General features: G+C 72.7%; 55 protein-coding genes and 1 pseudogene (2 of these 56 cut by a window edge). 40 read left to right on the plus strand and 16 right to left on the minus strand.

All coding sequences use genetic code 11. The features are described from left to right. The 3 genes and pseudogenes from QA802_RS12425 to QA802_RS12435 all read right to left on the minus strand — a co-directional run. A pseudogene (locus QA802_RS12425) lies at window positions 1-108 on the minus strand (sensor histidine kinase); its annotated part reaches 1101 nt to the left of the window's first position; the annotation flags it as partial. A 153-nt stretch (window positions 109-261) separates the two neighbouring features. Then, window positions 262-540, minus strand: coding sequence for a PspA-associated protein PspAA (gene pspAA, locus QA802_RS12430; protein WP_319167725.1), 279 nt, complete (start codon window positions 538-540; stop codon window positions 262-264). 34 nt (window positions 541-574) lie between these two features. Continuing rightward, a complete protein-coding gene (locus QA802_RS12435; RefSeq protein ID WP_334534567.1) occupies window positions 575-1345 on the minus strand; it encodes a PspA/IM30 family protein in 771 nt (256 codons plus the stop codon). A 325-nt stretch (window positions 1346-1670) separates the two neighbouring features. Between QA802_RS12435 and QA802_RS12440 the strand changes: the two genes are divergently transcribed. Then, window positions 1671-2264 carry a DUF3043 domain-containing protein gene (locus QA802_RS12440; protein ID WP_334521259.1) on the plus strand — a complete coding sequence of 198 codons (594 nt, stop codon included), beginning with the start codon at window positions 1671-1673 and terminating at the stop codon, window positions 2262-2264. An 83-nt stretch (window positions 2265-2347) separates the two neighbouring features. After that, window positions 2348-3049 carry a class I SAM-dependent methyltransferase gene (locus tag QA802_RS12445; RefSeq protein ID WP_334521262.1) on the plus strand — a complete coding sequence of 234 codons (702 nt, stop codon included), beginning with the start codon at window positions 2348-2350 and terminating at the stop codon, window positions 3047-3049. 114 nt (window positions 3050-3163) lie between these two features. Here the strand turns inward: QA802_RS12445 and QA802_RS12450 are convergent, their stop codons facing one another. Further along, window positions 3164-3376, minus strand: coding sequence for a hypothetical protein (locus QA802_RS12450; RefSeq protein WP_319167731.1), 213 nt, complete (start codon window positions 3374-3376; stop codon window positions 3164-3166). 173 nt (window positions 3377-3549) lie between these two features. Here QA802_RS12450 and QA802_RS12455 point away from each other — a divergent pair, with 173 nt between their 5' ends. Continuing rightward, window positions 3550-4758: a bifunctional adenosylcobinamide kinase/adenosylcobinamide-phosphate guanylyltransferase gene (locus QA802_RS12455; protein ID WP_334521265.1), complete on the plus strand. Its 1209-nt coding sequence runs from the start codon at window positions 3550-3552 to the stop codon at window positions 4756-4758. Window positions 4759-5062: 304 nt separating this feature from the next. Here the strand turns inward: QA802_RS12455 and QA802_RS12460 are convergent, their stop codons facing one another. Next, complete coding sequence (locus QA802_RS12460; RefSeq protein ID WP_443042095.1) at window positions 5063-6040, minus strand: class I SAM-dependent methyltransferase; 978 nt, start codon at window positions 6038-6040, stop codon at window positions 5063-5065. Window positions 6041-6174: 134 nt separating this feature from the next. Between QA802_RS12460 and cobT the strand changes: the two genes are divergently transcribed. The 3 genes from cobT to QA802_RS12475 are packed head-to-tail and all read left to right on the plus strand — an operon-like array spanning window position 6175 to window position 10004. Continuing rightward, window positions 6175-7359: a nicotinate-nucleotide--dimethylbenzimidazole phosphoribosyltransferase gene (cobT, locus tag QA802_RS12465; RefSeq protein ID WP_334521268.1), complete on the plus strand. Its 1185-nt coding sequence runs from the start codon at window positions 6175-6177 to the stop codon at window positions 7357-7359. A 60-nt stretch (window positions 7360-7419) separates the two neighbouring features. Further along, window positions 7420-9138 (plus strand): phosphatidylglycerol lysyltransferase domain-containing protein, encoded by a 1719-nt coding sequence (locus QA802_RS12470; protein ID WP_334521271.1) that lies wholly within the window; start codon window positions 7420-7422, stop codon window positions 9136-9138. Continuing rightward, window positions 9135-10004: a hypothetical protein gene (locus tag QA802_RS12475; RefSeq protein WP_334521274.1), complete on the plus strand. Its 870-nt coding sequence runs from the start codon at window positions 9135-9137 to the stop codon at window positions 10002-10004. The genes QA802_RS12470 and QA802_RS12475 overlap by 4 nt, the downstream gene beginning before the upstream one ends. Here QA802_RS12475 and QA802_RS12480 read toward each other — a convergent pair. Next, window positions 9983-10747 carry a hypothetical protein gene (locus QA802_RS12480; RefSeq protein WP_319167742.1) on the minus strand — a complete coding sequence of 255 codons (765 nt, stop codon included), beginning with the start codon at window positions 10745-10747 and terminating at the stop codon, window positions 9983-9985. The two genes, QA802_RS12475 and QA802_RS12480, sit on opposite strands and share 22 nt — an antisense overlap. Window positions 10748-11108: 361 nt before the next feature. Between QA802_RS12480 and QA802_RS12485 the strand changes: the two genes are divergently transcribed. The 10 genes from QA802_RS12485 to QA802_RS12530 all read left to right on the plus strand — a co-directional run bounded on the left by QA802_RS12485 (window position 11109) and on the right by QA802_RS12530 (window position 23548). After that, window positions 11109-11906 (plus strand): adenosylcobinamide-GDP ribazoletransferase, encoded by a 798-nt coding sequence (locus QA802_RS12485; RefSeq protein ID WP_334521279.1) that lies wholly within the window; start codon window positions 11109-11111, stop codon window positions 11904-11906. Between the two features lie 310 nt (window positions 11907-12216). Then, window positions 12217-13749 carry a leucyl aminopeptidase gene (locus QA802_RS12490; protein ID WP_334521282.1) on the plus strand — a complete coding sequence of 511 codons (1533 nt, stop codon included), beginning with the start codon at window positions 12217-12219 and terminating at the stop codon, window positions 13747-13749. Window positions 13750-14060: 311 nt separating this feature from the next. Continuing rightward, window positions 14061-15449 (plus strand): dihydrolipoyl dehydrogenase, encoded by a 1389-nt coding sequence (gene lpdA, locus QA802_RS12495; RefSeq protein ID WP_334521284.1) that lies wholly within the window; start codon window positions 14061-14063, stop codon window positions 15447-15449. Window positions 15450-15515: 66 nt separating this feature from the next. Next, window positions 15516-17288, plus strand: coding sequence for a 2-oxoglutarate dehydrogenase, E2 component, dihydrolipoamide succinyltransferase (gene sucB, locus QA802_RS12500; RefSeq protein ID WP_334521287.1), 1773 nt, complete (start codon window positions 15516-15518; stop codon window positions 17286-17288). 126 nt (window positions 17289-17414) lie between these two features. Continuing rightward, the gene (locus tag QA802_RS12505) at window positions 17415-17600 is read left to right on the plus strand and encodes a hypothetical protein (protein ID WP_334521290.1); all 186 of its coding nucleotides are present in this window, start codon (window positions 17415-17417) and stop codon (window positions 17598-17600) included. Continuing rightward, complete coding sequence (locus QA802_RS12510) at window positions 17597-17908, plus strand: hypothetical protein (protein WP_334521293.1); 312 nt, start codon at window positions 17597-17599, stop codon at window positions 17906-17908. The genes QA802_RS12505 and QA802_RS12510 overlap by 4 nt, the downstream gene beginning before the upstream one ends. 178 nt (window positions 17909-18086) lie before the next feature. Further along, the gene (locus tag QA802_RS12515; RefSeq protein WP_319171048.1) at window positions 18087-18710 is read left to right on the plus strand and encodes a GntR family transcriptional regulator; all 624 of its coding nucleotides are present in this window, start codon (window positions 18087-18089) and stop codon (window positions 18708-18710) included. 364 nt (window positions 18711-19074) lie between these two features. Next, window positions 19075-21780 carry a pyruvate dehydrogenase (acetyl-transferring), homodimeric type gene (gene aceE, locus QA802_RS12520; RefSeq protein WP_334521303.1) on the plus strand — a complete coding sequence of 902 codons (2706 nt, stop codon included), beginning with the start codon at window positions 19075-19077 and terminating at the stop codon, window positions 21778-21780. Between the two features lie 129 nt (window positions 21781-21909). Then, complete coding sequence (locus tag QA802_RS12525) at window positions 21910-22905, plus strand: helix-turn-helix transcriptional regulator (RefSeq protein ID WP_334521305.1); 996 nt, start codon at window positions 21910-21912, stop codon at window positions 22903-22905. Window positions 22906-23026: 121 nt separating this feature from the next. Beyond that, entirely contained in the window at window positions 23027-23548 is a 522-nt protein-coding gene (locus QA802_RS12530) for a DUF4240 domain-containing protein (protein ID WP_319171053.1), read from the plus strand. 36 nt (window positions 23549-23584) lie between these two features. On the opposite strand, the gene QA802_RS12535 is transcribed toward QA802_RS12530, so the two are convergent. Continuing rightward, window positions 23585-23860: a hypothetical protein gene (locus QA802_RS12535; RefSeq protein WP_334521308.1), complete on the minus strand. Its 276-nt coding sequence runs from the start codon at window positions 23858-23860 to the stop codon at window positions 23585-23587. A gap of 75 nt (window positions 23861-23935) precedes the next feature. Then, the gene (locus QA802_RS12540) at window positions 23936-24787 is read right to left on the minus strand and encodes a peptidoglycan recognition protein family protein (protein WP_443042096.1); all 852 of its coding nucleotides are present in this window, start codon (window positions 24785-24787) and stop codon (window positions 23936-23938) included. Between the two features lie 245 nt (window positions 24788-25032). Here QA802_RS12540 and QA802_RS12545 point away from each other — a divergent pair, with 245 nt between their 5' ends. Further along, window positions 25033-26217, plus strand: coding sequence for a MarP family serine protease (locus QA802_RS12545; protein ID WP_334521311.1), 1185 nt, complete (start codon window positions 25033-25035; stop codon window positions 26215-26217). Window positions 26218-26279: 62 nt separating this feature from the next. On the opposite strand, the gene QA802_RS12550 is transcribed toward QA802_RS12545, so the two are convergent. Then, window positions 26280-26777, minus strand: a complete 498-nt coding sequence (locus QA802_RS12550; protein WP_319171043.1) for a GNAT family N-acetyltransferase — start codon at window positions 26775-26777, stop codon at window positions 26280-26282. Between the two features lie 71 nt (window positions 26778-26848). Here QA802_RS12550 and QA802_RS12555 point away from each other — a divergent pair, with 71 nt between their 5' ends. Both QA802_RS12555 and QA802_RS12560 read left to right on the plus strand, forming a co-directional pair. Beyond that, window positions 26849-27742 carry a TIGR01777 family oxidoreductase gene (locus tag QA802_RS12555; RefSeq protein WP_334521315.1) on the plus strand — a complete coding sequence of 298 codons (894 nt, stop codon included), beginning with the start codon at window positions 26849-26851 and terminating at the stop codon, window positions 27740-27742. 161 nt (window positions 27743-27903) lie between these two features. After that, window positions 27904-29322, plus strand: coding sequence for an NAD(P)/FAD-dependent oxidoreductase (locus QA802_RS12560; RefSeq protein ID WP_334521318.1), 1419 nt, complete (start codon window positions 27904-27906; stop codon window positions 29320-29322). 373 nt (window positions 29323-29695) lie between these two features. Here the strand turns inward: QA802_RS12560 and QA802_RS12565 are convergent, their stop codons facing one another. Beyond that, a complete protein-coding gene (locus tag QA802_RS12565) occupies window positions 29696-31285 on the minus strand; it encodes an NsdA family TPR-like regulatory protein (RefSeq protein ID WP_334521321.1) in 1590 nt (529 codons plus the stop codon). A 245-nt stretch (window positions 31286-31530) separates the two neighbouring features. Between QA802_RS12565 and lipB the strand changes: the two genes are divergently transcribed. The 4 genes from lipB to QA802_RS12585 all read left to right on the plus strand — a co-directional run bounded on the left by lipB (window position 31531) and on the right by QA802_RS12585 (window position 34664). Beyond that, window positions 31531-32328, plus strand: coding sequence for a lipoyl(octanoyl) transferase LipB (gene lipB, locus QA802_RS12570; RefSeq protein ID WP_334521323.1), 798 nt, complete (start codon window positions 31531-31533; stop codon window positions 32326-32328). Window positions 32329-32420: 92 nt separating this feature from the next. Then, the gene (gene lipA, locus QA802_RS12575) at window positions 32421-33386 is read left to right on the plus strand and encodes a lipoyl synthase (protein ID WP_319171038.1); all 966 of its coding nucleotides are present in this window, start codon (window positions 32421-32423) and stop codon (window positions 33384-33386) included. A gap of 285 nt (window positions 33387-33671) precedes the next feature. Then, window positions 33672-33881, plus strand: coding sequence for an SCO2195 family GlnR-regulated protein (locus QA802_RS12580; RefSeq protein WP_319171037.1), 210 nt, complete (start codon window positions 33672-33674; stop codon window positions 33879-33881). 78 nt (window positions 33882-33959) lie between these two features. Then, window positions 33960-34664: a DUF4191 domain-containing protein gene (locus QA802_RS12585; RefSeq protein WP_319171036.1), complete on the plus strand. Its 705-nt coding sequence runs from the start codon at window positions 33960-33962 to the stop codon at window positions 34662-34664. 204 nt (window positions 34665-34868) lie between these two features. Here QA802_RS12585 and QA802_RS12590 read toward each other — a convergent pair whose 3' ends face one another. Continuing rightward, window positions 34869-35336 carry an RDD family protein gene (locus tag QA802_RS12590; RefSeq protein ID WP_334521332.1) on the minus strand — a complete coding sequence of 156 codons (468 nt, stop codon included), beginning with the start codon at window positions 35334-35336 and terminating at the stop codon, window positions 34869-34871. A gap of 197 nt (window positions 35337-35533) precedes the next feature. On the opposite strand from QA802_RS12590, the gene glnA reads away from it, so the two are divergent. Beyond that, entirely contained in the window at window positions 35534-36943 is a 1410-nt protein-coding gene (gene glnA / locus QA802_RS12595) for a type I glutamate--ammonia ligase (RefSeq protein WP_057583343.1), read from the plus strand. A 241-nt stretch (window positions 36944-37184) separates the two neighbouring features. Here glnA and QA802_RS12600 read toward each other — a convergent pair whose 3' ends face one another. Continuing rightward, the gene (locus QA802_RS12600; protein ID WP_334521335.1) at window positions 37185-37700 is read right to left on the minus strand and encodes a lactococcin 972 family bacteriocin; all 516 of its coding nucleotides are present in this window, start codon (window positions 37698-37700) and stop codon (window positions 37185-37187) included. Between the two features lie 384 nt (window positions 37701-38084). Between QA802_RS12600 and QA802_RS12605 the strand changes: the two genes are divergently transcribed. The 4 genes from QA802_RS12605 to pspAB all read left to right on the plus strand — a co-directional run bounded on the left by QA802_RS12605 (window position 38085) and on the right by pspAB (window position 41360). Next, window positions 38085-38342 (plus strand): SCO2583/SCO2584 N-terminal domain-containing protein, encoded by a 258-nt coding sequence (locus QA802_RS12605; RefSeq protein WP_334521337.1) that lies wholly within the window; start codon window positions 38085-38087, stop codon window positions 38340-38342. Window positions 38343-38354: 12 nt separating this feature from the next. Beyond that, window positions 38355-39656, plus strand: a complete 1302-nt coding sequence (locus tag QA802_RS12610; RefSeq protein ID WP_334521340.1) for a hypothetical protein — start codon at window positions 38355-38357, stop codon at window positions 39654-39656. A 157-nt stretch (window positions 39657-39813) separates the two neighbouring features. Further along, entirely contained in the window at window positions 39814-40740 is a 927-nt protein-coding gene (gene htpX, locus QA802_RS12615) for a zinc metalloprotease HtpX (protein WP_334521343.1), read from the plus strand. Window positions 40741-40745: 5 nt separating this feature from the next. Further along, entirely contained in the window at window positions 40746-41360 is a 615-nt protein-coding gene (gene pspAB, locus QA802_RS12620; RefSeq protein WP_334521346.1) for a PspA-associated protein PspAB, read from the plus strand. A 54-nt stretch (window positions 41361-41414) separates the two neighbouring features. On the opposite strand, the gene QA802_RS12625 is transcribed toward pspAB, so the two are convergent. Continuing rightward, entirely contained in the window at window positions 41415-41699 is a 285-nt protein-coding gene (locus tag QA802_RS12625; RefSeq protein ID WP_334521349.1) for a hypothetical protein, read from the minus strand. Between the two features lie 241 nt (window positions 41700-41940). Between QA802_RS12625 and QA802_RS12630 the strand changes: the two genes are divergently transcribed. Then, the gene (locus QA802_RS12630) at window positions 41941-43128 is read left to right on the plus strand and encodes a winged helix DNA-binding domain-containing protein (RefSeq protein WP_334521351.1); all 1188 of its coding nucleotides are present in this window, start codon (window positions 41941-41943) and stop codon (window positions 43126-43128) included. A gap of 306 nt (window positions 43129-43434) precedes the next feature. Here QA802_RS12630 and QA802_RS12635 read toward each other — a convergent pair whose 3' ends face one another. Then, window positions 43435-43749 (minus strand): hypothetical protein, encoded by a 315-nt coding sequence (locus tag QA802_RS12635; RefSeq protein WP_107444359.1) that lies wholly within the window; start codon window positions 43747-43749, stop codon window positions 43435-43437. 284 nt (window positions 43750-44033) lie between these two features. Between QA802_RS12635 and QA802_RS12640 the strand changes: the two genes are divergently transcribed. Further along, on the plus strand, window positions 44034-44393 hold the full coding sequence (locus QA802_RS12640; protein ID WP_334521358.1) for an arsenate reductase family protein: 360 nt from the start codon (window positions 44034-44036) through the stop codon (window positions 44391-44393). Window positions 44394-44506: 113 nt separating this feature from the next. Then, a complete protein-coding gene (locus QA802_RS12645; protein ID WP_334521361.1) occupies window positions 44507-45274 on the plus strand; it encodes an SCO2207 family protein in 768 nt (255 codons plus the stop codon). A 3-nt stretch (window positions 45275-45277) separates the two neighbouring features. On the opposite strand, the gene QA802_RS12650 is transcribed toward QA802_RS12645, so the two are convergent. Beyond that, on the minus strand, window positions 45278-45478 hold the full coding sequence (locus QA802_RS12650) for a hypothetical protein (RefSeq protein WP_334521363.1): 201 nt from the start codon (window positions 45476-45478) through the stop codon (window positions 45278-45280). A gap of 230 nt (window positions 45479-45708) precedes the next feature. Between QA802_RS12650 and glnII the strand changes: the two genes are divergently transcribed. The 7 genes from glnII to QA802_RS12685 all read left to right on the plus strand — a co-directional run bounded on the left by glnII (window position 45709) and on the right by QA802_RS12685 (window position 52619). Continuing rightward, a complete protein-coding gene (gene glnII / locus QA802_RS12655; protein WP_334521365.1) occupies window positions 45709-46740 on the plus strand; it encodes a glutamine synthetase in 1032 nt (343 codons plus the stop codon). Between the two features lie 197 nt (window positions 46741-46937). Further along, complete coding sequence (locus tag QA802_RS12660) at window positions 46938-47060, plus strand: hypothetical protein (protein ID WP_266728206.1); 123 nt, start codon at window positions 46938-46940, stop codon at window positions 47058-47060. 83 nt (window positions 47061-47143) lie between these two features. Continuing rightward, a complete protein-coding gene (locus QA802_RS12665) occupies window positions 47144-47767 on the plus strand; it encodes a winged helix-turn-helix domain-containing protein (protein ID WP_334521367.1) in 624 nt (207 codons plus the stop codon). A gap of 67 nt (window positions 47768-47834) precedes the next feature. Continuing rightward, on the plus strand, window positions 47835-48887 hold the full coding sequence (locus QA802_RS12670; RefSeq protein WP_334521370.1) for an NAD-dependent epimerase/dehydratase family protein: 1053 nt from the start codon (window positions 47835-47837) through the stop codon (window positions 48885-48887). A gap of 52 nt (window positions 48888-48939) precedes the next feature. After that, on the plus strand, window positions 48940-50226 hold the full coding sequence (locus QA802_RS12675) for a sensor histidine kinase (protein ID WP_334521373.1): 1287 nt from the start codon (window positions 48940-48942) through the stop codon (window positions 50224-50226). Continuing rightward, entirely contained in the window at window positions 50211-50867 is a 657-nt protein-coding gene (locus QA802_RS12680) for a LuxR C-terminal-related transcriptional regulator (protein ID WP_319171005.1), read from the plus strand. The genes QA802_RS12675 and QA802_RS12680 overlap by 16 nt, the downstream gene beginning before the upstream one ends. A 177-nt stretch (window positions 50868-51044) precedes the next feature. After that, on the plus strand, window positions 51045-52619 hold the full coding sequence (locus QA802_RS12685) for a DUF1996 domain-containing protein (protein ID WP_334521379.1): 1575 nt from the start codon (window positions 51045-51047) through the stop codon (window positions 52617-52619). A gap of 148 nt (window positions 52620-52767) precedes the next feature. On the opposite strand, the gene QA802_RS12690 is transcribed toward QA802_RS12685, so the two are convergent. Further along, window positions 52768-53196 (minus strand): hypothetical protein, encoded by a 429-nt coding sequence (locus QA802_RS12690; RefSeq protein ID WP_334521382.1) that lies wholly within the window; start codon window positions 53194-53196, stop codon window positions 52768-52770. A gap of 133 nt (window positions 53197-53329) precedes the next feature. Here QA802_RS12690 and QA802_RS12695 point away from each other — a divergent pair, with 133 nt between their 5' ends. Then, window positions 53330-55261: an amino acid adenylation domain-containing protein gene (locus QA802_RS12695; protein ID WP_334521384.1), complete on the plus strand. Its 1932-nt coding sequence runs from the start codon at window positions 53330-53332 to the stop codon at window positions 55259-55261. A 330-nt stretch (window positions 55262-55591) separates the two neighbouring features. Next, window positions 55592-55825, plus strand: partial view of a TetR/AcrR family transcriptional regulator gene (locus tag QA802_RS12700; protein ID WP_319171001.1) — the start only. It continues 456 nt past the right edge of the window; 234 of the gene's 690 nt are visible here — the first part of the coding sequence; the start codon lies at window positions 55592-55594; its stop codon lies off the right edge, out of view.

The raw sequence follows: 55825 nt of genomic DNA on the forward strand, positions 1-55825 counted from the left end.
GACGAAGGAGCCGGCGAGCATGCACAGGAGGACGCCCGCGGCGAGGGAGGCGTCGAGGGCCAGGGGGTGGGCCTTGAGCCGGCAGTCGGCCCGGGAAAGGAGGGTCACTGTCTGGTCGCCGTCGCTTTCCTCGCCCTGGCCGGGGCTGCCGCCCCCAGAACCCGCTGTCGGCCCCGGAAGGGGCCTCGTCTCGATCTCCCCCAGAGGGGGGACCCCCAGACGGGCTGAGACACCGTGACCGGTAGTGAGAGGTCGCCGCTCTCACCCCGGGATCAGACCGTCGTCGCTCAGCATCTCCCGGACCTCCTCCAGGCTCGCTTCCGGCGACGGGAGGATGAGCTCGGAGGGTTCCAGTGCCTCGTCCGGCAGGGGTTCGCCGAGGCGGCGTACGGCGTCCAGGAGGGCGACCAGGGTGCGGTGGAAGCCGTCCTCGTCGCCGCTCTCCATCTCCTCGAGGAGGTCGTCGTCCAGCTTGTTCAGTTCGACGAAGTGGGAGTCGGCCAGTTTCCACTGGCCCTCCCCCATGATCCGTACGATCACGTCGCCCTCCTCGGCTCCGGGCCCCGGCGCCGGGTTACTGCTTGTCGAAGCGCGGGGTGTCCTGCGGCTGCTGCTGGGACTGCGACTGGCCGGTGCCGCCTTCGATGGCCTGCTGGCCGGCGGACGGTCCTCCGGCGAGCTCGGCCTTCATGCGCTGCAGTTCCAGCTCAACATCCGTACCACCGGAGAGGCGGTCCAGCTCGGTCTGGATGTCGTCCCTCGCGATGCCCGTCGGGTCGTCCAGGGCGCCGGAGGCGAGGAGCTCGTCGAGGGCGCCGGCCCGGGCCTGGAGCTGGGCGGTCTTGTCCTCGGCGCGCTGGATGGCCAGGCCGACGTCGCCCATCTCCTCGGAGATGCCGGAGAAGGCCTCGCCGATGCGGGTCTGGGCCTGGGCGGCGGTGTAGGTGGCCTTGATGGTCTCCTTCTTCGTACGGAAGGCGTCCACCTTGGCCTGGAGGCGCTGGGCCGCGAGAGTGAGTTTCTCCTCCTCGCCCTGGAGCGTGGAGTGCTGCGCCTCGAGGTCGGTGACCTGCTGCTGGAGGGCGGCGCGGCGGGAGAGCGCCTCGCGGGCGAGGTCCTCGCGGCCGAGCGCGAGCGCCTTGCGGCCCTGGTCCTCCAGCTTGGAGGACTGCGACTGGAGCTGGTTGAGCTGGAGTTCCAGGCGCTTGCGGGAGGTGGCGACGTCGGCGACGCCGCGACGGACCTTCTGCAGGAGTTCCAGTTGCTTCTGGTACGAGTAGTCGAGGGTTTCGCGCGGGTCCTCGGCCCGGTCAAGGGCCTTGTTCGCCTTCGCGCGGAAGATCATCCCCATACGCTTCATGACACCGCTCATGGGCTTCGCGCGCCCCCTTCTGACGGACTCCGGCTCTCAGACTGCGACAGAACCCACAGTACGGGCCCTGCCTCCATTGACGCACTGTTCGGGGGCGGATGTGCTCCTCCCCAAGGACGACTGACGGGGCCCGGGCTCCGGCGTGAGGAGTAGGTGACCTTCAGGGTGCGCGACGCGCCGCCCTTCGCCCCTCTTCCTCGTTCTCGCCCGGTCTGTCCCTTCTACAGACGACTGGTGTTGCCGGATCGTTCCCCTCCGGGCTGGGGTCCATGCCCGGGAGCGCTTACCCTTGGGTTTTGTGTTCCGTAGCCGTGCCAAGGAAGAGAAGGCCCCCGCTGACGCGGTGGTGACCGACTCCAAGCAGCCCCGTGACCCTCAGGCGAAGAAGGGCAGGCCCACGCCCAAGCGCAGTGCGGCCCAGACCCAGCGCCGCAGCGTCGCCAACACCTCGACGTCGCGCAAGGACGCCGCCAAGCGGCAGCGTGACGAGCGCCGCGCCCAGATGGAGCGGCAGCGCCAGGCGCTGGCCGGCGGCGACGAGCGTTATCTGCCGGTCCGCGACAAGGGCCCCGTCCGCAAGTTCGCGCGCGACTTCATCGACGCGCGGTTCAACGTGGCGGAGTTCTTCCTGCCGATGGCCGTGGTCATCCTCGTGCTGAGCATGGTGCGGGTGGGCTCGTTGCAGACCATCGCGCTGCTGCTGTGGCTGATCGTGATCGTCCTGATCGTGCTGGACTCGCTCACCACGAGTTTCCGGCTGCGCAAGCGGCTGGCCGAGCGCTTCCCCGACCAGAACCTGCGGGGCGCGGTCGCCTACGCGCTGATGCGCTCGCTGCAGATGCGCCGGCTGCGGCTGCCCAAGCCGCAGGTCAAGCGTGGAGCGGCGCTCTGAGCACTGCGGCCTTTTCCGGGGGAGCGGCCGAGGCCTGGCTGAACAAGCTGGGTGGGCTGCGTGACGTCGTACGTCAGGAGCTGGTGGCCCGGCAGCTCGACGAGCAGATGGCGGGGCGTTATGCCGTGGGACAGCGGCTGCGGGTCCTCGACGTCGGGATGGGTCAGGGCACGCAGGCGCTGCGACTGGCCCGGCTCGGTCACCAGGTGACGGGGCTGGAACAGGACGCGACCATGGTCGCCGTGGCCCGCGAGGCCCTCAAGGGCGAGCCCGAGGGCATCCGGGAGCGGATGCGGATCATCGAGGGCGACGGCCGGGACACCGGCGTGCACTTCCTGCCCGGCAGCTTCGACGTGGTGCTGTGCCACGGCGTGCTGATGTACGTGGAGGCGCCGGACGCCCTGCTGGCGGGACTGGCGCGGATGCTGGCGCCCGGCGGGCTGCTGTCGCTGCTGGTGCGCAACGCGGACGCGCTCGCCATGCGGGCGGGGCTGGCCGGCGACTGGGCGGGCGCGCTGGGCGCCTTCGACACCGTCTCCTACCGGAACCGGCTGGGCCTGGACGTGCGGGCGGACCGGCTGGCGACGCTGACGGACACGCTCGCGGGGATCGGGGCGCCGCTGCAGGCCTGGTACGGCGTACGGGTCTTCACGGACACGGCCGCCGACGACGCGGAGATCCCCGGCGACCTCGAGAGGCTGCTCTCCACCGAGGAGCGGGCCGGGCGGACCGACCCCTACCGGCAGGTCGCGGCGCTGCTGCATCTGTGCGGGGTGCGCGGCTGAGCGGGGTGCACGGCCGAGCGGACGTGTTCCGCTCGTTCGGGTGAACGGCCTCCGGCCGTACGACGGGGGTGAACGGGGGCGGGACGACCGTGGTCCGGCCGCCCCGCCGTACGGCTACGCCTCGTTCGCGCGCAGGCTCATCGGCCCGTAGATCTCGGTGGACTCCTCGAAGAGCCGCACCTGGTCGGCGCCGCCTGCGAGAAGGTCCTTCCAGACTTCCCCGATCCAGGACTCGGCGTCCCCCTGCGTGGTGAACTCGTCGGGCTGCACCGCGGGTTGGACCTCCGTCCCGTCGGCCTTCTCGAACCGCCACGTCCATGCCGCCATGTACGCCTCCCAGCTGTGACCACGTGCAGAGCGGAAGCCGGATCGCGGTCCGGCTTCTGCCCCGAGCCTAGGGCCTGTCCGGCGGATCATGCCGCAGACGCGGGATCTCGTACGCCCCGGACGGTCCCGGGCCGGATGCGCGGGAGAAGGTCGGACGCGCGAAAATCAGCTCCGTGGAAGTCACTCTGCTCGGTACCGGCGCCCCCGCGGGACTGCCCCGCCCCGACTGCTCCTGCGCCGTGTGCGCGACCTCGCTCGGCGCACACGCGCGTGCCGCGACCGCGTTGCTCGTGGACGGCGCCCTGTTGCTCGACCTCACGCCGGGCGCGGCGTTCGCGGCCGCGCGGGCGGGGCACTCGCTGGCCGGGGTGGGCCAGGTGCTGCTGACGCATCCGCACGACGGTCCGCCGGTGGAGGTGCCGGTGGGCCTGCCGCAGCCCGGCCGGGTGCCGGACGGCCGGGAGTCGGCGTCGTTGACGGGGCATCGGGTGCGGGCGGTGGCGATGGACGCGCCGGGCACCGGGTACGCGGTGACCGGGCCCGACGGGCAGCGGCTGCTGTATCTGCCGCCCCGGGGCGCGCCGGCCGGCCTGGAGGAGGGGTCGGAGCCCGCCGGGCGCTACGACATGGTCCTGCTGGACGTGGTGGGGCGGCCGGACGCGCTGGCGAAGCTGCGGGCGGTCGGGGCGGTGCGGGCCACGACCGACGTGGTCGCCGTCCACCTCGACCACGACGTGCCGCCGGGCGCGGAGCTCGACCGCCGGCTGGCGGCGGCGGGTGCGCGGGCGGTGCCGGACGGGGCGACGCTCACCGTGGGGGTGTACGAGGACGTGCCCGACGTGCCGCGCCGGACGCTGGTGCTGGGCGGCGCCCGGTCGGGCAAGTCGGTGGAGGCCGAACGGCGGCTGGAGTCCTTCCCGGACGTGCTGTACGTGGCCACCGGCGGGACCCGGGGCGGCGACACCGAGTGGGCGTCGCGGGTGTCCGCGCACCGGGAGCGGCGGCCGGGTTCCTGGCGGACGACGGAGACCTGCGACCTCGTCCCGCTGCTGGCGCAGGACGGGGCGCCGCTGCTGGTCGACTGTCTGTCGCTGTGGCTGACGGATGTGATGGACGCGGTCGGGGCGTGGGACGACGCGGTGTGGGCGGACGGCGGCGAGAAGGCGTTGCGGGCGCGGGTGCGGGAGCTGGCGGACGCGGTGCGCTCGGCCCGGCGGACCGTCGTCCTGGTGTCCAACGAGGTCGGCTCGGGCATCGTGCCGGCGACGGCGTCGGGACGGCGTTACCGCGACGAGCTGGGGCGGCTGAACGCGGCGGTCGCGGCGGAGTGCGAGCAGGTCGTGCTGGTGGTGGCGGGCCAGGCACAGGTACTCCGCACCTGACCCACCACCCCGGCACCGACTCCATGCGGGTCCAGGCCACGGGCAGGCCGGGGACCGGCGCAGGCAGGCCGGGACCAAGCCGGCGACCCGCGCGGGCAGGCCGGGACCAAGCCGGCGACCGGCGCAGGCAGGTCGGGTCAGGGGGACCGGCGCGGGCAGGCCGGGTGAGATCGCGGGCAGGCCGGGACCAAGCCGGAGACCCGCGCGGGCAGGGCGGGCCAGGCCGGGTCGGGCACGCCGGGTCAGGCCGGGCCTGACCCGGCGCAGGCAGCGCGGGCCGGGGCCGGGCGCGGACGGGGCGTGGTCAGGTTCTGCGGGCGACGATCCGGTAGGCGTTCGAGAAGCGGGTGCGGCGCAGGGCCGGGGCCAGGAGGTGGTCGAGGACGGCGGCCAGGGCGGTCAGCGGGCCGGCCGCCCCGCGCAGCCGAGTCCGACGCAGGCAGAGCGAGGCCGCAGCCGCCAGGTCGCCCGGCGCGTGGGGGCTTCTGCGGTCCGCCACGACGATCTCGCAGCCCCGGGCCTCGAGTTCGGCCCGCAGGTTGGCCTGCGGGATCAGGTGGAGGTGGCGGGGCTGGTCGTGGGCGGGCCACCACTTGCCGAGGACGGCCGCGGAGGCGCTGGCCGGGTCCGGGAGTTCGAGGAGCAGATGGCCGCCGGGGCGCAGGGCCGTCACCGCCGCGGCGAGCTCCTGCCTCGGGTCCCGGGTGTGTTCCAGGTGGTGGAGCATGCTGACGACGTCGTAGCGGCCGCGCAGCCGGGACAGCGTCTCGGGGTTCGTCAGCCGTCCCATGTGGGCCTCGTCGAGCCGCCCGGCCGCGTGCGCCCACCGGACTGCGGGGGCCGGGTCCACGCCGTCGAACGCCGTGTAGGCGAACAGTTCCTTCGCTGCCTCCGGGAAGGCCGCGTCTCCCGTCCCGACGTCCAGCCAGCTCTCCGGCTCGGGAGTGAAGGGCAGCATGGTCCGGGCCGTCGCCCGCAGGCGTCCACGGGTGGTCCGCCGGTGGTCCTCCCGCGCGGCGTAGAGCTCCAGCCCCTCGGCGGTCAGACACGGGTTCTGGAAGGCGTGCCGGCAGTCCCGGCACTCGTCGACCACGAACGTGCCCGGTCTGCGGTGGCGCAGGTCCGTTGCGCGCAGCCGGGTGCGCAGGCTCTCCGAGCCGCACCAGGGGCAGTCGTCGCGGCGCGGCTCGTGGACGGGCCTGGGGGGCCTGGGGGGCATGAGCGGCTCCGGGAGGGCGAGGCGGACGACGTGGGCGAGGCGGACGAGGCAGGTGAGGGACATGTGCGGCAAAACGGAACGTATGGGATAGCGACCGCGGGTGCAATGACGTCGGGCAGGCGTGGTGGCAGACGTCGGGCGGGCGTGGTGGCGACGGGGAGCGGAACCGTTCGACCGGTGCCGGTACTGTTCGGCGAATGAGCTCGCTTAATCTCGACGACTTCACCGATCTGATCGAGCGTCCCGACGGCGGTGTGCGCCGCGACGCGGAGGCCCGCCGGGAACGTCAGATCGTGCCGCCCGGGTCGCTGGGGCGTCTGGACGACCTGGGTGAGTGGCTGGCGGCGGCGCAGGGCTCGTCGCCGGTGCGGCCGATCGGGCGACCGCGGGTGGTGCTGTTCGCGGGCGACCACGGGGTGGCCGAGCTGGGCGTCTCCGCCCGGCCGGCGGGCAGCGCCGCGGAGTTGGTGCGGGCGGTCCTGGAGGGCGGCCGGCCGGTCTCCGTGCTCGCCCGCCGCCTCGACGTCCCGGTGCGGGTGGTGGACATGGCGCTGGACTGCGATCCGGACGCCTTCCCGGAGGACGTCGTACGGCACCGGGTTCGGCGCGGCAGCGGCCGCATCGACATCGAGGACGCGTTGACGGCCCAGGAGGCCGAGGCGGCCTTCGCGGCGGGCGTGGCCGTCGCCGACGAGGAGGCCGACTCGGGGACGGACCTGGTCGTGCTGGGCGACGTCAGCGTCGGCGGGACGACGGCCGCGGGCGTGCTGGTGGCGGCGCTGTGCGGCACCGACGCGTCCGTGGTCACCGGGCGCGGCGGAGAGGCGATCGACGACCTGGCGTGGATGCGCAAGTGCGCCGCCGTCCGCGACGCGCTGCGACGGGCGCGGCCGGTGCTCGGCGACCAGTTGCAGCTGCTGGCGACGGTGGGCGGGGCCGACCTCGCCGCCATGACGGGCTTTCTGCTCCAGTGCGCGGTACGGAAGTTGCCGGTCGTCCTGGACGGCGTCGTGGCGGCGGCCTGCGCGCTCGTCGGGCAGCGGGTCGCGTTCCGGGCACCGGACTGGTGGCTGGCCGGACACACGAGCGGCGAGCCAGGGCAGGCCAAGGCGCTCGACCGGATGGCCCTGGAGCCGCTGCTCGACCAGGGCGTGAAGGTCGGCGAGGGCGCAGGCGCGCTGCTCGCCCTGCCGCTGGTGCGGGCCGCCGCGGCCCTCGCCGCGGAGCTTCCGGAGAAGCCCTCGGAGAAGCCCGAGGCCCCCTCGGAGGAAACAGAGGCGGAGGCCACGGCGGGTACGGCGGCGGACATGGGTGCGGAGGCGGATACGGAGGCGGAGGCGGAGAGCCGGGTGGTGACGCAGGACGGGCCCGGAGGCCGCTAAAGGGGACAGGCGGCACCAAAAGAGCGGTTTTCCACAAGTGCACCCATATGATCACCGCTCATGGGCAACACCCGGGGCGCCGCCGCCTTCGCCGTCTGGTACCTGCGCGCCGTCGCGTCCGTCAACTTCCTCAGCGCGGTGTGGATCACCCTGGGGCAGGACGTACGGCGGCACAACCAAGCGGACTTCTTCACTCCGTACCTGCTGACGGCCGGGTTCGCGTCCGGGCTCTTCACCGCGTTCCTCGCCGTCACCATGGGGCGGCGCAAGCGGGCCGCGTGGATCCTGAACCTCGGCCTGAGCGGAGCGTTCCTCGGGCTGCTCGCCCTGGCCATGGCGTTCCCGGAGATCCGGCGCCATCCCCAGAACTGGGTCTCGCTGGCGCTGACCGCCGCGTTCGTCGCCACGCTGCTGGCCGGCCGGCGCGAGTTCTACGCCAAGGGCGACCGGTCCAACCCGCGGCTCGCCGCGGCCGTCGGCGCGGGCGGGCTGCTGGGCGCCTCGCTGCTGGCCGCGCTGCTGGTGACGGTCACCGACCGGGCGTCCGCCCCGTCCACGTTCCTCGAACGCTGGCGCTACGGCGCCCTGCGGCTGGTCTCCGTCACGGCCGACGCCCATCGCGTCCCCGGCATCGCGCCGCCCACCTGGGTCGACGTCGCCGTCAACGTGCTGAGCACGGCGCTCCTGCTGGCCGTCCTGTACGCCGCCTTCCGCTCCCGGCGGGCCGTCGACCCGCTCACCGACGACGACGAGAAGCGGCTGCGGGAACTGCTCGACCGGCACGGCGAACGGGACTCGCTCGGCTACTTCGCGCTGCGCCGGGAGAAGAGCGTGTGCTGGTCGCCGACCGGGAAGGCGGCCGTCGCCTACCGCGTCGTCGGCGGGGTGTCACTGGCCTCCGGGGACCCGCTCGGCGACCCGGAGGCCTGGCCGGGGGCGATCGAGCCGTGGCTCGCCGAGGCGCGGGCGCACGGATGGATCCCGGCGGTGACGGGCGCGAGCGAGGAGGCCGGGACGGTGTACGCCCGGCACGGGCTGGACGCGCTGGAACTCGGGGACGAGGCGATCGTCGAGGTCGCCGGGTTCACCCTCGAGGGACGCGCCATGCGGACGGTCCGGCAGGCGTGCAACCGGGTCCGCCGGGCCGGGTACACCGTGCGCGTACGACGCCACGAGGACATCCCGGCCGACGAGATGGCGTACCTGCTGCGGCGGGCCGACGACTGGCGCGACGGGGCCCCCGAGCGCGGGTTCAGCATGGCGCTCGGGCGGCTCGGGGACCCGCGGGACGGGCGCTGCGTGATGCTGGAGTGCACCGACGCCGGCGGTGAACTGCGCGCGCTGCTCTCCTTCGTGCCGTGGGGGCCGCACGGGCTGTCGCTCGACCTGATGCGGCGCGACCGCCACGGCGACAACGGGCTGACGGAGTTCATGGTCGTCGAACTGCTGCTGCGCGCCCGGGTGACGGGGATCGTCCAGCTCTCGCTGAACTTCGCGGTGTTCCGCTCGGTCTTCGAACGGGGCGCCCGGCTCGGCGCCGGGCCGGTGCTGCGGCTGTGGCGGTCGCTGCTGTGCTTCTTCTCCCGCTGGTGGCAGATCGAGTCCCTCTACCGTGCCAACGCCAAGTACCGGCCCGTCTGGGAGCCGCGCTTCCTGCTCTTCGAGAAGAGCGCGGACCTGCCGCGCATCGCCGTGGCGTCGGCGCGCGCCGAGGGGTTCCTCGAGCCGCCCGGGCTGCCGGGGCGGGCGCGCCGGGGTCGCCTGGAGGCGGGGCGGTGAACCGGCTCACCCGCTGGGCCCGCGCCGAGTGGGGGCCGCTGTGCCTGGCCGTGCGCGGTCCGCTGACGCGGCAGCGGTGGCGGGCGGTCCCGATGACGCTGACAGCGGTGTGCCTGACGTCCCTGACGCAGATCGTGCAGAACCAGTCCTGGGGCTACCGGCTCGTGCAGGACGTCGGAGCGGTGCGGGCCGAGGACCCGGTGTGGCTCGCTCTGGCGCGTACCCCGCTGTCGCTGTTCGTGCCCGCGCTCGACCTGCCGGTCTGGGGCGCGCTCGTGCAGATCCTGCTGGTGTTCGGGATCGCGGAGCTCTGCCTCGGACGGTCGCGCACCCTCGTCGTCGCTTACACCGCCACGCTCGCGGGAACCCTGTACGCCCGCGTGGGGCTGGCCCTCGGCCCCGGCGGCCCGTTCGGCCTGCCCGCGTCCGACGCGCTGGTGGTGGACACGGGTCCGTCGGCGGCAGTGGTGGGCCTCGCGGTCTTCCTCGGCCTGCGCTTTCGCGCGTACGCGACGGCGGCCGCGGTGATCGTCGCGATGGTGGTGGAGGCGCTGTTGAAGAACAACCTGGCCGGCAAGGAGCACCTGGCGGCGATCGCGGGCACGGCGGTCCTGTCCGCGTGCCTGCGCCGACGCGAGCGGACGAACGGAGCGGCGCGGTGCGGAGGGCACCGGCACCGCCGTGGACCCCGGGCGTCCGTCCCGGCCGCGGAACCGGCCCCGGAACCGACCCCCACCGGGCAACCGCCGCACGGCCCGCAACCGCCGGACGGCTCGCAGCGCCCGGACGGTGGGCGCGGCGGCCCGGACCGGAGCCGTCACCCGCGCACGCCGCACCGGCCCTCTCACTTCCGTTCGCCGGACTGAGCAAGCTCGGCGTCCGTCTTGCCGCCCAGCCAGTCCCCCACCAGCCGGCGGGGCCTGGCCCATCGCCGGTCGTGCCGGTAGGCGCGCAGCATCGCCTTCGCGCGCGCCCTCGGTCGGCGCCGGTAGAACCGCCGGGCCCAGAGGGACGCCGGCCGGGCCACCCGGACCAGGCCGATCAGCCCGACGAACGGCACGAACACGCTGAAGACGGCCGTCTTGACCTTGCCCTTGGTCAACACGGCCAGCGAGAAGAGGACGTTGACGCCGACGGTCGCGAGGACGCTTCCCCGGTCCTGGAGTTCCTCCTCGGTCATCCCGTCGACGCCGAACGGCGAGAAGCCCACGAGCAGCAGTCCGCCCAGCGCCGCCGTGAGGACCACGGCCTCCACGCTCTTGCGGCCCGCCTCCGTCCAGTACACGTCGTCCAGGTGCAGGATCAGCGCGAACTCGTCGAGGACCAGGCCCGTGCCGATGCCGAAGACGACGGCGAAGGCGCCCGCCCCGAAGCCGTGCCGGCCGCTCGCCACGGAGCCGAAGCCGCCCGCGACGGTCAGGACGACGCCCGGGACGACGTGATGGATGTGCACCCCGCCGGAGCTGACGTTCCCGAAGGGCCCTTTGCCGGCCCGGATGAGGCGGGTGATGACCCGGGTGATCAGGAAGGTGGCCACGAACGCGGTCAGGGCGAGAAGCAGCGGGAGCTTGCCCGGTTCGACGATGTTGCGCTGCACCCAGTCGCCCATGCCCCCAGTCTCACGGCGAGCGGGTCCCGCTGCCTCGCGGGCGCGGCATCCGAGCCAGACACCACCCCAGCCGGGCCAACACCGGTCCCGCCGGGCCCGGGCCCCTCCCGCCAGACCGACGCCGGCCCCACCTGGTCGGCGCCAGTCCCCGTCGGGCCAACCCCGCCAGGCCGCCGATCCCGCCGAACCAGGGCCGGCGCGGGGGTTCCGCCACACCTACGCCCGGTCCCACCGGGTCGACTCCCACCCCGCCGGGCCAGGGCCGGTCCCGACGGGCGCGAGCCACCCTCGCCGGGGCGGGACCGGGCCGGGGGGTGTCCCCGGCGTGATGTGTCGGGTGGGCAGGCCTTAGTCTGCGGCGGTGTCCAGTGTCCCGCCCCCCGCCTCGCCGCTCGAGGGCCTGCGTTTCGCCTTCGGCACCCTCACCGTGTTGCCGGTGCGGGTGACCCGCTGGGACCGTCCGGCCGCACGCGGCGGGATGCTGAGCGCGCCCTTGGTGGGGCTGGTCGTCGGCGGCTGTGCGGCGGGGCTCGGGCTGCTGCTGCTGCGGCTGGGCGCGAGTCCGCTGCTCGCCGCCGTCGCCTCGGCCGCCGTGCCTGCCGTCCTCACCCGGGGACTGCATCTCGACGGGCTGGCCGACACCGCGGACGGGCTGGGCAGCGGCAAGCCCGCCGAGGACGCGCTGCGCATCATGAAGCAGTCGGACATCGGCCCGTTCGGCGTGCTCACGCTCGTCCTGGTGCTGCTCGCCCAGACCGCCGCGCTGGCGCAGGCGTACGGCGACTCCTGGACGCGGGGCGCGGTCGCCGCCGTCGCCTCGGCCCTCGCCGCGCGCCTGGCGCTCACGCTGGCCGCGCGCGCCGGGGTCCCGGCGGCACGGCCGGAGGGCCTCGGCGCGGCGGTCGCCGGGGCGGTCCCGGTCGCGGGCGCGGCGGCCGTCGCGGCCGGCTGCGTCGTCGTCGCGGCCCTCGGCGGCGGGCTGTCCGGCGTGGCCGACGGGGTGCGCACGGCCGCCGCGGTCGCCGCGGCCCTCGCCGCCGCCGAACTCCTGCTGCGCCACTGCACGCGCCGCTTCGGCGGGGTCACCGGGGACGTGTTCGGCGGGATTGCGGAGACGGCGGCGACGACCGCGCTGACCGTACTGGCCCTGGGCGGGTAGCACACCTGCGGCGTCGTCCGGAGGACTGCGACGCCGGGTGGGGAACCCGAGGGGTGTGCACCGGTCGCGGTAGTGCGAGGATCGTCCGACGGAGACGACGCCACCGACAGGGGTGAAGACTCGCGTGCTGAGCGAACGCACCGGCACGCGTAGGCTCGTTCCGGGATTCGCCACGCCGGTTCCGCCGCGCCGGTGGGACGCACCCCGGACACGACCGCACCCACGACCCGCATCCAGGGTCGGCTGTCGGGCCCGGTCGACCCGTGCTCCGGCCACAGCAACTCCACATCGGAAGCGAGATTTCACCACCGTGACTGCTCTCACTCTCAGCACCGCCGCGGCGCCCGGCCTGCGGGCCGACGCGATCGTGATCGGTGTCGCCAAGGGCGCAAAGGGCCCGATCGTTGCCCCAGGCGCCGAAGCCGTCGACACGGCGTTCGACGGCCGGCTCGCCGGCGTTCTGGAGACCCTCGGGGCTTCCGGCGCCGAGGGCGAGGTGACGAAGCTGCCCGCCCCGGCCGGCTTCAAGACGCCGCTCGTGCTCGCGGTGGGGCTCGGCGCCGAGCCCGAGAAGGACGCCGCCTACGACACCGAGGCGCTCCGCAGGGCGGCCGGCGCCGCCGCCCGCGTCCTCGGCGGCTCCAAGAAGGCCGCGTTCGCGCTGCCCGTGACCGACGCCGGCGACATCGGCGCGATCGCCGAGGGCGTGGTGCTCGGCGCCTACTCCTTCGACGCGTACAAGCAGGCCGCGCGCCCGGCCGACGCCAAGGCCAGGAACGCCAAGGCGCCGCTCGCCGAGGCCGCCCTGCTCGGCGGGAAGCCGCGCGACGCCGCCCACAAGGCCGCGCTGCTGCGGGCAGCCGCCGTCGGCGAGGAGCTCAACCGGGCCCGCGACCTGATCAACATGCCGCCGAACGACCTCGACCCGGAGGCGTTCGCCGGCATCGCGCAGGCCGCGGCGAAGGAACACGGCATCAAGGTGCAGGTGCTCGACGAGAAGGCGCTCGTCAAGGGCGGCTACGGCGGCATCCTCGGCGTCGGCGCCGGCTCGGCGTCCGCCCCGCGCCTGGTCAAGCTGTCGTACACGTCCGCCAAGGCGACGAAGCACCTCGCGTTCGTCGGCAAGGGCATCACCTACGACTCGGGCGGCATCTCGCTCAAGCCGGCCGGGCACAACGAGACGATGAAGTGCGACATGAGCGGGGCGGCGGCGGTCTTCGCCGCGGTCGTCGCGGCCGCGCGGCTCGGGCTCGAGGTCAACGTCACCGGCTGGCTGGCGCTCGCCGAGAACATGCCGTCCGGCTCCGCCACCCGCCCGGGTGACGTGCTGCGCATGTACAGCGGCAAGACCGTCGAGGTCCTCAACACCGACGCCGAGGGCCGGCTGGTCCTCGCGGACGCGCTGTGGGCGGCCTCCGCGGAGAAGCCGGACGCGATCGTCGACGTGGCGACCCTGACCGGCGCGATGATGCTGGCGCTCGGCAACCGAACGTTCGGGATCATGGCGAACGACGACGCGTTCCGCTCCGCGGTGCACGAGGCCGCGGAGGAGGTCGGCGAGCCGGCGTGGCCGATGCCGCTGCCGGAGCACCTGCGCAAGGGCATGGACTCCACCGTCGCGGACCTCGCGAACATGGGCGAGCGGATGGGCGGCGGCCTGGTGGCCGGTCTCTTCCTGCGCGAGTTCGTGGGCGAGGGGATCACCTGGGCGCACCTGGACATCGCCGGGCCGGCGTTCAACGAGGGCGGCCCGTTCGGTTACACGCCGAAGGGCGGCACCGGCACCGCCGTTCGGACGCTGGTGCGGCTGGCCGAGCTGACCGCCGCCGGCGACCTGGGCTAGTCCGGGGCCGGCCCCTGCGGGAGGGGGACTGTGCGCCTGATCACTCGGTTCCGTCCGTCGTACCGGCGGGTGCGGGTCGTACATGGCTGGTCGCGCAGTTCCCCGCGTCCGTGAGCGCTCCTCACGTCTGTCACAAGTGAGCGTGGGACGTCTCACACCCCGGCCCCGTGTCTCGTCGGGGTCCGACAAGTGCGAGGATGGGGCTCGGCAGGACAGGGCCCCCACCACAGGGCCGAGACTTCAGCGGCCGGACACCAGCCGCCGACCGGTCACTGGAGACCGGCGTGGCGCACATGCATGGAGGACGTGACGTGGCGAACGACGCCAGCACCGTTTTCGACCTAGTGATCCTCGGCGGTGGTAGCGGTGGTTACGCCGCGGCCCTGCGCGGGGCGCAGCTGGGCCTGGACGTCGCCCTGATCGAGAAGGACAAGGTCGGCGGTACCTGCCTGCACCGGGGGTGCATCCCCACCAAGGCCCTGCTGCACGCGGGCGAGATCGCCGACCAGGCCCGCGAGAGCGAGCAGTTCGGCGTCAAGGCCACCTTCGAGGGCATCGACGTCCCCGCCGTCCACAAGTACAAGGACGGCGTCATCTCCGGCCTGTACAAGGGCCTGCAGGGACTCATCGCCTCGCGCAAGGTGACGTACATCGAGGGTGAGGGCCGCCTGTCCTCCCCGACCTCCGTCGACGTGGACGGACAGCGCGTCCAGGGCCGCCACGTGCTGCTCGCGACCGGCTCCGTGCCGAAGTCGCTGCCGGGCCTGGAGATCGACGGCGACCGGATCATCTCCTCCGACCACGCCCTCGTCCTGGACCGGGTGCCGAAGTCCGCGATCATCCTGGGCGGCGGCGTCATCGGCGTCGAGTTCGCCTCGGCGTGGAAGTCCTTCGGCGCGGACGTCACCGTCATCGAGGGTCTGAAGCACCTCGTCCCGGTCGAGGACGAGAACAGCTCCAAGCTGCTCGAGCGCGCCTTCCGCAAGCGCGGCATCAAGTTCAACCTGGGCACCTTCTTCTCGAAGGCCGAGTACACCGCCGACGGCGTCAAGGTCACCCTGGCCGACGGCAAGGAGTTCGAGGCCGAGGTCCTGCTGGTCGCGGTGGGCCGCGGGCCCGTCTCCGCCGGTCTCGGCTACGAGGAGCAGGGCGTCGCGATGGACCGGGGCTACGTCCTGGTCGACGAGTACATGCGCACCAACGTCCCGACCGTCTCCGCCGTCGGCGACCTGGTCCCGACGCTCCAGCTCGCGCACGTCGGCTTCGCCGAAGGCATGCTGGTCGCGGAGCGTCTGGCCGGCCAGAAGGTCGTCCCGATCGACTACGACGGCGTTCCCCGGGTGACGTACTGCCACCCCGAGGTCGCCTCCGTGGGCATCACCGAGGCCAAGGCCAAGGAGATCTACGGCGCGGACAAGGTCGTCGCTCTGAAGTACAACCTCGCGGGCAACGGCAAGAGCAAGATCCTCAACACCGCGGGCGAGATCAAGCTCGTCCAGGTGAAGGACGGCGCCGTGGTCGGCGTCCACATGGTCGGCGACCGCATGGGCGAGCAGGTCGGCGAAGCCCAGCTGATCTACAACTGGGAGGCGCTGCCCGCCGAGGTCGCCCAGCTCATCCACGCCCACCCGACGCAGAACGAGGCGCTCGGCGAGGCCCACCTGGCACTGGCGGGCAAGCCGCTGCACTCGCACGACTGACCCTCGGTCGTACCACGTCGAAGCGACGACCCAGACTTCCGCAATCGTTAAGGAGCAACCGAAACCATGGCGGTTTCCGTAACCCTTCCGGCGCTCGGCGAGAGCGTCACCGAGGGCACTGTCACCCGCTGGCTGAAGGCCGAGGGTGAGCGCGTCGAGGCCGACGAGCCCCTGCTCGAGGTGTCGACCGACAAGGTCGACACCGAGATCCCCTCCCCCGCAGCCGGCATCCTGGCCTCCATCAAGGTCGCCGAGGACGAGACGGTCGAGGTCGGCGCCGAGCTGGCCGTCATCGACGACGGCACCGGCGCCCCCGCCGCTGCCCCGGCTCCGGCCGCCGAGGAGGTCGCCGCGCCGGCCCCCGAGCCGGCCCCGGCCGCCCAGCCCTCCACCGAGCAGGCGGCTCCCGCCCCGGCTCCCACCGCCGAGGCCGCCTCCGGCGCCGGTTCCGCCGAGGGCACGGACGTCGTCCTGCCCGCGCTCGGCGAGTCCGTCACCGAGGGCACCGTCACCCGCTGGCTGAAGTCGGTCGGCGACTCGGTCGAGGCCGACGAGCCGCTGCTCGAGGTCTCCACCGACAAGGTCGACACCGAGATCCCGGCGCCCACCTCCGGTGTGCTGCTCGAGATCACCGTCGCCGAGGACGAGACCGCCGAGGTCGGCGCCAAGCTCGCCGTCATCGGCGCCCCGGGCGCGGCTCCGGCCGCCGCCGCGGCTCCGGCCGCCCCGGCCCCGGCGCCCGCCGCAGCCCCCGCGGCTCCGGCTCCGGCCCCCGCGGCTCCGGCCGCCCCGGCTCCCGCGCCCGCTCCGATCGCCGCCGCCCCGGCCGCTCCGGCGCCCGCGCCGGCCGCTCCGGCTCCGGTCACCCCGGCTCCGGCCGCGGCTCCCGCGCAGCCCACCGACGAGGGCGCCTACGTGACCCCGCTGGTGCGCAAGCTCGCCGCCGAGAACGGCGTCGACCTGGGCGCCGTCAAGGGCACCGGCGTGGGTGGCCGCATCCGCAAGCAGGACGTCATCGCCGCCGCCGAGGCAGCCAAGGCCGCCGCCGCTCCGGCTCCGGCCGCCGCCGCTCCGGCCGCGCCCGCCGCGAAGAAGGCCCCGACCCTCGAGGCCTCCCCGCTGCGCGGCCAGACCGTGAAGATGCCCCGCATCCGCAAGGTCATCGGCGACAACATGGTCAAGGCGCTGCACGAGCAGGCGCAGCTGTCCTCGGTCGTCGAGGTCGACATCACCCGGCTGATGAAGCTCCGCGCGCAGGCGAAGGACTCCTTCGCGGCCCGCGAGGGCGTCAAGCTCTCCCCGATGCCGTTCTTCGTCAAGGCGGCGGCCCAGGCGCTGAAGGCCCACCCGGCCGTCAACGCCCGGATCAACGTGGACGAGGGCACGATCACCTACTTCGACACCGAGAGCATCGGTATCGCGGTGGACTCGGAGAAGGGCCTGATGACCCCGGTCATCAAGCACGCGGGCGACCTGAACATCGCCGGCATCGCCAAGGCCACGGCCGACCTGGCGGGCAAGGTCCGCGCGAACAAGATCACCCCGGACGAGCTGTCCGGCGCGACCTTCACCATCAGCAACACCGGCTCGCGCGGCGCGCTGTTCGACACGATCATCGTGCCGCCGAACCAGGTCGCGATCCTCGGCATCGGCGCGACGGTCAAGCGTCCGGCCGTCATCGAGACGGAGGAGGGCACGGTCATCGGCGTCCGCGACATGACGTACCTGACCCTGTCCTACGACCACCGTCTGGTCGACGGCGCCGACGCGGCCCGTTACCTGACCGCGGTCAAGGCCATCCTCGAGGCCGGCGAGTTCGAGGTCGAGCTCGGTCTGTAACCCCGTCTGCGACCCCAGGGGTTGTGCACCACGGCGCCCCCGTCCGGAACTTCCGGACGGGGGCGTTCTTCTGCCGGTTCCGGCGAACCCTCCCATGAAGCCATGTACGCCACTACATTTGACGTCATGAGTGCCATCACGTTGCGCATCCCGGACTCCATGGACAAGGCCCTGCGGGACGCCGCGGCCGACGCCCCCTCCCTCAACGACTACATCCTGCGAGCCCTCCGTCGACAGATGACGCTGGACGCGGCACGCAAACTGGCCGCTCTCGGACCGCTCAACCTCGAAGGAGAGGGTGACGCCCTGTGACCGTCCGCAAGGGCGACGTGTGGGATGTCGATACGGGCAAGGGCGTCCGCACGGTACTCGTCGTGAGCCTCGACGGGCTCGCCGACGCCTACGGGGCGGTGGTCGCCTTGGTGCTGCACGCCCCGGCCGCACACCCGGACACGGCGATGAGCGTCTGCCTGACCTCGCCCATCGAGGCGTCCGTCGTTGCCGTCAACCTGCTCCAGCTCACCGCGGCCCGCTTCGACACGGGCACTCCGCACGGCAACATCGGGCCCGAGCAGCTGGCCCTCGTCGACGACGCGTTGCGCGCGGTACTCGACCTCTGAGCCGGCTCGGGGCCGACCCGGCCTCCGGGCAGGGCCGACCCCGGTCACGCTCGTGTAAGTCTCGTCTCACCTGCGTAAAAGCATCCCCGCGCGCCCTTCTGGAAAGCGCTCACGGCCGTATTGTCTAAGCGTCAAACGCCCTCGGGGGCCCGTGCGGCCTCTCCTCAAAGGAGCTCTCATGACCGCGCCCGTCGTCCACTCGCTGCGCGAACAGATCCGCGAGCACATCGTGGAGGGGATCGTCAGCGGGCGCTGGCAGCCGGGCGAGCGGATCGTGGAGCGGCGGATCGCCACCGAGCTGGAGGTCAGCCAGACGCCGGTGCGGGAGGCGCTGCGCGAGCTGGAGTCGCTGCGGCTGATCGAGTCCGCGCCGAACAAGGGCGTGCGGGTGCGCAACCTGACGGCGGCCGACCTGGAGGAGAGCTACCCGGTCCGGGCCGGCCTGGAGGCGATCGCCGCGGAACTGGCCGCCCAGAAGCTGGCAGAGGACTGCTCGGCGCTCGAACCGCACGTCGCCGCCCTCTACGAGGCCGACCGCGCGTCCGACGGCACCGGCCAGGTGCGGCACACCGTCGGCTTCCACCGGGAGCTGGTGCGGGCGGCCGGGAACTCCGTGCTGCTGCACACCTGGGAGGGCCTGGGCATCGAGGTGTTCACGGCGCTGTCCATCCGCTGGCTGGGGACCGTGCAGCAGTCGTACGCGGAGGAGCACGAGGAGCTGGTGGCCGCGTTCAAGCGGCGCGACCCCCGGATCGCGGAGCTGGTGAAGGCCCACGTCCTCGGGTGCGCGCCCCGCGCGTAGCCGGTGGCCCCGGGGTGAAACCGGGGCGGACCCGAGGTGGACGCGGGGGCGCCTCCTCCGAGTGTCGTCCAGTGGAGCGTGCGTGCGCTCATACGTGGGCTCCGACCTGCGAAAACCCCCGAAATGCGCGGCACGGGGTGCCTGACCCAAAGGCACCGGGTGCCTACTTTCTCGTGATCAAGAGGTTTTCTTCCTCAACCCTTTGATCGATCATCGATCAGCGGGTTATTGTCGCCGACGGGCCTCGCGCGGAGCCGCACGACGACACCGCACCCGGGCTCCACGCCCTGTCCTGCCAAAGACCTAGGGCACTCCTGAACCCTTGCCGATGAGGGAACCCCCTTCGACTGAGGAAGGCGGCGACATGACCGACCCCCAGGCCATCCAGCCCAGCGCGCTCGACCAGCTCCCCGACCGGGACCCGGAGGAGACCGCCGAATGGCAGGCCTCGCTGGACGCGGTCACCAAGGCGGCCGGACCGCACCGCGCCGCGTACCTGATGCGCCGCACGCTGGAGCGCGCCGAGGGCAACGGCCTCGCGCTGCCCAAGCTGCTCGAGACGGACTACGTCAACACCATCCCCACCGCCGCCGAGCCGTCCGCGCCCGGTGACCCGGAGATGGAGCGCCGGATCACCGCGTGGAACCGCTGGAACGCGGCGGCCATGGTGACCCGCGGCAGCAAGCACGGCGTCGGCGGCCACATCGCCACCTTCGCCTCCGCCGCCTGGCTCTACGAGACCGGCTTCAACCACTTCTTCAAGGGCAAGGAGGCCGACGGCTCGGGCGACCAGCTCTACATCCAGGGCCACGCCTCCCCCGGCATCTACGCCCGCGCCTTCCTCGACGGCCGGCTGACCGAACAGCACCTCGACAACTTCCGCCAGGAGTCCGGCGGCGAGGGCCTCCCGTCGTACCCGCACCCGCGCCGGCTGCCCTGGCTGTGGGAGTTCCCGACGGTGTCGATGGGCCTCGGCCCGCTCTCCGCCATCTACCAGGCGCGCTTCAACCGCTATCTCACCAACCGCGGCGTCAAGGACGTCTCCGCGTCCCATGTGTGGGCGTTCCTCGGCGACGGCGAGATGGACGAGCCCGAGTCGACGGCGGCACTCTCCCTCGCCTCCCGCGAGGGCCTCGACAACCTGACCTTCGTCATCAACTGCAACCTCCAGCGCCTCGACGGCCCGGTCCGCGCGAACTTCAAGATCGTGCAGGAGCTGGAGGCCCAGTTCCGCGGCGCCGGCTGGAACGTGATCAAGTCGCTGTGGGGCTCCGCCTGGGACGAGCTGTTCCAGCTGGACACCACCGGCGCGCTGGTCCGCCGGCTGCGCGAGGTACCGGACGCCCAGGTGCAGACGTACCAGACGCGCGGCGCCGCGTACATCCGCGAGGACTTCTTCGGCAAGGACCCGGCGCTCGCCGAGATGGCCAGGCTGCTGAGCGACGACAAGATCCTCGAGTGTTTCCACCTCTCCCGCGGCGGTCACGAGGCGCGCAAGGTGTACGCCGCGTACAAGGCAGCCGTCGAGTTCAAGGGCGCGCCGACGGTGATCCTGGCCCAGACGGTCAAGGGCCACACGCTCGGCGAGGGCTTCGCGTCGAAGAACGCCAACCACCAGATGAAGAAGCTCTCGGTGGACGAGTTCAAGACGATGCGCGACCTGCTGGAGCTGCCCATCTCGGACGCGCGGTTCCTCGACGGGGTCGTCCCCTACGGGCACCCGGGCGCCGACTCCCCCGAGGTCCGCTACCTCCAGGAGCGCCGCGCGGCCCTCGGAGGCCCGGCCCCGGCCCGCCGTACGCACGCCCTCGCCCCGCTGCCGGCCCCCGCCGACAAGACGTTCGCCTCCTTCGACAAGGGCTCCGGCACGCAGAACGTGGCGACCACCATGGCGTTCGTCCGCCTCGTCAAGGACCTGGTCCGCGACAAGGAGACCGGGAAGCGCTGGGTGCCGATCGTCCCCGACGAGGCGCGCACCTTCGGCATGGAGAGCCTGTTCCCGTCGCTCGGGATCTACTCCCCCAAGGGCCAGACGTACGAGCCGGTCGACCGCGACCAGCTGATGTACTACAAGGAGGCCGAGAACGGCCAGATCCTCAACGAGGGGATCACCGAGGCCGGTTCGATGGCCGACTTCATCGCCGCGTCCACCGCGTACTCCACGCACGGTGAGGCGATGATCCCGTTCTACATCTTCTACTCGATGTTCGGCTGGCAGCGCACGGCCGACCAGATGTGGCAGCTCGGCGACCAGCTCGGCCGCGGCTTCCTCGTCGGCGCGACCGCCGGCCGTACGACCCTGACGGGCGAGGGCCTCCAGCACGCCGACGGCCACTCCCCGGTCATCGCCGCGACCAACCCGGCCGCCCTCAGCTACGACCCGGCCTTCGCGTACGAGATCGCGGCGATCGTCAAGGACGGTCTGCGCCGGATGTACGGCGAGGCGGCCGCGGGCGAGGACCAGAACGTCTTCTACTACCTGACGGTCTACAACGAGCCGATGCCGCAGCCGGCCAAACCGTCGGCGCCCGGTGTCGACGAGGGCATCCTCAAGGGCCTGTACCGCTTCAACACGGCGGAGTCGGCGGGCGTGGAGGTGGCGGCGGCCAACGCGCCGCGCATCCAGCTGCTGGCCTCGGGCACCGCGATCCACTGGGCCCTGAAAGCGCAGCAGCTGCTCGCCGAGGAGTGGGGCGTGGCCGCCGACGTGTGGTCGGCGACCTCCTGGACCGAGCTGCGCCGCGACGCGCTGGAGGCCGACGCGGCCCTGCTGCGCGGCGAGGAGCGGACGCCGTACGTCCGGCGGGCGCTGCAGGGCGCCGAGGGCCCGGTCCTCGCGGTCTCCGACTACATGCGCCAGGTCCCGGACCAGATCGCGCAGTGGGTCGAGCAGGACTGGTCCTCGCTGGGCGCGGACGGCTTCGGCCTCTCCGACACCCGTGAGGCGGCCCGCCGCCACTTCGGCGTGGACGCCGAGTCGATCGTCGTCGCGGCCCTGGCGCAGCTCGCCCGGCGCGGCGAGGTCAAGGCGGCCTCGGTGAAGGAGGCGCGCGAGCGCTACGGCCTGTAGGGCGTGCGGGGCGTGTTTTTCGAGACCCGCTGGAGAAACTCGTAGAAACCAGATCACGGTTCGGCGAAGGGGGGTACGGCTGCGGCCGTACCCCCCTTCGCTGTCGGCGGGTCCCGGCATCATGTCCCCATGCGTGCAGCCCGCCTCATCAAGATGGTGCTCCTTCTGCAGTCGCGGCCGACCATGACCGCGTCCGAGCTTGCGCGGGAGCTGGAGGTCTCGGAGCGGACCGTCACCCGGGACGCGCAGGCGCTCTCCGAGGCCGGCGTGCCGGTGTACGCCGAGCGGGGGCGCGCGGGGGGCTACCGGCTGGTCGGCGGGTACCGGACGCGGCTGACGGGGCTGGGGCGCGGTGAGGCCGAGGCGCTGTTCCTGAGCGGGGTGCCGGAGGCGCTGCGGGAGATGGGGCTGGAGGACGTGGCGTCGGCGGCCCGGCTGAAGGTGTCGGCGGCTCTGCTGCCGTCCCTGCGGGACGCCCCGCGCGCGGCGGCGCAGCGGTTCCATCTGGACGCCCCGGCCTGGTTCCGCGAGCCGGAGACGCCGGCGCTGCTGCCGGTGATCGCGGAGGCGGTGTGGGACGACCGGTGCGTGCGGGCGCGCTACCGGCGCGGGGAGGGCGGGGCCGAGCGCGAGGTCGAGCGGGAGCTCGAACCGTACGGGCTCGTGCTGAAGGCGGGGGTCTGGTACCTGTGCGCCCGGGTGCGGGAGGGCGGCGCGTTCCGGACGTACCGGATCGACCGGTTCATCGCGGCGGAGCCTGCGCAGGATCGTTTCGTCCGAGACGACGAATTCGATCTGCCGGGCTTCTGGGGTGCGCAGGCCGAGCGGTTCGCGCGCTCGCTCCTGCGGGCCGAGGTCGTCGTCCGGCTGTCGGAGGCCGGGGTGCGCCGGCTCCCGTACGCCGTCGACCCGGTGGCGGCCCGGGACGCGCTGGCCGGCGCCGGGGAACCGGACGGGCGGGGCTGGACGACGGTCACCCTGCGGGTCGAGTCGCTGGAGGTGGCGCACACCCAGCTCACGGCGCTGGGCCCGGAGGCGGAGGTGCTGGCCCCGGCGGCGCTGCGCGAGTGGTTCGCCGGTGACGCACTGCGGCTGGCGGCGCGCTACGGGTCCCGGGAGAGCTGACGCTTCGCGGGAGTCCGACGCGAACCCGACGGCAACCCGACGGCAACCCGACGCGAACCCGGCGGGAATACCGTGCACTCCGGGTGCGTCCCGCATCTGGAGGCACGATGCTGGACGCGTGATGGACGAGACGGAGTTCTGGGAGCTGGTGGACGCCTCCCGCGAGGCAGCCGAGGGTGATCCCGAGGAGCAGGCCGACCAACTCGTGGAGCGGCTGCTCCGGCTGGACCCGGAGTCCGTGCTCGACTTCGCCCGGCACTTCGAGTCGCGCTACAACCGCGCCTACAGCTGGGACCTGTGGGGCGCCGCCTGGCTGCTGCTGGACGGCGCGAGCGACGACGCCTTCGACTTCTTCCGCTGCTGGCTGATCGGTCAGGGCCGCGAGGTCTTCGAGGGCGCCCTGCACGGCGACCCGGACTCCCTGGCCGACCTGCTGGACGACTTCGACGAGGAGATCGACGGCGACGGCGAGGAACTCGGCTACGCCGCCGACGAGGCCTACGAGCAGCTCACCGGGATGGTCGCCCCGGACCTGGGCATCGCGCCCGCCGCAGCCGAACCCGAGGGCACGCCCGTCGACTTCGAGAACGAGGGGGCGCTGGCCGAGCGGTATCCCCGGCTGTGGCAGCGCTTCAAGGAGTGAGCGCCGGCGGACGGCTCCGCCCGGACGGCGCCGCCCTCACGCCGTGAACCTGCGGCGGGTGGTGTCGGCGGGGAGGTAAGCCTGCGACGGATCGACCCGCACCGCGTGGTGCATCGGCGCGCGGTTCGCCTGCTCCAGCGCGGACGCGGTGGCCGCCGCCGGGCCCAGAACGACCGCGGCGACGGCGCACAGCACGGTCCAGGGGCTGCGAGCGGCCTTGGTCCACCGGCCCTGCTGCGCCGGCTGCGCCGTCGGCGTCGTCTGCGTGGTCTGCGCGGCCCCGCCTCGGGCCGGCCCAGGGCTGCTGTTCATGATCCCCACCTCCGGTCGTTCCTTCGTGTCGTGCACGACCGTAGGACGGTGGCATGGGAGAACCCTGAAAGCCGCCTAAGGCGTTCCTGTGAGAGCGTGCGCGGCCGGTCGGCCCTGGAGGCGGGCAGCCGTCTCGCGGATCTCCGGGAGGCGGGCGGCGAGGGCGGCGCCCGGACAGCTCGTCATGAAGCCGTCCCGGTGGCCGGCCAAGGCGGGCAGGGTGGCGGCGGTCCCGGCCGCGTACCGGCTGTGGCTGTTGCTGGACGTGAGCCGCACGTGCGCCCGCGGGTCGACGTCGGCCAGGCCGAGTTTCCAGGCGGCCAGGGCGGCGATCGCGTCGACCATGGCCTGCGGCACCGGGACGCCGGAGGTGAACGTGCCCAGCGCGGCGATGCCCACCGTGCGGTGGTTGAAGCCCTGGGTGTGTGCGCCGGTGACGGCGCGGTCGACGCCGCCCGCCCGGCCCTCGTAGATGGTGCCGCAGCGGTCGACGAGGAAGTTGTAGCCGATGTCGTCCCAGCCCCGGGCGGCGGTCTGGCCGGTGTACAGGGAGCGGATGATGCGGGGCGCGTCGGCGCAGTCGTAGCCGTTGGGCGAGTCGGTGTGGTGGACGAAGACGGCGACGGCCCGGTCGTCGTAGCGCGGCGGCGGCTGGGCGTGCCGGGCGAGGGCGTCCAGCCAGGCGGCGCGCGGCACGACGGGCGGCCGGACCGCCCGGTGCCCGGCGGCGGGACGGGCGGCGGCGGGAGAGCGGGTCCGCCCCGCCGGGGAGGCGCCGTCGACGTCGCCCGCGCAGGCCCCCAGGGCGGCGACGGCGGCCAGCCCGGGCAGACAGCCCAGGAGCACGAGGAGCGGGCCCGGTATCCGCGGGCGGCGCGGGCGGCGCGTTCCCCGCGGACCGTGCGACGCCGGTCGGAGGGCACACATGACCCCACTGTCCGACGAATCCGCTGCGTCCGCGATATGGAGTGTGCCACCCGGTGGAACCATCGTCCCGGTCCGTGACGTTTCCGGGGTACACGCGCGCGTGGCCGGTCGGGGCCGCACGCGCGTGTGACGGCCATGACGGGCCGACGCACGACCGACGACACGGACCGACAGCTGATCACTGGGCCCCTCCCGCGCGTACTAGGACACGACCTGGGGGATCCAAGAGAAAAAAAGGGGGGCCGGTGGACCTGCTCGACATCCTGCTGGTGCTGGTGGCCTTGGCCTACGCCGGTTCCGGCTACCGGCGCGGTCTGGTGGCCGGCTGTGTGTCGCTGGCCGGCTTCGTGGGCGGCGCGGTGATCGGCGTGTGGGTCCTGCCGTGGCTGATGGATCCGGTGGCCCCGGGGACCACCGCGGCCACGGTGACGGCCGTGCTCACGGTCCTCCTCCCGGCGGCGGTGGGCCACGAGCTGGCGGGGCGGCTGGCGCTGCGGCTGCGCCGGGAGCTGGACCGCGGGCCGCTGCGGGTGGCGGACGGCATCGGGGGCGCGGCGGCCAACGTGGTCTCGGTGCTGATCGTGGCGTGGGTGGCGGCGAGCGTGCTGGGCGCGTCCTCGTCGCCGGTGGTCACCTCGTCGATACGGGACTCACGGCTGCTGGGGGCCGTGCAGGACGTCATGCCGGACACCACGCCCACCTGGTTCGCGCGGGCCACGTCGGCGCTGACCCAGGCGGGCTTCCCGCAGGTCTTCAACCCCTTCGAGAACGAGTCGACGGCCGAGGTCGCCAAGCCCACCGGGGACAGCGTCACGGCGAGCGCCACGGAGGCGGCCAAGCGCAGCACGGTGAAGATCGAGGGCACCGCGGGCGACCAGGGCCGCGAGGGCAGCGGCTTCGTCTACGCCAACGAGCACGTGATGACCAACGCGCACGTGGTGGCGGGCATCGACACCCCGACCGTGCGGGTCGGCGGCGTCGGGCCGTCGTACGACGCGCGCGTGGTGCTCTTCGACCCGGACAAGGACGTGGCGGTGCTGTACGTGCCGTACCTGAAGGCGCCGGTCCTGGTCTTCGACGACGAGGCCGCGCGCGGGAACTCGGCGGTGGTGGCGGGCTATCCGCAGGACGGCGACCTGAACCTGCAGGCGGCCACGGTCGCGAACCGGGTGAAGGCGACCGGCCGCAACATCTACAACGACGAGATCGTCACCCGCGAGATCTACTCGATCCGCTCCACCGTGCGCCCCGGCAACTCCGGCGGCCCGCTGCTGACCACGACCGGCCGGGTCTACGGCGTGGTCTTCGCCCGCTCCACCTCGGACGACGAGACGGGCTACGTGCTGACGGCGGCGGAGGTCGCCGGCGACGCGAAGCGCGCGGCGAACGCCACCCGGCCGGTGGACACGGGGAACCTGACCCCGTCCTGAGCGGCGGTGCGCGCCCGCGTCGCGACGGCGCGAAGACCCCTCACCGGCGCCCTCACCGGGTGCTACACGGGCCGGCCCATGAGGACGTCGTCCACGTACGCGCCGTCCAGCAGGAACTCCTCGGGGAGGACCCCCTCCACCGTGAACCCCTCGGCCTCGTAGAGCCCCCGGGCCGGGGTGTTGTGGCCGAGCACGCGCAGGGTGATGCGGCGGGCGCCCTGCCGGCGGGTCTCCTCGACGGCGGCGCGCACCAGCGCCCGTCCGACGCCGTGGCCGCGCGCCTCGTCGAGCACGGCGAGACCCTGGATCTGCCGGACGTGCGCGTTGGCGGCGAGCGGGGTGGGCGGGACGAGGCGCACGTATCCGACGACACGGCCGCCCAGTTCGGCGACCAGGAAGTCCCCGGGCGGATGCCGCTCGTCGAAGAAGGAGTCGTACGGCGGCTGCGGCTCGGGCATGACGGCGTGCAGCGGGGACCAGGTCAGCCGGTCGACAAGACCGAGCGCCTCGTCGTCGGCGGACGACGCGGCGCGTATGCGGGGTGCGGACGGCTCGGACATGGCCGCCACCCTAATCCGGGCGGACGGCGACCCGGCAGGGGATTTCGCGGGCCGGCGGGCAGGATGGCGGTATGGAACGTACGCGAATCGCGGTGGCCGGGGCGTCCGGACTGATCGGCAGCGCACTGGTGCGGTCCCTGACCGCGGACGGCCACGAGGTGGCCCCGCTCGTGCGCGGGACGCCCCGGGGGCCCCTGGAGGTGCGCTGGGACCCCGAGAAGGGGCAGGTGGACGCGGCCGGGCTCGCGGGGTGCGACGCCGTGGTCAACCTGGCGGGCGCGGGGGTCGGCGACCGGCGCTGGAGCGAGGCCTACAAGAAGCGCATCCACGACAGCCGGGTGCACGGCACGGCGGCGCTCGCGAAGGCCGTCGCCTCGCTCGACGAACCGCCGCGGGTGTTCGTCAACGGCAGCGCGATGGGCTTCTACGGCGAGACGGGCGACCGGGTCGTGGACGAGAGCGCGCCGGCCGGCAGCGGCTTCCTGCCGGAGCTGTGCGTGGAGTGGGAGGCGGCCGCGGGTCCCGCCCAGGAGGCGGGCGTGCGCACGGCGTTCACCCGGACCGGGCTGGTCGTGGCGCGCGGCGGCGGGGCCTGGGGCAAGCTGTTCCCGCTCTTCACGGCCGGACTCGGCGGGCGGATGGGCGACGGACGCCAGTACTGGTCGTACATCGCGCTGCACGACGAGGTGGCGGCGATCCGGCACCTCCTCGACCGCGACGACCTGTCGGGCCCGTTCAACCTCACCGCGCCCGAGCCGCTGACGAACCGTGAGATCACCGCGGCGATGGGGCGGGTGCTGCACCGGCCGACGCTGTTCGCGGTGCCGGCGCCGGTGTTGCGGACGGTGCTCGGCGAGATGGCCGGGGACGTGCTGGGCAGCGCGCGCGTGGTGCCGAAGCGGCTGCTGGAGTCCGGGTTCACCTTCGCGTTCCCCGGGATCGAGGACGCCGTCCGAGCAGCCTGATCCACCACGTGACCGTATGCGACCGGCGTGCGACCGTGCCCTGTCCATGCGCGACTGTTCCTGACCGATCACGGCCCTACCCTCGACCCGAACTCGGGTATCCCGGACGGCTGTTGGGGGCATGACGTCTCCACCGGCCGCGCAACCTCGAGGAGGGGCACGTGCTTGAGCCCGCGTACCAGGCAGACGTCGTCGTGGTGGGAGCCGGAGTCGCCGGACTCTCCGCCGCGCACCGGCTGACCAGCGCAGGAGTAAGAACCGTCGTCCTGGAGGCCGCCCCTTGCGTGGGCGGCCGCATGGCGACGGAGAAGGTCGACGGGTTCCGGCTCGACCGCATCGGGCAGCTGCTGTCCACGGCGTATCCCGAACTGGCCCTGACGCCGGGGCTGGACGCGCTCGCCCTGCGTCCGTTCGCGCCGGGGGTCCTGCTGCACAGCGACGGACGCCATCATCGCGCCGGCGCACAGGCGGGCGCGGGGAGCGCAAGGGGCGCACTCCACGCCGTACGCGCCCTGGCGAGCACGTCCCGGCCGGGTGCGCTGCCTCGGCCGCGCGCCGGCGGCGCCCTGCCGACGGCGGGACGGCCGCCCGCCCCGCCCAGGGTCCGGGCGGGCGCGCCGCTGGGCACCGCCGTGGACCAGGCACGGCTCGGCGCCGCGCTCACCCGGCTCGCGGCCACCCCCGCCGAACGGCTGCTGCGCCGCCCGGAGCTGCCGGCCGGCCAGGCCCTCGCCGCCCGCGGGCTGCCCGCCCGCACGGTGGACGGCTTCGTGCGCCCGCTGCTCGCCGCGCTGCTGTGCGACCCGGACCTCACGACCTCCAGCCGGTGCGCGGACCTCGCCCTGCGCGCCTTCGCGGCCGGCCGTCTCGCGCTGCCGGAGGGCGGGGCCGAGGCGCTGCCGGAGCTGCTCGCGCGGACTTTGCCGCCGGGCGCCGTACACACCGGCGTACGGGTCACCTCCGTCTCCACCACCTCGGTGACCACGGCGGGGCACGGCGAGTTCCGCTGCCGCGCGGTCCTGGTCGCCACCGACGCGCGCTCCGCCGCACAGCTGCTGCCCGGGCTACGGGTGCCCGACTTCCACCCGGTGACGATCGTCCACCACACGACGGACGAGCCGCCCGGCACCGGCGCCTCGCTGCTCCTGGACGCCGACCGCGGCGGGCCGGTCGCGCACACGGCGGTGGTCAGCCACATCGACCCGAGCCGCGCGCCCGAGGGCCGCACGCTGATCTCGTCCACCGTCCTCGGCGCACCCCCGCCGGGCGTCGACACCGCCGTACGCATGCATCTGTCCCGGCTGTACGGCGTCTCCACCGCGCGCTGGGAGACGCTGGCCGTGCACCACACCGCCGAGGCCGTGCCCGCGATGCGCGCGCCACACGATCTGCGGCGCCCGGTACGGCTGCTGGCGGGCCTGTACGTGTGCGGCGACCACCGGGACACCAGCACCGTGCAGGGGGCGCTGCACTCGGCACACCGGGCGGCGACCGCGATCGTCTCCGACCTGCGCGCGGCCGGTTCCCCCCACCTGGCCAACCCACGCCCGACCCCCCGCGAGGAGCAGGCAGCTGCATGACCGGGCACCGGGCAACCCTGCCCTCCACCCCGGGCACTCGAGCCCGGCAATCCCCCTGAGACCCCCACCCCCGGCACTCGAGCCCGGCAATCCCCCTGAGACCCCCACCCCCGGCACTCGAGCCCGGCAATCCCCCTGAGACCCCCACCCCCGGCACTCGAGCCCGGGGTTCCCCCCTGGTCCTCCACCCCCGACACCCCCGGCCTCCGCCCCAGGACCCTCGGCCCTCCTCCGCCCCCGTTACCCCGGCGTGCGCCACCCAACCCGGCGACGCCAGGCATTTCAGCCCGTCTGGGGGTCCCCCCTCTGGGGGAGTTCGAGGACGAGGCCCGTCCAGGGCCGACACGGGGGTTCGGGGGCGGAGCCCCCGGGGTCAGCCCAGCGCCGCCACCTTGTCGCGGTACGTGCGCACCGGACTCGCGTCCTTGTACGGCTCCAGCCGGCGTTCGAAGTCCCTGACGTACTCCAGCGCCCGGACCGACCGCATCTCCGCCGCCTGCCCCGCCGCCTCCGCGGCCAGCTGGCAGGCCTGGTCGAGTTCGCCGAGGCCGAGGCGGGCGGAGGCGAGGACGACACGGCAGAACAGGCGGCTGCGGGCATGCGCTGCCGGACGCAACTGCAGGGAGCGTTCGGCGTGCTGGGCGGCCGCCCGGAACTGCTGCAGGTCGCGGTGACAATGCCCGAACTCGTCGGCCAGCTGCGCCTCGTCGAAGAAGCGCGCCCAGTACGGCGCCTCGTCACCGGGCTTGGCCGCCTCCAGCGCGCGCTCGGCGCGGACGAGGGCCGCGGTGGAGGCGCGCACCTCGCCGAGCACCGCGTGCCCGCGCGCCTCCGCCGCGTGCAGCAGCGCCTGCACGACCGGCGGGGCCCCCGTGCCGACGCCCTGCTGGGCCACCCGCGCGAGCTGCACCGCCTCCCGGCCGTGGCCGAGGTAGACGGCCTGGCGGCTCATGGTGACGAGGACGAACGAGCCGTAGGCGCGGTCCCCGGCCACCTGGGACAGCCGCAGGGCCTGCACGAAGTAGCGCTGGGCCAGGCCGTGCGCGGCGATGTCGAAGGAGGTCCAGCCGGCGAGGCGGGTCAGGTCGGCGGCCGCGCCGAAGAGGCGTCGGCCGGTCTGTTCGCCGTAGGTGCCGCGCAGCATGGGCTCGCACTCGTGCTCGAGGTAACGCACGAGGGCCTGCCGGGCGTGGCCGCCGCCGTACCGGTCGTCGAGGGAGCGGAACAGCTCGCCGACCGAGCGCAGCGCGGAGATGTCGCCGCCGGTGACCCGCTGGCCGGGTCCGCGTTCGGTGCCCTGGCCCCGTCGGCGCATCGCGGCGGACGCTCCGGCCGCCGGGGCCGCCCCCACCGGAGCCTGCGGGGGCAGAAGCGGTGACGTAAGCGGTGACGCGAGCGGCGGGGAGGGGTGCGCCGAGAGCGGCTGCGCGATGTGCGGGGAGTGCTGCTGCGGTGCGGCGGGCCGCGCGGCCGCGCGGCCCTGGACGGGCACCCGGGCGGGCGGCTCGCTGCGGGCGACCTTCTCGTCGGCCCGCCCGATCAGCCAGTCGCGGCTCGGCACGACGAGCCCCGCCGGGGTGAAGGCGATCTTGCGCAGCTCGGCATGGCTGCCGCTGTCCTTGCGCCACAGCCCCCCGACGATGTCGACGGCCTCCTCGGGCGTGCCGGCGAACTCCAGGCCGGCGTAGACGGGGGCGCAGGCGTCCAGGCCGAGGTCCTGGGCGGACAGGCGGCGGCCCAGCCGCCGGGTGAAGACCTCGGCGATCAGGGCGGGGGTGGTGCCGCGGGGCTGCTGCCCGCGCAGCCACCGGGTGACGGACGTCTTGTCGTATCTCAGGTCCAGCCCGTGTTCGAGCCCGAGCTGATCGACGCGACGGGCCAGTCCCGCGTTGGAGAATCCCGCTTCTGCGATGAGCGCGGCGAGCTGACGGTTGGGCGTGCGCTGCGCGGGTCGTTCCGTCATCTGCGGTGGGGTCTCCTGCCTTCCGGGCCTCCGACGTGCCCGGATGAAGTGCGCTGATGGGTGTGATCAGCCCTTTTGGCCTCGCGAACGGCGCGAATGTAGCGGAGCGTGAGCAAGCGATCGCACATCTCGACCTTCATTCATCCGATCGTGTGAGGATTGGCCGTGCGGCTGACGCCTCGCGCGCGGTCGTACAGTGGCTTGGGCGCGTCACGCGCCTGACGACTTTCAGGGAGGCGCTTGCCGTGAGCGAGTTGCGGTTCGTCCGGATGGGGTTCGGCGGGGACGCCGTCGAGTACCAGGAGGCGTGGGACGAGCAACGCCGTGTGCACGCGGCGCGCTTCACCGACGAGGTCCCGGACACCGTCCTGCTCCTGGAGCACCCCGCCGTCTACACGGCCGGCCGGCGCACGACCGACGCCGAACGCCCCCTGGACGGCACCCCGGTCGTCGACGTGGACCGCGGCGGCAAGATCACCTGGCACGGCCCGGGCCAGCTGGTGGGCTACCCGATCCTGAAGCTGCCGCGCCCGGTTGACGTCGTCGCGCACGTACGCCGCCTGGAGGACGCGCTGATCCGCGTCTGCGCCGAGTTCGGCCTGGAGACCAGCCGGGTCGAGGGCCGCAGCGGGGTGTGGGTGCTGGGCGACCCGGTGGAGCGGCGCCCGCCGCTCGGCGGCCTCTCGCTGGACTTCGACCCCCGGCTCACCGACGAGGAGTTCGACCCCCGGCTGAACGGCCCGGAGTACGCCCCGTCCAACGCGGGCCAGCGGCGCGAGGACCGGAAGATCGCGGCGATCGGCATCCGGGTCGCCAAGGGCGTCACCATGCACGGCTTCGCGCTGAACGTGAACCCGGACAACAAGTGGTTCGACCGGATCATCCCGTGCGGCATCCGGGACGCGGGCGTCGCCTCGCTCGCCGCCGAACTGGGCCGGGACGTGACGATCGACGAGGTGCTGCCCGTGGTGGAGCGGCACCTGAGGGACGTCCTGGAGAACGCCGAGCCGAAACCTCGGGAGATCGAGAAGGCGACCGCCTGACCCCTCGGGGCCCGGCAGGGCTCGAAAAGCACGGGCGTACCCTGGTGTACGCCGAAGAATCGAAAGTCTACGCAGACAGGCAGGGAGCCGACGTGTCCGCAGTCGCACCCGACGGACGCAAGATGCTGCGCCTGGAGGTCCGTAACAGCCAGACCCCCATCGAGCGCAAGCCCGAGTGGATCAAGACCCGGGCCAAAATGGGTCCCGAGTACACGAAGATGCAGAACCTCGTGAAGAGCGAGGGCCTGCACACCGTGTGCCAGGAAGCCGGCTGTCCCAACATCTACGAATGCTGGGAGGACCGCGAGGCCACCTTCCTCATCGGCGGCGACCAGTGCACCCGGCGCTGTGACTTCTGCCAGATCGACACCGGCAAGCCCGAGGCGCTGGACCGCGACGAGCCGCGCCGCGTGGGCGAGTCCGTCGTCACCATGGACCTGAACTACGCCACCATCACCGGCGTCGCGCGCGACGACCTGGCGGACGGCGGGGCGTGGCTCTACGCCGAGACCGTCCGGCAGATCCATCTGCAGACGGCCGAGCGGGAGGCGGGGCGCACCAAGGTCGAGCTGCTGGCCCCCGACTTCAACGCCGTCCCGGAGCAGCTCGCGGAGGTCTTCTCCGCGCGGCCCGAGGTCTTCGCGCACAACGTCGAGACCGTGCCGCGGATCTTCAAGCGGATCCGGCCGGGCTTCCGTTACGAGCGTTCGCTGGGCGTCATCACGGCGGCCCGCGACCACGGGCTGGTCACCAAGTCGAACCTGATCCTCGGCATGGGCGAGACCCGCGAGGAGGTGAGCGAGGCGCTGCGGCAGCTGCACGACGCGGGCTGCGAGCTGGTCACCATCACGCAGTACCTGCGGCCCTCGGTGCGCCACCACCCCGTCGAGCGCTGGGTCAAGCCGCACGAGTTCGTGGAGCTGAAGGAGGAGGCCGACCAGATCGGCTTCTCCGGCGTGATGTCGGGTCCGCTGGTACGGTCCTCCTACCGTGCCGGGCGCCTCTATCAGATGGCCGTCGAGAAGCGCGGTTCCTTCATCGCCACCCAGGCGGTCTGACGCGACGTCACCTCTCTTGCGCCGTACGGGCGCAAGCCGAGCGTGTGAATTCGCGCACAAGAACCTACTCGCCAGTAGTGACCGATATGACGCGGTCCCGGTCGTCCTCGCAGATGAGGGCGTACGCCGGGGCCGCGTCAGCGTTTCGGCCCCCCGCACCGAGGCTTCATTCGCGTTTGACCGGCCGGTCACGCCCTGGTAACACCAATCAGTGACGCTGGTATCACACCACGTAGACCCGCCACACCGTCCCTAGTCCGAGCCGTCCGAGGGGGAACCCACACCATGCAGGCCGCGCCCGTTAGCGCCACCGCCATCCCGTCCTTCACCACCGCCCTGCGCGCCGTCGAGTCGCTGCTCATGAGCAGCGGACAGCGCACCGCCCGCCGCAACGCCTGGACCTCCGTGCTGGAGGACCGCCGTCGCGCCAAGGACCGCGTCGAGGCGCAGCGCATCCTCGACACCGTCACCGCCGTCACCTCCGTCCGCTCCTGAGCTCCTGCCCGCGGCTCCTCTCCCCACACCCGCCTCCTGCCGTCGTAGGCGCTCGTGGGGGCACGTAGACTTCGTGGCATGGCGAGAAGTGACAGCGCGGCGGACGCCGCTAACCCCGGGCGACTGAAACAGATCGCCCTGACGTACAAGATGACCCGCAAGGCCGACAAGACGATCGGCCTGGTGCTCGCGGGCGTCTTCCTCCTCACCTTCGGCGTCTTTCTCGCGATCGGCTTCCTGCTCGGCCACCCGGTCTACCTGGGCATCCTGGGCTTCCTGCTCGCCTTCCTGGCGACGGCGATCGTGTTCGGCCGCCGGGCCGAGCGAGCCGCCTTCGGTCAGATGGAGGGCCAACCGGGCGCCGCCGCGGCCGTCCTCGACAACATCGGCCGGGGCTGGACGACCACTCCCGCCGTCGCGATGAACCGCAGCCAGGACGTGGTGCACCGGGCCGTCGGCAAGGCCGGCATCGTCCTGATCGCCGAGGGCAACCCGAACCGGGTGAAGAGCCTCCTGGCCGCCGAGAAGAAGAAGATGAACCGCATCGTCGCGGACGTCCCTGTGCACGACGTGATCGTCGGCACCGGCGAGGGCCAGGTGGAGCTGAAGAAGCTGCGCACCACCCTGCTGAAGTACCCCCGGGTGCTGGCCGGCCCCCAGGTCACCGCCACCAACGACCGGCTGCGCGCGATGGGCGACCTGATGAGCAACATGCCGCTGCCGAAGGGCCCGATGCCCAAGGGCATGCGGCTGCCGAAGGGCGGCGGCGGCAAGGCCCGCTGAGCCGCCCGCCCCGTCCCGCCGATCCGGCGCCCCGCATGTGTGAAGGGGGCGTCCGGCCACGCCGCACCGCCGCGTGGCCGGACGCCCCCTTCGTCATACCTCTGCGCGTGCCCGGCCGCCGTGTGCACGGCGTCCGGCCGCACGCTTCGACCGCGTGGGACGCGCGCGACGTGTCCGGCCGCGCGCTTCGACCGCGCGGGATGCTCAGGTGCGCACTTCCACCGTGCGGGCCAGCCGGTCGTGCAGACCGCGGCCGTCGCGGTCCCAGATCAGCGCCGGCACGGCCAGGCAGAGCAGCACGGTGCGCGCCACGGAGCGCAGCGGGCTGACGGCGCCGGTGTCGGCGGAGACCACGCGCAGGCCGAAGAGGCGCTTGCCCGGGGTGAAACCGACCGTGCCGACCGTCAGGGCGCTCATGACGAAGAAGACGAGCAGGGCCCAGTTGCCCGTGGCGGGCCGATAGCCGTCCGTGATCAGGCTGTATGCGATCAGGACGCTGAGCCCCCAGTCCAGGGCCAGGGCGCCGAGCCGCCGACCGGGGCGGGCGATCGAGCCCGGGCCCTCCTCCGGCAGACCGAGCTGCTCGCCCCGGTATCCGAAGTCGGCCCCGGCGTCCTCCATGGCCGAGCGGGGTCCGGAGAGCCACGATCCGAGTGCTTGCCTGTTGTCCACGCGTCCACGGTACTGCCCGCGTTTCGTGATGCGGACAGGTGGGGTGGACCGGGCGAGGTCCGGTTAACTTGTGCGAAACAAATGGGTCACGCCCGAGAAATCACCCGTACCTAGGGTCGACGACAGCGTGTGCCACCGCACTGGCAGCACGAACGAACTACCACCCCGGCTCGACGGCCGGGAGTAGGAGGAGCTGGATGTTCCAGAACGCCGACGAGGCCAAGAAGTTCATCGCGGACGAGGACGTCAAGTTCGTCGACGTCCGCTTCTGCGACCTGCCGGGCGTCATGCAGCACTTCACGCTGCCCGTCGAGGCGTTCGACCCGGACGAGGAGCTCGCCTTCGACGGCTCGTCGATCCGCGGCTTCCAGGCCATCCACGAGTCCGACATGGCGCTGCGCGCCGACCTGTCGACGTCGCGCGTGGACCCCTTCCGCCGCGACAAGACGCTGAACATCAACTTCTTCATCCACGACCCGATCACGGGCGAGCAGTACTCCCGTGACCCGCGCAACGTGGCGAAGAAGGCCGAGGCGTACCTGGCGTCGACCGGTATCGCCGACACCGCCTACTTCGGTCCCGAGGCCGAGTTCTACGTCTTCGACAGCGTGCGCTTCAAGACCTCGGAGAACGAGTCCTTCTACCACATCGACTCCGAGGCCGGCGCCTGGAACACCGGTGCGCTCGAGGACAACCGCGGTTACAAGGTCCGTTACAAGGGCGGCTACTTCCCGACCCCGCCGGTCGACCACTTCGCCGACCTGCGTGCGGAGATCTCCCTGGAGCTGGCCGCGTCCGGCCTCCAGGTCGAGCGCCAGCACCACGAGGTCGGCACCGCCGGCCAGGCCGAGATCAACTACAAGTTCAACACGCTGCTCGCCGCGGCCGACGACCTCCAGCTCTTCAAGTACATCGTGAAGAACGTCGCCTGGCGCAACGGCAAGACCGCGACCTTCATGCCGAAGCCGATCTTCGGCGACAACGGCTCGGGAATGCACGTCCACCAGTCGCTGTGGAGCGGCGGCTCCCCGCTGTTCTACGACGAGACCGGCTACGCGGGTCTGTCGGACATGGCCCGCTACTACATCGGCGGCATCCTCAAGCACGCGCCGTCGCTGCTGGCCTTCACCAACCCGACGGTGAACTCCTACCACCGTCTGGTACCGGGCTTCGAGGCGCCGGTCAACCTGGTGTACTCGCAGCGCAACCGTTCCGCGGCCATGCGTATCCCGATCACGGGCTCCAACCCGAAGGCCAAGCGCGTCGAGTTCCGCGCCCCGGACTCCTCCGGCAACCCGTACCTGGCGTTCTCCGCGCTGCTGCTCGCGGGCCTGGACGGCATCAAGAACAAGATCGAGCCGGCCGAGCCGATCGACAAGGACCTCTACGAGCTCGCTCCCGAGGAGCACGCGGGCGTCGCGCAGGTCCCGACCTCGCTCCCGGCCGTCCTCGACCGCCTCGAGTCGGACCACGAGTTCCTGCTCGCCGGCGACGTCTTCACGTCCGACCTGATCGAGACGTGGATCGACTACAAGCGCACCAACGAGATCGCCCCGCTGCAGCTGCGCCCGCACCCGCACGAGTTCGAGCTGTACTTCGACGTGTGATATCGCCCCAGGTCAGAGCGGGTTTCCGCTCCCCTGGGCCGAGTAAGCGCCGTCGGCCGTGTCCTTCCTCGCCGGAAGGGCACGGCCGACGGCCTGTTTCGGGCTCCGCGCCGAGCGCAGCTGTGGAGGGTCACGGTTCCGTCGTCGCTCAGGTCAGAGCATCGGCTCCACAGGCACCGGCGGCCGCATCCGGTCGGCCGGACGCGGCGTTGACGGCACGGACGGGACGGTCACGTCCAATTTATGCGTTGTCGTAATACGCATAGCAGGTATATGCGGCACCCTGCGTGTGGTGGGCGTAGGAAACCTTCCCCTTGGCCACCCAGCCACTTGAATGGTCGATGTTGATGACCCTGACCGTCGACTTGTGCTTCACATCTGCACTGTAGTTCGAGTAACACTTCCTGCCCGTTCCAGCGGACGTGACTTCCTGCCCATAGCACCACGTGCCATGAGTCACTTCCTTGCAGGTGTTCTCTTGCAGCGCAGCAGCCGACTTCTGGACGGCCGACTTTGTGATTTCCAGCTTCACCACGCCCCACTCGGCGGGGTTGCCCAGTTCCGCGGGCGGGTTGACGCCGTCACCCCTCTTGTGGATGACGGGCTGCCCGACTACGAGGCCGTCGACGGCCTCGACCACCGCGTCGGCACCGGTTCCGCCCTGAGGGCTGTTGGCCGCCGCCGGGGCAGCAAAACCGGAAACCGCAAGCACGGCGCCCGAAATGCCGAAAAGTATTGACTTTCCAAGCCTGTTCATTTATCCCCCTTTTCCACCCTCGCGATCGAGGGCTAGGAAAGATCTTCAACGACGACGCTACGGCGGTCAAGGCGTGCCCGATTTACGGCCCCAGAGCGGCCTGAAATCGCTGTCGGGCGGCCGTATTCAAGGGCGGGTCAATAACGCGCGGCTACGGCACGCGTACGGTCAGGGCCCGAAAACCCCTGCCGTCCCGGCCGCCGTCCGCGACCTGATCCACGGCGCTCTCGAGCCGGCCGGGCACGCCACCATCGCTTCCGCCCGAACCGGCCCTGGCCCGTCAGACCGCCGGGCCGGCCGTGCTGCCACCGTTCCGGTTTTTCCGGGCGGGGGCTTCGTCGTATGGTTTCCGGCACTGCTGTTCGACGGGGGGGAGTTGCCGGTATGCCCGAACAGGACGACGGCGAGCGCGAGTTCGACCTCAGATGGGCGGACGCCGCGACGCACAAGGAGCCCTCGGCGCGGGCCCGGATGCTGGCCGCCCGGTGGAAGGACAACCCCCCGGAGCCGGTCCCGTTCCGCGCCGACCCCGGCCCGTCGGCGCGCCGCCGGTCGTCCTGGCTGTCGACGGCGTTCGTCCTGGGATGCGTGATCGGCGTGATCCTGCTGCTGGGGTACGCCCGCTTCCGGGCCCCCTACTAGGACGGCGGACGCATGGCCGACGACGTGTGCGCAGGGGAGGCCGTCGCGGTCCGGCTCGCGGCAGGCGCGCGCCTGGCGGACGTGATGGCCGCCGCCGACCCGCGGGCCTGGCTCGCGCTGGATGACGGAGTGCGGCTTGCGGACTGGTACGGCCGCACCCGGTGGGAACAGACCGCTCCCCTGCCCGCCGACCTGTCGCTGCTCGACGAGCCCCGGCTCGCGCTGGCCCTCTGCCATCGCGACGGCCGGACGCGCGAGGCGGCGCTGGCGCCGGCCGCCCGGCATGCCGGTCTGCTGCCGCTGGTCGTCGTGCGGTGTGCCGACTGGGCCGCGCCTGTACGGGAACGGGCCCGCGAGGTCCTGCGTGAGCGCCTCGACCCGGCCGGCGCGCAGACACTCGCGCCGCTGATCCTGCTGCTCGCCCGCCGGGACCGGGGCGGCTTCGCCGCGGACCTGCTCACCGAGCTGCTGCGCGCCGTTCCGTGCGGCCCGCTCCCCGGCCTCCTGTCCCACCCCGACCTCGCCGTACGCCGGTTCGTCCACCGGCTGGCGGCCGAGGAGAAGCTCCTCTCCACCGGCGAACTCGCCCTGGCCGCCCACCGGGACCCCGACACCGTCGTCCAGCGTCTGTGTGCGGACGCCGTGCTGGCCGGCCTCGCAGCCGGCGGGGCGGACGCCCACGACGACGCGATCGAGCTGCTGTTGACGGCTCACAGTGCGGCCGTGCGCGCGGCCGGCGTGACCGCGCTGCGACGAGCGGGTGCGCCGGAACGGGCCGCAGGCTTCCTGACCGACCGGGCGACTACGGTACGGGCGTGCGCGCGCTACGTCGTACGGCAGCACGGCGGTGACCCGGCCGCCTGGTACCGCGAGCGGTGCGCGGCACCGGCCGTCCTGGAACCCGGGGCGGTTCTCGGGCTGGCGGAGTGCGGCGACCGCGCCGACGCGGACGTGCTGTGGCCGCTGGTCCGGCACGCGGACGCGCGGGTACGGTCGCGGGCGGTGGCCGGACTGCGGATGCTCGACGCCGCCGATGTGCGGCGGTTGTGGCCGCTGCTCCAGGATCCGGCGCCGGGCGTGGTGCGTGAGGTGGTCGCGGCGGTGCTTCCCTCGGCGGAGACGGGGACGGAGGCGATACCGGTGCCCTGGCTGGTCGAGCGGGTCGGCGCCGGGTGGCCCGCGCATGTGCGGTTCGCCGCGTTCCGGCTGCTCGTCCGGCGCGGCGGGGACCTGCGCCGTGCCGCCCAGCTCGCCGTGCGCGACGATCCTGACGCCGCGCTGCGCAGGCGGATCGCGCGGGTCGCAAAGGCCTGAGACGACGGCCCGGATCACGGCGGACCCGAGCCTTGGGGCTGGCGGTGGTGTCAGGTGGGGGCAGGGAGGCTTTGCTGGGCCTGGGGCCGTTGCGGGGCCGTTCATGGGGGTGGGGCGGTGCACACTGGCAGTGGGACGAGTGCCTGACTGCGGGGTGATGCAGATGCGGAGCCGTTTCCGGAGCGACCGGGGGCTGACCGTGCGGATGACAGTCACCATGTTTCTGCTGGGGCTGCTGTACGTGGCGTTCATCGCCGCGCTGATCGTGTTGCTGAAGTCGTGGCTGCTGGTGGTCGTGCTGGTGGCGGCCATGTTCGTCGCGCAGTTCTGGTTCTCCGACCGGATCGCGATGTTCGCCATGCGCGGCCGGGTCGTGGGGCCCGAGGAGTTTCCCGAGCTGCACGCCGTCGTGGACCGGCTGTGCGCCCTGTCCGACATGCCGAAGCCGGTCGTCGCCGTGTCCGCTATGGACATGCCGAACGCGTTCGCCACGGGGCGCAGTCCCGAGCACGCGGTGGTGTGCGTGACGACGGGCCTGCTTCGGCGGCTGGAGCCGGCCGAGCTGGAGGGCGTCCTCGCGCACGAGCTGTCCCATGTGGCGCACAAGGACGTCGCCGTGATCACCGTCGCGTCGTTCCTCGGGGTGATCGCCGGGCTGATCGTGCGGTTCGCGTTCTACTCGCAGCTGTTCGGCGGCGGACGCAGGGACCAGAACACCGCCGCCGTCTTCGCCGCGGTGATGGGCGTCTCGGCGGCCGTGTACGCGATCAGCTTCCTGCTGATAAGGGCGCTGTCCCGGTACCGGGAGCTGGCGGCGGACCGGGCGGCCGCGCTGCTCACCGGGCGGCCCTCGGCGCTGGCGTCCGCGCTGACCAAGGTCTCCGGCGACATCGCCCGGATCCCGACCAAGGACCTGCGAACGGCCCAGGCCTTCAACGCCTTCTACTTCACCCCGGCGACCGGCAGGGAGCCCGGCATCGAGCGTTACTTCTCCACCCACCCGAGTCTGGAGCAGCGGCTCGACCAGCTGGGCCGGATCTCCACGGAGCTGGGCGAGGCGGCCACGCCCGGAAAGGCGGGCTGAGGCGCATGGGGCTGCTGGACATCCTGCTCGGCCGGACGAAGCCGGTCGCACCCGATCTCGATCAGCTGTTCGCGCTCCCCTCGGCGGCGGTGACGCTGGAGGCGGCGGCCGGATTCACCCCGACCGGGCAGGGCGCCGTGTGTTTCGCGACGGTCGAGGGTTCGGCCTTCGACCAGACGCACCGTGAGGTGCAGGCGCTCCTCGACGCCGACACCGAGCGCACCGGTCCTCCGGTACGGCTTCTGCGGGACGACTACGGCTACTCCTGGCTGGTCTCCGAGCGCACCCCCGACCAGCTGTCGCTGCTGGTCAACGATCTGCACGCGGTGAACAGCGCGATGGAGGTCAACGGCTTCGGGCCGCAACTGCTCTGCTCCCTCGCCGGTTTCGTGAAGCCGATGGGAGCGGCGGCGGGACCACGGGCGGCGGACGGGCAGCGGCTGGCGCTGGTGTATCTGTACAAGAGGGGCGCCTACTACCCGTTCGCGCCGCTGCCCGGCACGGGGCAGCGGCGCGACAACGCACTGGAGTTGCAGGTGAAGGCCGCCCTCGCGAACGACCTTCGGATCGAGCAGGACCTGAGCCGCTGGTTCCCGGTATGGGGAGCCCCAGGCCTGTAGGGCCGGAGGGTCGAAGGGCCGGAGGGTCGAAGGGCCGGGCCATGAGGCCCGGCCCTACTTGCCGCCCGCGTCGCGGCGGTGCCGCAGGGGACGCTCGCGGCGGTAGCGGCGCTCCCACTTGGCCTGCTGGTCGCGGCGCTCGCGGTACGCCTTGTACGAGGTGGGCGCGGCTGCCGGGCCCGAGGCCGGACCGGGCGCGGACGACGAGGTCGGCGCGGCCGCTTCGAGCCCGTACCGCACGTACAGGAAGAGCACGGCGACGGCGGCGAGCCAGTAGAGCGGGTGGCCGAATCCCAGGACCACCAGGACGACGGCCCCGGAGAGAACGACGGTGCCCATGGCGTGCCTCCTTCCTGGGCAGGAATGTGACTGAGTGTGGCGGTGGGGGTGGGGTGACGTCCTCAGAGTACGAAATCCGTCACTCCGCGTGCATCTCATTTTCTGCGTGCGGGCTGGGCAACGATCACCTGGACCCGAGTGTCGGCGTCGGTGTCAGTGGTGTCGGGGAGGATGCGGGCAGGGACGGGTGACGGACGCGACGAGGCTCCGGGGCGGTGCGCCACGGGGGATGGAGGCCGGGATGGGCGACGGGCAGCGGCACATCGACGTGGCGGAGCGGCGGGCCCGGCTGGCGCTGCGGCACCGGCTGGCCCCCGGGGCGCGGGTCACGACGCCGGAGGCGGTGGCCGACGCGCTGACCGCCCTGCACGGTACGGATCCGGCGACGGTGTACCTGGCGGTCGGCGCCCGGCTGGCCGACCCTGCGGAGACGGTGACGCTGACCGACCGCGCGCTGTACGCCGCCGACCGCACCCTCGTGCGCATGCACGGCATGCGGCACACGGTCTTCGTCTTCCCCACGGCGTCGACGGGGGTCGTGCACGCGTCGACCGGCATCGCGGTCGCCGCGCGGGAGCGCGCCGCGCTGCTGAAGGACATGGCGAAGGCGGGCGCTCCGGACGCGGCCTGGCTGAAGGAGGTCGAGGAGTCGGCGCTGGCCGGCCTGGCCCGCCTCGGGCAGGCCACGTCGGGGGAGCTGGCCGCCGAGGAGCCGCGCATGCGGGAGCGGTTCGTGTACGCGGCGGGCAAGCCGTACGAGGGCCGGCACAGCGTCGGGACACGGCTGTTGAAGGTGCTGGGGGTGGAGGGCAAGGTGGTCAGGGGGCGCCCGCTGGGGTCGTGGACGTCTAACCAGTTCCGCTGGGCCCTCGCTCCCCGGCATCCCGAACTGCCCGTGGCCGAGGCCCAGTCGGAGCTGCTGCGGCACTGGCTCGCCGCGTGCGGCCCGGCCACGGAGGCCGATCTGAAGTGGTGGACGGGCTGGCGGGTGACGGAGGTCCGCCGTGCCCTGACGGCGATCGGGGCGCGCGCGGTGACGCTGGACGAGGGCACCGGGTACGTCCTCGGCGACGACGTGGAGGCCCTGCCCGGGCCGCCGGAACCGTGGGCGGCCCTGCTGCCCGGCCTCGATCCGACGGCGATGGGCTGGCAGGGCCGGGACTGGTACCTCGCCCCGGAGCTGCGTCCCGCCCTGTTCGACTACAGCGGGAACGTGGGTCCGACGGTGTGGTGGAACGGCCGGGTGGTGGGCGGATGGGCACAGCGGGCGGACGGGGAGATCGTGTGGCGGATCCTGGACGCGCGCGGTGTGGGGAGCGAGGCCGAGGCGGCGATCGCCTCCCGGGCGGCGGCGCTGGCATCGTGGCTGGGTCAGACCCGGGTGACGCCGAGATTCCGGACGCCGCTGGAGAAGGAGCTGGTGAGCTGACCCGCGCCCGGCCTCGCAACGGCCTCGCACCGGCCGGGTACGGCTCCCACGCGACGGCCCACCCCACCGGCCCGCGCACCGGCTCGCACGCACCGGCTCTCACGCACCGGTCGGCACCGCACCGGCTCGTGCCCCCGGTCGAGGCACACCGGGCGACAGCACCGGCTCCCACGCACCGGCCGACGCGCATCGGCCGGGCACGCTCCTGATCTCACGCGACGGTCGTGCGCCGCCCCCGGCCGCTCGTCGCGGGGCCGGTGGCGTGGCGCCGGGCGTCGTCTCGGGTGACGGCGCCCGGCGCACGCCTCACCGGCTGTACCGCAGCAGCGCCCGCACCATGTGGCAGGTCGTGTCCGACGGCGGATGCAGTCCGATCAGCTCCGCCGTGCTGCGGATCCGCTCGTTGCGGGCCTGGTTCGGCATATACACGCCCAGGTCGAGCAGGGCGATGGCGAGGCGCATGGCCTTGAGGCGACGGTTGTGCATGACGTACCACTCGCGCGGCCGGCCGGGCGGCAACGCCCGCTTCAGCACGGGCCCGTAGGGCAGGTCGAGCTGGACGGCACGCTTCGCGGTGGACTGGGTCGGCAACGGCTTCGGCTTCAGTGCGGCAGCGGGCACAGGCATCCTCCTGTCGCGGTCAGGGCTCGGTCCGGAATCTCCGGCAAACCCTCGAACACTGCTTACAGTTTACCGCCTGGGACTGACATCGCGCAGGCCCTGAAGGGCCGTCAAAAGTCCAGGTGGATAAGGGTTTGACGGCTGCGACACGGCAGGTTCGGGTGAGGCTGGCGAGGCGGCGAGAAAATCGAACAGATCCAGTGGCGGGCGGACCGGACGGACGGCGGCGCGACGACGCCGGCCACCTTGCCCTCGAGGAAGGATTCCGGGCTACCGTGACCGGCATGGAGATCTGGATCAACCCCGCCTGTTCCAAGTGCCGCAGCGCCCTCACCCTGCTCGACGCCGAGGGCGCCGACTACACCGTCCGCCGTTACCTGGAGGACGTCCCGACCGAGGACGAGATCAGGGCGGTGCTCGACCGTCTCGGCCTGGAGCCGTGGGACATCACACGCACCCAGGAGGCCGCGGCCAAGGAACTCGGGCTCGCGGACTGGGCGCGGGACGCGGACACGCGCGGGCGCTGGATCGCGGCTCTCGCCACGCACCCCAAGCTCATCCAGCGTCCGATCATCACCGCCGACGACGGCACCGCCCTGGTGGCCCGCACCGACGAGGCCGTCCGGGACGCGTTGTCCCGGTAGCGGTGGCGACGCGTGACGCACGCCACTCGGACTGGCTCCTGTCACATCTGAGCAACCTCGTTCGGTATCTCGTACATAGCGGCGTACGCTCCCCTACCTCTCAGGAGGCGCGCATGTCGCGCAGGAGAACTGTCGGCACGAAGAAGAAGATCGCGCTGCTCGTCAGCGCGGCGGCGGTCGCGGGCGGTGGCGCTTTCGTCATGGCGAACACCTCGAACGCCGCCCAGACCCCGCAGGACCGGACCCCGCAGAACGCGAAGCCGCTGTCCGCCTCGAACTCGACGGTGTGCCAGGGTCTCGCAACCGCTCTCGGCAACAACCAGAAGTTCATCGACGGCCAGCGGGCCGCACCGGACGCCCAGTCCGAGGCCCGCATCGCCAACCGCGAGGCCGTCATCACGCAGATCAAGGTGCAGCAGAAGGCGTCCGGGTGCGCCGTCGGGGAGTCGGCTCAGGACTCCCAGGCGGGCGGCACCCAGGCGGGCGACACCCAGAACGGCGGGGCTCAGAACGGCGGGGCCCAACCCGGAGGGGGCCGGACGGGAGGGCAGGCGGCCCGGCCCTCGCAGGCGGCCTCCGCCCCCGCGGGCAACGCCGGGAACAACGGCAACGCGGGAAACGGCGCCGCATCCGGTCAGCAGGTGTGCAACGGCTCCACGGTCACCCTCTCCGGGGAGGGCGGAGCACCGGCGGCGTCGAGTAACCAGTTCCCGGCAGGAACCAGGCTCAAGGTCACCAACCTGGACAACAACAAGTCCACGACCGTCGAGGTGACCTCGGTCTCCGGCAGTTGCGCCCTGCTCAACAACGCGGCCTTCGAACTCGTCCGCGAACCCGGCAAGTTCCTGATCCGCCGGGCCGTGATCGAGAAGGTGGGGTGACGCTCAGCCGCAGAGAAACGCGGTGAGACGGCGGCCCGTTCCGCAGGGCGCGGCAGGCGGCAGCGCGTGATGGGAGACGTCCGGCAGGACGATGGTCCGCAGTTCTCGCACCGCCTCGCCCGCCCGGGCCGCCAGGGTCCGCGCGTCATGGGTCCTGCTGTTCGCGGCCACGAGCAGCAGGACCGGCGCACGCAGCCCCCGCAACTCCTCGGGCGAGGGGCGCGGGCCGGTCGCCGGTCGCCCTGCCGGTGAGCCGCCGGGTGAGCCGCCGAGTGAGCCGCGCCACAGAAGCGCCAGGTAACACGGGGTTCACATTTGAGCAATGACCGGGAAATCGCCCGTTGACAAGCTTCCGGGCAAACAGGCGGCGCCCCAGTGCCGCAGCGCCGCAGCACCCGCGAAGTGCGTCAGACACACCCCGAAGGAAGTGGCCCGTGACCTTCAAGGCTGAGTACATCTGGATCGACGGCACCCAGCCGACCGCCAAGCTCCGCTCCAAGACCAAGATCATCGCGGGTGAGCCCGCCGGTCTCGAGTCGCTGGGGATCTGGGGCTTCGACGGGTCCTCCACGAACCAGGCCGAAGGCCACTCCTCGGACCGTGTCCTCAAGCCGGTCTTCACCTGCCCCGACCCGATCCGCGGCGGCGACGACGTCCTCGTCCTGTGCGAGGTCCTCAACATCGACATGACGCCGCACGAGTCCAACACCCGTGCCGCGCTCGCCGAGGTCGCCGAGAAGTTCGGCGCGCAGGAGCCGATCTTCGGCATCGAGCAGGAGTACACGTTCTTCCAGGACGGCTACCCGCTCGGCTTCCCCAAGGGCGGCTTCCCCGCCCCGCAGGGCGGTTACTACTGCGGCGTCGGCGCGGACGAGATCTTCGGCCGCGAGGTCGTCGAGGCGCACCTGGACAACTGCCTCGCCGCCGGCCTCGCGATCTCCGGCATCAACGCCGAGGTCATGCCCGGCCAGTGGGAGTTCCAGGTCGGCCCGGTCTCGCCGCTGGAGGTCTCCGACCACCTGTGGGTGGCCCGCTGGCTGCTCTACCGCACCGCCGAGGACTTCGGCGTCTCCGCCACCCTCGACCCCAAGCCGGTCAAGGGCGACTGGAACGGCGCCGGCGCGCACACCAACTTCTCCACCAAGGCGATGCGCGAGGGTTACGAGGCGATCATCACCGCGTGCGAGTCGCTCGGTGAGGGCTCCAAGCCGCTCGACCACGTCAAGAACTACGGCGCCGGCATCGACGACCGTCTGACGGGCCTGCACGAGACCGCCCCGTGGAACGAGTACTCCTACGGCGTCTCCAACCGCGGCGCCTCGGTCCGCATCCCGTGGCAGGTCGAGAAGGACGGCAAGGGCTACATCGAGGACCGCCGTCCGAACGCCAACGTCGACCCGTACCTGGTGACCCGTCTGATCGTGGACACCTGCTGCTCGGCGCTGGAGAAGGCCGGTCAGGTCTGATCACCGCGGCACAACTCGCTTGACGCGACTCCCGTAAGGGGCGCCCGCCGACTCCTAGAACCCAAGGACTCGGCGGGCGCCCCTTCGCGTGTCCCGCACCGCCCGGGGAGCCGGCGGAGGCGGAGTTCACACCGGGAACGCGTCCACGCTGTGAGAGGGCACTGCTGTTGCGTGCGGGTGTCTGCTTCAATGGGCCCATGGCCACCTTCCAGAAGCACACCGCGACGGGTCGCCATGACCTCGAGCCCTTCTGGCCCTCCCGTCAGCACCACGACTTCGACCGGGTGTGTTGCCGCGCGACGAACGCGCCGGCCCTCTAAAGCCGTACGACCCCGGCCTTCGGCCCGCGCGCACGACGTACGTCCCTTCCGACGAACTCCTCGCGCGAAAGAGCTGACCCCTCATGGCGACCACTCGTTCCCTCTCCGCCGCTCCCTCCCTCACCTCCCTCTCACCCACCCCCTCCCCCGCCGCCGTGCCCGCAGGCGGCTCCGCCCGGCACCGGCTGCGCGCCGTCGACCGGAACGAGGCGGTGGACGTCGCGGACTTCCTGCCGCCCGGCGCCACCTGGCTGCCCGCCCCGCAGCACACCCTGCCCAGCCTGCCCGGCCACCCGCCCATGGTCGGCTACCTGGTGCTCGTCCCGGCCGACCGGCAGCCGCCGTTCCCTCCGGTGGCCGTGCCGCCGGACCGGGCCCACGCCGACGACGCCGACGGCGGCGGCGCGGCCGGCGAACCGCTGGTGCGCGTCGACCCCGTGCAGCGCACCGCCGCGGTGGACGGGCAACAACTCGACCTCACCTACCTGGAGTTCGAGCTGCTCGCCCACCTCGTCGCCCACCCGAACCGGGTGCACACGCGCGACCAGCTCGTCACCACGGTGTGGGGCTACGGCCACGTGGGCGACGGCCGCACGGTCGACGTCCACATCGCCCGGCTGCGCCGCAAGCTGGGCGCCCGGTACCGCCAGTCGATCCAGACGGTGCGCCGCGTCGGCTACAAGTACACCGCGCCGACCGCCCGCTGACCCGCATCCCTCTGCCGACGGCAGAGCGCGGTTCCGTTCCGGGCGGGCACCGGGCACAGTCACCGGTATGAGACTTCTGGTGCTGGGTGGAACGGAGTTCGCAGGACGGGCCGTCGTCGAAGCGGCCCTCGGACGCGGCTGGGAGGTGACGGTCCTCAACCGGGGCCGGCACGCGCCCGTCCCCGGCGCCCGGTCGTTGACCGGCGACCGGACGGCTCCCGGGGGCCTCGCCGCCCTGGCCGACGCCTCCCTCACCGACGGCGACTGGGACGCCGTCGTCGACACCTGGTCGGCGGCGCCCCGCGCGGTGCACGAGACGGCGGGGCTGCTGCGGGGCCGCGCCCGGCGGTACGTGTACGTGTCGAGCTGCTCGGTGTACGCATGGGCTCCGCCCGCCGGCTACGCCGAGGACGCTCCCCTCGTGGAGGGGGCCGAACCCGACGCCGAACACACCGACTACCTGAGGGACAAGCGCGGCGGCGAGCTGGCGGTCGTCGACGCCTTCGGCGCGGACGCCTCCGTCCTGGTGCGGGCCGGGCTGATCCTCGGCCCGCACGAGAACGTCGGGCGGCTGCCCTGGTGGCTGACCCGGATCGCCCGCGGCGGCCCGGTCCTCGCGCCCGGCCCGCGCGACCTGCCCCTGCAGTACGTCGACGTCCGCGATCTCGCCGAGTGGATCCTGGGCGCGGTCGAGCAGGAGCTGAGCGGGCCGTACAACCTGATGAGCCCGCAGGGCCACGCCACGATTGGCGAGCTGCTCCAGGCGTGTGTGCGGGCCACCGGCTCCGACGCCGAACTGCGGTGGACGGCCCCCGAGATCATCCTCGACGCGGGCATCGAGCCGTGGACCGAGCTGCCCGTGTGGGTGCCGCCGGGCTCCGACATGCACGACGCCCTGCACGCGGCCGACGTCTCCCGGGCGGTGGCGGCGGGACTGTCCTGCCGTCCCGTGCAGGAGACCGTCGCCGACACCTGGAGCTGGCTGACGTCGATCGGCGGCATCGCGCCCCAGCGTCCGGACCGGACGAGCAAGGGCCTCGACCCGGAGGTGGAGGCGAAGGTGCTCGCGGCGGCAACGGGCCCGGCGGGCGCGGATGGTGTACCTGACACCACCCCCTGACAGGGGGCTTCGGCCAGTGACTGCGTGTTCCGGGCTCGGCCAGACTGACGGCATGAACACCCACACCAAGAGCGGTGACGTCGATTCCAGGGCACGGGGGATGGTGCTCGCCGCCGGGCGAGGGCTGGTGCTGGCCGTGGTGTCGCTGCCGCTGAGCGTCCTGGGCCTGTGCCTCTCCCTCGTGTCGATGGCGCTGATACCGATCGGGGTCGGCCTGTTCACCACGCCGTACGTGGTTAAGGGCGTGCGCGCCTTCGCCGACCGGCGGCGGGCGCTCGCCGGGCGGTGGGGCGGGGTCAGCATCCCGTCGGCGTACCGGCCGCCGCCCGGGACCGCGAACCCGTGGACGCGCACCTTCGCCCTGCTGCGGGACCCCGCGACGTGGCGGGACCTGCGGTGGCTGCCGGTCGACATGACGGCCGGGTTCGTCACCGCGCTGCTGCCCGCCGTCCTGGTCCTCTATCCGCTGGAGGGGTTCGCGCTGCCGCTGGGGCTGTGGCGGACGATGACGGGCGGACCCTACGGCGAGTACGGACCGTACTGGTACGGCTTCGTCCCGGTCAGCGACCAGCCGACGGCGTTCGGCGCCGCCGCCCTCGCCGCCGTTCTCCTGGTCCTCGCGCACCGGTACGCCGTGAGCGCCTTCCAGGCCCACTTCCGTCTCACCCGGGCGATGCTCGCCCCAAGCCAGGCCGAACTGGCCGAACGCGTACGGGTGTTGACCGAGACGCGCCGGGACGCCGTGGACACCTCCGCCGCCGAACTGCGGCGCATCGAGCGGGATCTGCACGACGGCGCCCAGGCCCGGCTGGTGGCCGTGGGCATGGACCTCGGCACCGTGGAGATGCTCGTCGACAAGAATCCCGAGAAGGCCAAGGAACTGCTCGCGCAGGCCCGTCAGTCGTCCGCCGAGGCGCTCTCCGAACTGCGCGACCTGGTGCGCGGCATCCATCCGCCGGTGCTCGCCGAACGCGGACTGGGCGACGCCGTACGGGCGTTGGCGCTGCGGCTGCCGGTCACGACGGAGGTCGGGGTGGAGCTCGCGGGACGGGCCGAGGCGCCGGTGGAGTCGGCGGCCTACTTCGCGGTGAGCGAGGCCCTCACCAACGCGGTCAAGCACTCCGGAGCCGACCGGATCTGGGTCGACCTGCGTCACGCGGACGGCAGTCTGCGGATCGCCGTCACCGACAACGGCAGGGGCGGCGCGGCGATCGGGGCGGGCACGGGCCTCGCCGGACTCGAACGGCGACTGGGTACATTCGACGGCGTCCTGGCCGTCAGCTCTCCTGCCGGCGGTCCCACCATGGTGACCATGGAGATCCCTTGCGTGTTGTCCTAGCCGAAGACCTCTTCCTGCTGCGGGACGGTCTCGTGCGACTGCTGGAGGCCTACGACTTCGAGATCGCCGCCGCCGTCGAGACCGGGCCCGAGCTGGAGCGGGCCCTCGCCGAACTGGAGCCGGACGTCGCCGTGGTCGACGTCCGGCTCCCGCCCACGCACACCGACGAGGGCCTGCAGTGCGCGCTCCGGGCCCGCCGTGACAAGCCCGGGCTGCCGGTGCTCGTCCTCTCCCAGCACGTCGAGCAGCTGTACGCGCGCGAACTGCTCGCCGACGGCAGCGGCGGCGTCGGCTATCTGCTGAAGGACCGGGTGTTCGACGCGGAGCAGTTCGTGGACGCCGTACGGCGGGTGGCGGCCGGCGGCACGGCGATGGACCCGCAGGTGATCCAGCAGCTGCTGGCCCGGCGCTCGCACGACGGGCAGGGGCCGGTGGACCGGCTCACCCCGCGCGAACGGGAGGTTCTGGAACTGATGGCGCAGGGACGGTCGAACGCTGCGATCGCCGGCAAACTGGTCGTCACCGAACGGGCCGTCGCCAAACACACCGCGAATATCTTCGTGAAGCTGGGCCTGGAGGTCTCCGACGACGACAACCGCAGGGTACTGGCGGTGCTGGCCTATCTGGACCGGGGGCACTGAGACCGCCAACCGCTGTGCCGCGGGGTGGTTTTCGGGTCGTTCGGCCCTACGGGACTCACATTAATTTCTGAGCGGGCTGAACACCTGTGAGGCGTCGCGCGTAAAGGAGGGGGCAGCTTCAGCTTCACTCCTGTCGGGCGCCTCGATGCTGCCCCGCAAGGAAGTCAGAGGAGTTCCATGGGACGCAATACACGTAAACGCCGTTCGTCGATGGCCACGAAGGCCGTGGCAGCATCGGCGGCCCTAGCGCTCGGCGGGGGCGGGCTGATCTGGGCGAACTTCTACGCTTCGGCGCACGAATCGAGCAACTCGGGTCAGAACCAGACCAAGGCTGCCAACGCGGCCGCACAGGTCGCCACGATCTCCTGCCCGGACGTGGGGCAGAAGCTGACGAGCGTGCCCAGCGGGGCGAAGCAGGGCGTCGCGACAGAACTGGCCAACCTGGACAAGCAGATCACCGAGGCGTACGCCCGGCTCGCTTCCACGCGTCAGGCCCAGGCGGGTGACTCCAGCTTCGTCCAGAACGCGATCGTGGGTCCCCTCAAGTCCAAGCGGACGGCCACGATCGACCGGATCCGCATCAACATCCAGCGGGCCGGCGGCCAGTTCGACAACTCGCTGAGCCAGCTGGCGGCGTGCACCACGCAGGCGGCGAACAACCCCAACGCCGGCCAGGGCGGGCAGAACAACAACGGCGGCCAGCAGAACAACGGCGGCCAGAACAACGGCGGTCAGAACAACAACAACGGCGGCCAGAACAACAACAACGGCGGCCAGAACGGCGGCGGTCAGAACAACAACGGCGGCCAGCAGGGCGGCATCGGCGGCCAGGCCGGCAACGGTCCCGTCGCGGCGGACTTCGTCGACATCACGAAGGTCCAGCCGAACGTCAAGGCCAAGCCCCGCAAGAACGGCCAGGCCTCGACCGGTACGTTCACCACCCGGTGCGGCGTCAACGCCAACAACAAGTTCAACACCGACAACGTCATCGTGGCGCCCGGCGTGACCAACGGCGCGCACCACCTCCACGACTACGTCGGCAACCAGTCGAACGACGCCTTCGCCAACAACGACACGTTCGCTCAGGCGCAGACCTCCTGCCAGAACCAGCAGGACAAGTCGTCGTACTACTGGCCGGTGCTGCGTGTTCAGGACGGCACGCAGGAGTTCGACCAGAACCGGGACGGCGGCGGCAAGGAAGGCAACGTCGGCAAGGTCCTCAAGGCCAAGCAGGCGGAGATCAAGTTCGTCGGCAGCCCGAAGGCCAAGGTCGTCGCGATGCCGCAGTTCCTGCGCATCATCACCGGTGACGCCAAGACCACCACCAACGGTCTGGCGAACGCCAACGCGCACTGGAGCTGCACCGGCTTCGAGAACAAGGTCCAGCTGACCGAGCAGTACCCGATCTGCCCCCAGGGCAGCAACGTGGTCCGCACGTTCGCCTTCCAGAGCTGCTGGGACGGCCAGAACGTCGACTCGGCCAACCACCGCACGCACGTCGCCTTCGCGGACGGCAACGGCAACTGCCAGAACGGCTTCAAGGCGATTCCGCAGCTGTCCATGCGCCTCGTGTACGCCGTTCCCGCCCCGGTCATCCAGAACGGCCAGGTCAAGAACGCCTACGCGGTCGACGGCTTCCCGGAGCAGCTCCACAAGCCCTCCACGGACCACGACGACTTCATCAACGTGATGAACGCGCAGCTGAACAACAAGATCGCGAACTGCATCAACAAGGGCCAGCAGTGCCAGTGACACCGGCCTAGCACGCATACGAAAGCCGGCGGTGGGAGATCCCACCGCCGGCTTTCGTATGCGCCGTTCGTCTTGCGTGTGCTGCGTCCTGCGGGTGGTGCGTCCTGCGGGTGCTGCGTCCTGCGGGTGCTGCGTCCTGCGGAGGGTTTCAGTGGCTGGAGTGGGTGGCGCCGCCGGACTCCTTGTGCGCGCCGTGGTCGGTGCCCTCCTCGATGTCGCCGCCGAGCGTGGTTCGCAGCGCCGTCACCGTGCTGGTCTCCCCCACCGCCACCCACTTGCGGCCGACGAGGTAGTGACCGCCGTAGTCCTTGGCCGAGTTGATCCATTCGCGCAGACCGCGGTCGGTGGCGAAGGTCGCCAGGATGAACTTGCCGTCGGCGTTCTTGCAGACGGCCTGGCGGATCTCGTCCGCGTCGGTCTGCATGTCCGGAGTGCATTTCACCTCGGCGGCGATGTGCTCCAGGCTGCCGGTCGCCGTCTGCGGAACGGCGGCCTCCTTGTCACCGGACGCGCATCCCGCCAGCAGCAGCGCCGCCGCGGCCGCCGCCGCCGCGAGCATCGGTCGGGTCACCTTCATCTGTTCCTCCCTGCAAGAGCCTCGTCCTGGATACGGCTCCCGTGCCCGGCGCGCTCAAAATACCCGGTGCGCACCGTCCGGGGCCGTTGCTCCACCGGGGTGACCATCCATCGTCTCGCTCGTTCTGGTGGACGTGCAGTCACGAGATGTCGCCCCCCGCCCCGCACCCCGGTCCTCCGCCGGCCGGACCGTCGACGTCGAGCAGGCCGAGGCCGCCCTCGTCGAGCACTATCCGCGTCTCGTCCGGCTCGCCTATCTGGTGCTGCCGCCCGGACTCGGCCGCGGCCGCCGGGTTCTGACCGCCCACGCCCTCGTGCAGCGCGCCCTGCCGCGACGCCGCGCCTCGGCTCCCGTCATCCCCGCCCAGTCCGCCGGCCGCGACGGCGACCCCGGGTACGCCTACGTCCGGCTCCAGGTGGTCCGTGCGGCGCTGGAGGCGGGGGCCCCGAACAGGCTGCGGGCCTGGCCGAAACGCGCGCAGCTGCCGCCGCTGCTGCCCCAGGTGTGGGGTCTGCGCCTCTTCCCCCGCTCCGGGGGCGCCGACGAGCTCACCCTCGACCAACGGCTCGCCGCCCTGTCCGGGCCGGCCCGCGTCGCCTGCGTCCTGCGCGGGCTGGAGAGGCTGCCCGACGGCGACGTCCGCGCGGTGCTGACCGGAGCCGGCGCGCCCGGAGCCGACGTGACGGCGGCGCTGCGCGAGGCCGCCGAGGTGCCCGCCGCGCAGTACCCGCTTTTCGACTCCCCCGAGTTCGACCCCTGCGCGTTGCAGGTCCGGCCCACCGACCTGGTGCGCCGCCGACAGCACGGCCGGGCGGTCCTCGCCGCCGCGGCCGCGCTCGCCGTGTGCGGCGCCCTGGTCGCGCTGCCCGGCGACGGCTGGGGGCCCGACGGCGCGGCCGCCCCGGCCTATGCGCAGAACCCGGCCGCCGAGGCCGCCCTCGACCCCGGGCGGCTGGTGAAGATCTCCCCAGCCGCCTGGAAGACCTCTGCGCGCACCGACTTCTCGGTGTGGCCCGCGCGCGGTCCGCTCACCGGCGACAGCGCCCTGTTGCGCCGCGCGCTCGCCGTCTGGGCCCGGCCCGGGGCCACCGTCCAGGTCTCGGCCACCCCGGACACCCCCTCCGGCGGCCCCGCCGGACCGCCCCAGCTTCTCTACGCGGGCGAGATCGACAACGCGCGCGTGGTGATCCTGTACGACGGGCTGCGCATCGCCCGCTACGCCGAGCCGCAGGACGGCACCGCCGGGGCGGCCCTCGACTTCGCCCGGGTCGACGGCGCGTCCGGCGCCGACGCGGGCGCGCTGGTGCTGGGCCGGGCCGACGGCAACGTCCGCTATCTGACGGCCCCCTGGGTCACGAAGGCCGGCGAACGGGACCTGACGAAGCCCGGCGCCGGGGTGATGGCCCTGACCCTGACCGACGGCATCACGTCGCCGCTGGCCAGCCCGGCCGCCCGGGCCGGGGCCTGCACGACGTGGAACGTCCTCCTGTTGACCGATGCCCGGGGCACCCACCTGTACAGCGACCTCGCCGAACTCGTCCCCGCCCGGCTGACCGCCGGCCGTCCGGCCGCGCCCGGGGAGGCGGCCGACGCACAGGCACTGCGGACCTGGGCGCCGTTCGCCTGTTCCCTGGCCGACGCGCGCGGTCAGGGCGTGCGGACGGTCAACGCGTGGGCGTACACCCGCCAGCCGCTGCCGGACGCGACCGGATCGGCGTCCTGGGTGTGCACCCGGGCCGATACCTGGCGCGGTGACGGGAGCAGGGTGCTGGCGCAGTTCCACACCCCGGGCAACATCTTCGGCGCGGCGGTGGCGAGGGCCGAGGATGTGCCGGCGTGCGGGCCGCGCGACCCGCACGTACTGGCCGGCGTGCTGTGGAAGTCGAAGGGCGGCCACTGGTACCTGCTCGCGGCCGGCGACCGGCAGACGGCGTCCATCAAGGCGACGGGCGGGGTGAGCGGGTCCGGGCGGGGCCATCTGCTGACGGTGCCCGCGAAACAGGGTGCCCAGGCCGGCCTGGAGGGCAGGCTCGAGGACGGGCACGCGATCAACGGACTGCACTGAGCCTGAGCCCTCGCCGAACCGCGCCGGGCCGGGCCGAGTCGGTTCGCGCCGGGCCGAGTCGGTTCGAAGCCGAGTCGGTTCGAAGCCGAGTCGGTTCGGGCCGGATCGAATTGGGCCGGATCGAATCGGTCGGGTCGAATCGGGTCGGTCCGGGTCGGGTCCGGCCTGCGGGTCCGCGTGCCTCGGGTGTGAAGCGAGCGCGTGGTGTCGGACCTGCGAGGAGGCGGTGACCGCAGGTGTGAGGGATCACCCGCAGGTGTGAGGGATCAAGGAGAACGCGTGCACGGATCCGGTCGGTTGGAGTCCGGATCCGATCGGTAAGGTGTTCGCATGACTACCGGGGTCCGCCGCAGAATGGGCGTCGAGGAGCGTCGGCAGCAGCTGATCGGCGTCGCCCTCGACCTGTTCGCCCAGCGCTCGCCCGACGATGTCTCCATCGACGAGATAGCCGCGGCCGCGGGCATCTCCCGGCCCCTCGTCTACCACTACTTCCCCGGCAAACTCAGCCTGTACGAGGCCGCGTTGAAGCGGGCTTCGGAGGATCTGGCGGAGCGGTTCAGCGAG

The organism is Streptomyces sp. B21-105 (assembly GCF_036898465.1).
Taxonomy (GTDB): domain Bacteria; phylum Actinomycetota; class Actinomycetes; order Streptomycetales; family Streptomycetaceae; genus Streptomyces.

What these genes read in the sequence shown, in the direction of transcription:
- QA802_RS12585 (WP_319171036.1), top strand. Translation starts at nt 33,960, where the DNA reads ATGGCGAGAAGTGACAGCGCGGCGGACGCCGCTAACCCCGGGCGACTG.
- QA802_RS12450 (WP_319167731.1), bottom strand. Translation starts at nt 3,376, where the DNA reads ATGGCGGCATGGACGTGGCGGTTCGAGAAGGCCGACGGGACGGAGGTC.
- sucB (WP_334521287.1), top strand. Translation starts at nt 15,516, where the DNA reads ATGGCGGTTTCCGTAACCCTTCCGGCGCTCGGCGAGAGCGTCACCGAG.
- QA802_RS12600 (WP_334521335.1), bottom strand. Translation starts at nt 37,700, where the DNA reads ATGAACAGGCTTGGAAAGTCAATACTTTTCGGCATTTCGGGCGCCGTG.
- QA802_RS12685 (WP_334521379.1), top strand. Translation starts at nt 51,045, where the DNA reads ATGGGACGCAATACACGTAAACGCCGTTCGTCGATGGCCACGAAGGCC.
- QA802_RS12550 (WP_319171043.1), bottom strand. Translation starts at nt 26,777, where the DNA reads ATGTCCGAGCCGTCCGCACCCCGCATACGCGCCGCGTCGTCCGCCGAC.
- QA802_RS12515 (WP_319171048.1), top strand. Translation starts at nt 18,087, where the DNA reads ATGACCGCGCCCGTCGTCCACTCGCTGCGCGAACAGATCCGCGAGCAC.
- QA802_RS12530 (WP_319171053.1), top strand. Translation starts at nt 23,027, where the DNA reads ATGGACGAGACGGAGTTCTGGGAGCTGGTGGACGCCTCCCGCGAGGCA.
- QA802_RS12675 (WP_334521373.1), top strand. Translation starts at nt 48,940, where the DNA reads ATGAACACCCACACCAAGAGCGGTGACGTCGATTCCAGGGCACGGGGG.
- QA802_RS12540 (WP_443042096.1), bottom strand. Translation starts at nt 24,787, where the DNA reads ATGTGTGCCCTCCGACCGGCGTCGCACGGTCCGCGGGGAACGCGCCGC.
- QA802_RS12610 (WP_334521340.1), top strand. Translation starts at nt 38,355, where the DNA reads ATGGCCGACGACGTGTGCGCAGGGGAGGCCGTCGCGGTCCGGCTCGCG.
- pspAB (WP_334521346.1), top strand. Translation starts at nt 40,746, where the DNA reads ATGGGGCTGCTGGACATCCTGCTCGGCCGGACGAAGCCGGTCGCACCC.
- QA802_RS12435 (WP_334534567.1), bottom strand. Translation starts at nt 1,345, where the DNA reads ATGATCTTCCGCGCGAAGGCGAACAAGGCCCTTGACCGGGCCGAGGAC.
- QA802_RS12505 (WP_334521290.1), top strand. Translation starts at nt 17,415, where the DNA reads ATGAGTGCCATCACGTTGCGCATCCCGGACTCCATGGACAAGGCCCTG.
- QA802_RS12605 (WP_334521337.1), top strand. Translation starts at nt 38,085, where the DNA reads ATGCCCGAACAGGACGACGGCGAGCGCGAGTTCGACCTCAGATGGGCG.
- QA802_RS12480 (WP_319167742.1), bottom strand. Translation starts at nt 10,747, where the DNA reads ATGGGCGACTGGGTGCAGCGCAACATCGTCGAACCGGGCAAGCTCCCG.
- QA802_RS12640 (WP_334521358.1), top strand. Translation starts at nt 44,034, where the DNA reads ATGGAGATCTGGATCAACCCCGCCTGTTCCAAGTGCCGCAGCGCCCTC.
- QA802_RS12660 (WP_266728206.1), top strand. Translation starts at nt 46,938, where the DNA reads ATGGCCACCTTCCAGAAGCACACCGCGACGGGTCGCCATGACCTCGAG.
- QA802_RS12525 (WP_334521305.1), top strand. Translation starts at nt 21,910, where the DNA reads ATGCGTGCAGCCCGCCTCATCAAGATGGTGCTCCTTCTGCAGTCGCGG.
- glnA (WP_057583343.1), top strand. Translation starts at nt 35,534, where the DNA reads ATGTTCCAGAACGCCGACGAGGCCAAGAAGTTCATCGCGGACGAGGAC.
- QA802_RS12555 (WP_334521315.1), top strand. Translation starts at nt 26,849, where the DNA reads ATGGAACGTACGCGAATCGCGGTGGCCGGGGCGTCCGGACTGATCGGC.
- QA802_RS12580 (WP_319171037.1), top strand. Translation starts at nt 33,672, where the DNA reads ATGCAGGCCGCGCCCGTTAGCGCCACCGCCATCCCGTCCTTCACCACC.
- QA802_RS12535 (WP_334521308.1), bottom strand. Translation starts at nt 23,860, where the DNA reads ATGAACAGCAGCCCTGGGCCGGCCCGAGGCGGGGCCGCGCAGACCACG.
- QA802_RS12665 (WP_334521367.1), top strand. Translation starts at nt 47,144, where the DNA reads ATGGCGACCACTCGTTCCCTCTCCGCCGCTCCCTCCCTCACCTCCCTC.
- aceE (WP_334521303.1), top strand. Translation starts at nt 19,075, where the DNA reads ATGACCGACCCCCAGGCCATCCAGCCCAGCGCGCTCGACCAGCTCCCC.
- QA802_RS12690 (WP_334521382.1), bottom strand. Translation starts at nt 53,196, where the DNA reads ATGAAGGTGACCCGACCGATGCTCGCGGCGGCGGCGGCCGCGGCGGCG.
- cobT (WP_334521268.1), top strand. Translation starts at nt 6,175, where the DNA reads ATGAGCTCGCTTAATCTCGACGACTTCACCGATCTGATCGAGCGTCCC.
- QA802_RS12670 (WP_334521370.1), top strand. Translation starts at nt 47,835, where the DNA reads ATGAGACTTCTGGTGCTGGGTGGAACGGAGTTCGCAGGACGGGCCGTC.
- QA802_RS12625 (WP_334521349.1), bottom strand. Translation starts at nt 41,699, where the DNA reads ATGGGCACCGTCGTTCTCTCCGGGGCCGTCGTCCTGGTGGTCCTGGGA.
- htpX (WP_334521343.1), top strand. Translation starts at nt 39,814, where the DNA reads ATGCAGATGCGGAGCCGTTTCCGGAGCGACCGGGGGCTGACCGTGCGG.
- QA802_RS12470 (WP_334521271.1), top strand. Translation starts at nt 7,420, where the DNA reads ATGGGCAACACCCGGGGCGCCGCCGCCTTCGCCGTCTGGTACCTGCGC.
- QA802_RS12460 (WP_443042095.1), bottom strand. Translation starts at nt 6,040, where the DNA reads ATGTCCCTCACCTGCCTCGTCCGCCTCGCCCACGTCGTCCGCCTCGCC.
- QA802_RS12645 (WP_334521361.1), top strand. Translation starts at nt 44,507, where the DNA reads ATGTCGCGCAGGAGAACTGTCGGCACGAAGAAGAAGATCGCGCTGCTC.
- QA802_RS12630 (WP_334521351.1), top strand. Translation starts at nt 41,941, where the DNA reads ATGGGCGACGGGCAGCGGCACATCGACGTGGCGGAGCGGCGGGCCCGG.
- QA802_RS12565 (WP_334521321.1), bottom strand. Translation starts at nt 31,285, where the DNA reads ATGACGGAACGACCCGCGCAGCGCACGCCCAACCGTCAGCTCGCCGCG.